The sequence below is a fragment of the Streptomyces sp. R11 genome, from assembly GCF_041051905.1.
Lineage (GTDB): Bacteria > Actinomycetota > Actinomycetes > Streptomycetales > Streptomycetaceae > Streptomyces.
Map to the genome: position 1 here is coordinate 8,697,744 of NZ_CP163432.1, position 55,768 is coordinate 8,753,511.

Consider the following 55,768-nt stretch of genomic DNA (forward strand, 5'->3'; position numbering starts at 1 on the left):
CCACCGCGCCGGCCCACAGCTGGTCCTGCCCCAGGACCGCTGCGGGGCCCGTCACATCAGCGGCATCAACGCGATCCGCGTGGACGGCGGCTACACCTCGTGGGGGGTGAGGCCTCGCCATCAGTGACCGCTCACCCCCTGATCCCGCAGCCCCAGCCACACGAAGGCGGGGGCGACCGGGTTGAAGGGGCTCTCGCTCATCGACTTGGCTCCCAACGGTCCGATGGCGTCGGCCGTCTCCATGACGTGGACCCCGGTGCGCGGGACGTCGGCGTACTGGAGGAGCCGGTAGCGGCGGAACGCGGCTGTCCCGACCTCGCCGCGGTCGTCGATGCGGACGTCGTCGAAGAGGGTGGCCCCCAGCGCCTGGGCGACGCCGCCTTCGATTTGGCCCCGGCACTGCATCGGGTTCATGACCTTGCCCGCGTCGGCCGCGTGGACGCTGCGCAGGTGCGGATCTCCCCGGTGCCGGGGTCGACGGCGATGCGGAGCCACTGGGCGTTGAAGGCGACCGAGCGCGGCGTGCCGCCGAAGTGCCCGTCCGCGGCGAGGGCGACACCGACCGCCTGGGCCGCCGCGTACAGCTGCTTGAGGGGGAGCCGTCCGCCGGGGTGGAGCACCGCCTCCTCCGTGAGCCGGCAGTCGGCGCGAGGGACGCGCAGATGGGCGGCGGCGAAGTCGAGGAGTGTGACGGTCGCCGAGGTGCCCTACTGCAACAGCATCAGCGTCGCCGAACACGCGGTGATGATGACGCTGTCCCTGGCGCGCAACCACCTGCCCTCGCACCAGGTGGTCGTCGACGGCGGCTGGAACATCGCCGACTGCGTGGCGCGTTCGTACGACCTGGAGGGGATGCACGTCGGTACGGTGGCCGCCGGACGGATCGGCCTGGCGGTACTGAGGCGCCTCGCGCCCTTCGACGTGAAGCTGCACTGCACCGACCGCCACCGCCTCCCCGAGGACATCGAGCGGGAACTGGGCCTGACCTTCCACCCGACGGCCGCCGACATGGCCCCGCACTGCGGCATCCTCACGATCAACGCGCCGCTGCACCCCGAGACGGAAGGTCTCTTCGGCGACGAACTGCTGGCGACGATGAAGCGCGGCCCGTCGACTGCACACGAGCCGGGACAGGCCTGCCAGGGCTGAACCGCCCTACCTCCAGCTCGGTAGCCATGACCACCGGCGAACACTGTCCGTGGCGACAACTAAGCTCCCGCCCATGAGTGAGGCAGACAGAGGTCCCGGTGGACGAGTCGTCGACGGGCGCTTCGAGTTGGAGGCCCGTCTCGGTGGCGGCGGGATGGGGACGGTCTGGCGGGCCAGGGATCTGGTGCTGCACCGGCTGGTGGCGGTCAAGGAGGTCCGCCCGCCCGACCGGGACCTCGCCGAATACGATCCCGACAGCGCGCGGATGCTGCGCGAACGCGTGCTGCGCGAGGCCAGGGCCCTGGCCCGGATCGACCATCCGAACGTCGTCACCATCCACCACATAGTCGATGGCGGCGACGGCACCTACCCGTGGATCGTCATGGAGCTGGTCAGCGGCGGCTCGCTGGCCGACCGGCTGGCCCAGGGACCGATGCCGCCGGCCGAGGCGGCGCGAATCGGCCGGGGAGTGCTCGCCGCGCTGACCGCCGCGCACGAGGCCGGCATCCAGCACCGGGACGTGAAGCCCGCCAACGTCCTGATGCGGCCCGACGGGCGCCCCGTCCTCACCGACTTCGGCATCGCCGCGATCCGCGAGTCGACCAACCTCACCGCCACCGGCTCCATCATCGGCACGGCCGACTTCATGGCGCCGGAGCGCATCTCCGGGCACGAGGGCGGCTCCTCCTCCGACCTGTGGTCGCTGGCGATGATGCTGTACAACGCCGTGGAGGGCCACCACCCGCTGCGCAGGGCCAACACCCTGGCCACCCTCGCCGCGGTCCTCCACGACGACGTGCCGCCGCCGGTGCGTGCCGGCGCGTTGCGGGACGTACTGATGAGCGTGCTCGTACGGGACCCGTCGGCGCGGCCGTCCGCCGCCGTACTGGACCTCAAGCTGGCGGAGGTCGAGTCCGGTTCGGGCGGGCCGGACGCCTCGGCGGTGCGGGACGAGGCCACGTCGTATCCGCTGAACCCGCCGCCCGGTCCCACATACACGTCCGCCCCGGGCTCCGCCCCGACCGCCCCCACATACCCAGGCGGGGCCTCTTCGTCGCCCACGTCCTTCCCGTCGGGCGGCCCCGCCTCGACGCCCACCCCCGCCGGATTCGGGCCGCCGCCGGTCCACCCATGGCCGGGGCAGACCCCTCCCCAGCCGCTGACGGTGCCCGCGCAAGCAGCTCCCCGACGCCGCCCGGGCCGGACCGCCCTGCTGGCCGTCACCGGGACCTCGCTCGCCGGCGCCCTGGCTCTGCTGTGGTGGCTGCTGCCCGTCGGAGGCGAGTCGGGTGACGCGGACGCGCGCGGCAACACGCCCGCCCCATCGACCCCGCAGTCGACCGTCTCACCGACCGACGCGGACGCCGGCGCCGCTCCGGCGGCCCGGCAGTCGGAGCAGCCGAAGACCGGCACCCTGCTCACCCCGGACGGCATCCGCGAAGCCATCAAGGCGTTCAAGGACGAGACCGGCCGGGACCGGTTCGGCGACTTCACCGTCTACCCGGAGTACGCGTCCGCCGAGCTGATGGTCGACGGCAGCGACACGAAGTACGACTCCTACACCTACCGCCCGGGGCAGGGTGTGGAGAAGGGCATCATCTCCGGCACCCTCTCCGGCGGCGACCAGCCCGTCAGCCTCGACGAATTCAACTGGGACCGGGTCCCCGCGCTCCTCGAAGAGGCCGAGAGGAAGCTCAACGTCGACAAGCCGGAGTCCCGTTACCTGCTGGTGCGACAGCCCAACGACGTCTTCGACACTCCGGCCGGAGTCGCCGTCTACCTCACCGACGCGTACCAGGCCGGCTACCTGGAGGCCGACACCAAGGGCAAGGTGACCCGCGTGATGCCCGCGGAGGACTGACACCCGTGTCCCGGGCGCGTGGAGTTGTTCAGGACCGTCGCGCCAGGGGCTTCTCGGCGCCCACCTCGTCCCAGTGGACCGTGCGGTCGCACCACCGCTGCAGCAGCGTGCGGTCGTGCCCGATGGCCAGTACGCCCGCGCCGGTGGTCCGGCGGTAGTCCTCGACCACCGTCACCAAGGCGGCGGTGGTGGACGCGTCGAGCATGGCCGTCATCTCGTCGCACACGAGCCAGCGCGGGCGGAGCACGAGGGCACGGGCGAGGCAGGCGCGCTGGAGCTGGCCGTCGCTGGCCTCGTGGGGGCGCCGGGAGAGCAGGTCGGGGGTGAGGCCGACGGCTTCGGCCAGTTCGGCGATCCGGTCGGCCGAGCCCTCCCGTCGGCCGGTGGCGAGCAGGGGCTCGGCGATCAGCTGGGCCAGGCGCAGCCGGGGGTCGGCGGAGAGGCGGGGCTGCTGGAAGACGACGCCGAAGGCGGTGCGCTGTTCGCGCGGGGCGGCGTGCCGCCAGCGGCGTACGGGGGTGCCGTCCAGGAGGACGGTTCCGGTTTCCGGGCGGTGCAGGAGCGCGGCGACGCGGGCGAGGGTGGACTTGCCGCAGCCGCTGGGGCCGAGCAGGCCGACGGCCTCGCCGGGTTCGACCGTCAGGGAGGCGTCCCGTACGACGGGCGCGCCTCTGTCGTATCCGGCGGTGATGGCGCGCAGTTCAAGCACGGGCGTCCTCCGGGACGTGCGGATGGTGGCAGGCCGCGGCCTCGGTCACCGGCGGCAGACCGGCGCAGGCGTCCGTGGCACGGTCGCAGCGCGGCGCGAACGCACAGCCGGCGGGGAGGTCGCCGAGCTCCGGGGGCATGCCGGGGATGGGCGCGAAGGCGCGGTCGGGGAGGGCGTCGAGGAGCCCGCGGCTGTAGGGATGGCGGGGGCCGGGGGTGCCGAAGAAGGCGGCTGCGGCGGCGAGTTCGACGATGCGGCCCGCGTACATGACGGCGACCCGGTCGGCGATGCGCTCGGCCGCCGCCAGGTCATGGGTGATCATCAGCAGGCCCCGGTCGCCGTCGTCGATGTGGCGCCGCAGTTCGTCGACCGTGTGCTCCACCAGGTCGCGGTCGAGCCCGGTGGTGGGCTCGTCGGCGAGCAGGAGGGGCGCGTCGCCGACCAGCGCGAGGGCGGTCGCGGCGCGTTGGGCGAGCCCGCCGGACAGTTCGTGCGGGTGGCGGTCGAGGTGGTCCACGGGGAAGGCCGTGCGCTCGGCGGCCGCCTCGGCAGCGGCACGTACGGCCGTCCGCCCGCGCACGCCCGTCAACGCCGTGACCGTCTCCTCCAGCTGGGAGCGGATGGTGCGCACCGGGGTGAGGTGTGCCGCCGGGCTCTGCGGGACCAGGCCGATACGGCGGCCCCGTACCGTGCGGGCGAGGGTGCGTTCGTCGGCGGTGAGCAGGTCGAGGTCGCCGAGCCGGGCCTCGCCGGCGGTCTGGGCGTTGCAGGGCAGCAGGCCGAGGAGGGCGGAGGCGAGGACGGACTTTCCGCAACCGCTCTCACCGATCAGGGCGAGGCATTCGCCGGCCGCCACGTCGAACCGGGCGTCGGTGACGGCCGCGACACGGCGTCCGCCGGGCATGAGGAAGCGCACGGACAGCCCACGCACCGACAGCACGGGAGGTCGCTCGGTCACAGCATCAGCTCCGATCGGCGGCGCGGGTTGATCCGCTCCCGCCAGGCCCCGGACAGTCCGGCGATGGCGAGTGTGGGGACGATGATGAACAGGCCCGGGAACAGGGTCGGCCACCACTGTCCGGCGAGCAGCGAGCCCCGCGCCCCCTGGATGAGGTTCCCGAGGCTGGCCAGATGCGTGGGCAGACCGAGCCCGAGGAAGGACAGCGCCGACTCGTGCCACATGGCGTGCGGCACCATCAGTACGGCGGCCAGCGCGGCCTGCGGCAGCACGGCGGGCAGCAGGTGCCGGACCGCGACCCGCCAACGCGACGCACCGCCGGAGACGGCGGCGTCGATGTACGGGCGTGAACGCAGGGACAGGACCTCGGCGCGCACGATCCGGGCGGTGGACAGCCAGTGGGTGAGCGCGACCGAGACGATCACCGGCCAGACGCCCGGCCGGAACATCGCGACGATGAAGATGCCCAGCAGCAGATGGGGCACGGAGGAGACCGTGTCGACCACCCGCATCAGCGCGCGGTCGGCCCAGCCGCCCAGCGCCCCGGCCGTGGCGCCGACGGCCGTGCCGATGACGGTCGCGGTGAGCGCGGCGGCCACGCCGACGAGCAGGGAGACCCGGAGGCCGTAGACGCAGCGCAGCAGCAGGTCCCGGCCGACGTCGTCGGTGCCGAAGGGATGGGCCCAGGACGGCGGTTGCAGTTTGGCGGCCAGGTCGACGGCCTGCTGGTCGAGCTGCACCAGCGGCGGCACGAGCAGCACTGCGAGGACGGTCAGGGCGACCAGCGCGGCCGAGGTGCGTATCCGCAGCGTGCGGGTCGAGCGGCGCTTGGTGCCGGGGGAGCGCCATCCGGGCCCGGACCGCACGTCGGTCTCAACTGGGGTCATGGGAGTCACATTTCACTGAGCTTCACCCTCGGGTCGAACAGTCCGTAGAGGAGGTCGGCGAACAGGTTGCCGACGAGGACGGCGGCGGCAGCCAGCGTCGTGAGGGCCGCGAGCAGGGGGAAGTCGACGGCGGTGGCCGCCTCGACGGTGGCCGCGGCGATGCCCGGCCAACTGAAGACGGTCTCCACGAGCAGGGCGCCCGTGATCAGCTCGGGGACGCGGGAGCCGATCAGCGTGAGGACCGGCAGGAGTCCGGAGCGCAGCGCGTGGCCGAGCAGGACGGTGGTCTCGCTCAGGCCCCTGGCCCGGGCGCCGCGTACGGGGTCCTCCGCAAGGGCATCGCCGACTCCCTGCCGGACGTACAGGGTGAACCAGGGGAGTTGGGAGACGGCGAGCACCCCGGCGGGCAGGATCAGATGGCTCGCCACCTGCCCAGGGGTGACCTGTTCGCTGGCCGTGTCCGTGAGGCCGCCGGCCGGGAGGACGTCCAGTTGGAGGGCGAACAGCCAGACGGCGAGCAGCGCGATCCAGAAGACCGGCGCCGCTTCCAGCGTGTACGCGAGCGAGCTGACGGCCCGGTCCAGCATCGAGCCCGGGCTTCGGGCGGCCAGCACTCCGAGCAGGGTGCCGATCAGCACGGCGGTGACGAACGCGACCGTGCACAACAGCGTCGACCACACCAGGCGCTCACCGATCACCTGCGCCACGGGCTGCCGCAGCACGCTGGAGTGGCCCAGGTCGCCGCCGAGGGCGGAGGTCAGCCAGTGCCACCAGCGTGCGGTGAAGGGCTGGTCCACGCCGAGGTTGTCCCGCAGCCGGTCCAGGGTCTCCTGGTCGGCACCGAGGGCCGCCGTGCCGGCGTACGCCTTGACGGGGTCGAAGGGGGAGGCGGCGGCGATGGCGAACACGCCGAACGTGACGACCATCAGGACGGGGACGGCGAACAGGGTCCGCCGTCCCGCCAGGCGTGCCATCGCTCCCCAGGGCAGGGACCTCACGCTCACTTCTTCGGCTGCCAGTCCTCGATGTTCCACCAGGGGCCGCTGGCGAAGCCGTGCTCGTGCGGTTCGAGCTGCGTGGTCAGCCCGTCCCAGCGGTCGGCGAGCACATAGAGGTGGTCGATGTGGGTGAGGAACGTGTAGCCCGGGTCCTTCACGAGCTCGCGCTGGAGCGCCTCGTACGCGGCCTCGCGCTCGGCCGGGGCCTGGGTGCGGCGGCCGGTGTCGAGGGCCTTGTCCACGTCCGGACTGTCGTAGCGGGCCATGTTGTTGAAGCCGTCACCGGCGAGGGAGGAGTGCAGCAGGGTGTAGAGGCCGAAGTCGGGGTCGCCGGTGCTGCCGAAGCCCGCGAGGACCGCGGTGTCCTTCATCCGCGGTTCGATGACCTCCCAGGTGGCGCTCTCCACCGTCACCTTGATGCCGGCCTTCTTGACGTCGGAGGCGTAGGCGAGGGCATGGTCCTGGCGGACCTTGTCACCGGACGGGTAGAGCAGCGTGAACGCGGCCTGCTGCCCGTCCTTGGCGCGGGTCCCGTCCTTGGCTGCCTTCCAGCCCGCCGCGTCCAGAATCCGCTTGGCCTTGTCCAGGTCCTGCTGACGCTCGATGCCCTCGGCGAAGGCGGGATCGTCGACGGGCAGCGGCCCGTACGCCGGTGTGCCCGCACCGTCGAGGATCTTGTCGACCATGGCCTTGCGGTCCACGGCGGCATCCAGCGCCTGCCGGATCGCGCGATCGCCGGTGACCTTGCCGGCGGTCGGGAGGGTCACGGCGCGGAAGTCGTAGGACCTCGCCTCGTACGACTTCGTGCCGTCGTCGTTCTTGAAGGTGGCGGCGAGGTTGGGCGGCAGGACCGCGCCGTCCAGGTCGCCGGAGCGCAGTCGGGTGGCGCGCACGTTGTCGTCGGCGATGACCGCCATGGTGAACGTCTTCACCTTCGGCGCGCCGCCCCAGTAGTCCGGATTGGCCTTGAAGGTGAGCTTCTCGCCCTTGCTCCATGCCGCCAGGACGTACGGGCCGGTGCCGACGGGCTTGGTGTTGAAGGAGCCGGTGTTGGGGTCCTGCTCGCCCGCGACATGCTCGGGGACGATGGGCAGGACCGTGCGCCCGGCGAAGGGCGCGTACGGGTACTTCAGGGTGAAGACGACCTTGTCGTCACCGTCCGCCCGCACTTCCTTGACGGCGTCCAGTTCGCTGCGGGCCGTGTTGTTGGTCTTCTCGTCCAGGATCGTCCGGTACGTGAAGACCACGTCGTCGGCCGTCAGTGCCTCGCCGTCGCTGAACTTCACGCCGTCGCGGAGGGTGTACGTGTAGGTGAGGCCGCCGGCCCCGATCTCGGGCAGTGCCTTCGCGAGGGCGGGTCTGAGCTTCAGGTCGGCATCGCGGGCGAGCAGACCGTCGAAGAGCTTGGAGTTGCCGTCCTTGCCGTAGCCGAGCAGGGGGCTGAGGGTGTCCGGCTCGGATGCCACCCCGATCACGACGGAGTCGGCGGCCTTGCTGCCGCTGCCGCCGCTGCCGGGTGCGGAGCAGGCGGCGACCCCGGCCACCATTGCCGCCGCCGTCACGGCAGCACTACGTATTCGACGGGTCGTCATGAGCGTCACACCCTTGTTGCTTGTGAATCGTTGTTGCGTATCAAGTGCGATAGGAGGGCTTACCCAGGGGCGCCCCGCATCAGTCCACTGCGGATCGGGGGGCCTGACCGGCGAGGAATCCCGGGCGCGGGAGCATCTCGCCTGTGTGCGGGCGGAGTTGCGGGGTGGTCATAAGGGCAGGGCGGCAGCCTGGGTGCGGCTGTGGTCCGGAGTCCCCATGCGACCCTGCCCCCCTCTGCATCCATCTCGTTATTGCGAAGAGTATGCAATAAGGGAGGGGGTGCCGGGTACCCGGGGTCTGTCTGTACGGCGGACGGCACGACGGAGGGCTCCCGCAAGCACGTGGCTTGCGGGAGCCCTCAGGTTGTTGAGTGTCAGCTGCCGGTTGTCAGGGGATGGCGGGTGCCGCAGGCAGTACGTGGTCGCCGACCTTGTCGGTGCTGAGGCACAGGGAGCAGACGACGGCGTCATGTGTCCGGCAGGCGGCCACGTCCGGGCGCTCGAACTGCTGTCGGCACACATGGCACTCGTACGTCACGTCGCTGGGGTTGCCGTCCGTGTCCAGGATCGGTTCGTCGATGCCGTCGTCGGCGCGGCGCAGGTAGTACTTGCCCTTGGTCGCCACGGCCATCAGCGGGGTGAGGGCGAAGGCGATGACGGCGGCGGCGACCGGGGAGTACGGCTGGAGGGTGTCGCCCAGCGCGTGGAAGTACATGGCGATGGAGAGCCCGGAGGCGGCGACGAAGGCGACGACGCCGACCGGGTTGACGGCGTAGAGCATGCCGCGGCGGAACTCGGGGGCGTGCGGGGAGAGCTTGAGGAGGTACTTGTTGACGCCGATGTCGGTGGCGACGGTGACCACCCAGGCGATCGCGCAGTTCGAGTAGAAGCCCAGAATGCTGTTGAGGAAGCTGAACATGTCCGCCTCCATCAGCGCGAGCGCGAAGGCGAGGTTGACCAGGACGAAGATCATTCGGCCCGGGTAGCGCTTCGTGACGCGGGTGAAGGAGTTGGTCCAGGCGAGGGAGCCGGAGTAGGCGTTCGTCACGTTGATCTTGATCTGGCTGATCACCACGAGGACCACGGCCAGCGGGACCACGAGCCAGGACGGCATCATCGCGTCGAAGGCGCCCTTGAACTGCTGGATCGGCTCGGGCGCGGCGGTGGGGCCGACCTCGGCGAGGATGTAGACGGCGAGGAAGACGCCGATGGCCTGCTTCAGCGCGCCCAGCACGACCCAGCCGGGACCGGCCATCACCACGGCCGTCCACCAGGCGCGCTTGTTGGCCTCGGTCTTGGGCGGCATGAAGCGCAGATAGTCGATCTGCTCGCCGATCTGCGCGATCAGCGACAGACACACGCCCGCGCCCAGCAGTACGGCGGCGGTGTTGACGCCACCTTCGCCGTCGGTGCCGGCGTAGGCGAGGAATCGGTCGACGGTCGCCGGGTCGGTGGCGACCAGGTAGACCAGCGGGGCGACCATCAGCAGCAGCCAGATCGGCGTGGTCCACACCTGGAGCTTGCTCAGCGCCGTCATCCCGTAGATCACCAGCGGGATCACCATCAGCGTGGACACCAAGTAGCCCAGCCACAGCGGCAGTCCGAGGCCGAGCTTGAGGCCCTGGGCCATGATCGAACCCTCGAGGGCGAAGAAGATGAAGGTGAAGCTGGCGAAGATGACGCTGGTGAGGACCGAACCGAAGTACCCGAAGCCGGACCCCCGGGTGATGAGGTCCAGGTCGATGTTGTAGCGGGCGCCGTAGTAGGCCAGCGGGAAGCCGGTCACGAAGATGACGACGGCCGCGACGAGGATCGCGAGCAGCGCGTTTCCGGTGCCGTGGGCCAGGCCGATGCCGGCGCCGATGGAGAAGTCGGCCATGTAGGCGATGCCGCCGAGTGCCGTGGTCGCCACGACCATCGGGGTCCAGCGGCGGTAACTGCGGGGTGCGAAGCGGAGGGTGTAGTCCTCGAGGGTCTCCTTGACGGCCTGGTCGGTGCCCGGCGACGCCTGCTGCTCGGGTCCGGGCTCGGTGACTTCTGCCAGTCGTGGCTCCGTGCTCACGCCACGCCTCCTTGCTGCGGGTTGGGGACTGCCGTGGGGGGCGCCTCGGTTCGGCAGCGGTGCGGAGGGGGTGTCCCGCGTGACGAACGTCGGCGAGGCAGGAACGTTAGGCAGGAGTCGTTTCCCCCGAGGACTCCTTGGATGAAGGGCGTGTTTCCCGCAGGGCGAGGCCCTGACCGGCCCATGTCCCCAAGGCGCGCCGGTTCCTGTCAACCCGCCTTGGCCACCGCGGCGTCCAGGAGGGGGCCGAGTTCCCGCGCCACGGTCGTCAGCGCCCGGACGTCCCGCTCCGCCCGCGCCATGAGGATCGCCCCCTCCAACGCGCTGATCATGAGCGTGGCGAGCGCACCGGCCCGCTCCCGAGGCACACCCATGTCGGACAGAGCCCCGGCCACCGGCCCGGTCCAAGTGCCGAACGCGGCGGCCACCGCCTCCCGCGTCGACTCGGTGGACTCGGCCCAGTCCACCGTGGCGGCCGCGACAGGGCAGCCGCCCGCGAACCCGGCGGCCTCGTACTCGTCGGTCCACTGGCGGACCATCTCCGCGAACAGCCCGCTGGGCGTCGGCTCGTCCAGCGCGGCAAGGAACCGGGCGACACGGTTGCCCGCGTACCGGCCCGCCCAGCCGACCGCCTCGTTGACCAACTGCTCCTTGCCGCCGGGGAAGTAGTGCTGCAGCGAGCCGCGCGGCGCCCCGGCGTGTGCGGCCACCTCACGCATCCCCGTGGCGGCGACCCCGTCACGGCGGATGAGCTGGGCAGCGCTGAAGACCATCCGCTCGCGCGGGCCTCGTTCGGACACCGCCATGCCGACCTCCAGCGACCGTTCCCCGATGATCCTGAACCCATTCTATGACCGTCGTCATAGTGCGGGGTTACTATGACGACGGTCATAGTGGACTGGGGTGGGCGACGGCTCGGCCCCGGCGCGGAGACAGCAGCGGCGTGCCGTGCGACGAGCGGGGTGCGGTGAGAGAAGCGGCGGTGCATCGTGTACGTGGGATTCATCGGTCTCGGGGTCATGGGACAGCCCATGGCGCTCAACCTGGCTCGCGCCGGAACGCCCCTCGTCGTGTGGAACCGCAGTCGCGACCGCAGCGAGCCCCTGCGCGCCGCCGGCGCCCACATCGCGGACACCCCCGCCGAGGTGTTCGCACGGGCGGAGACGGTCATCCTCATGCTGGCCGACGAAGCCGCCGTGGACACGGTCCTCGGGCGTGGCACCCCGGACTTCGCCGCGCAGATCGGCGGACGTACCGTCGTCCACATGGGCACGACCGCGCCGGAGTACTCGGCCGCCCTCCAGGACGCCGTCCGTGCCGTGGGCGGACGCTACGTCGAGGCGCCGGTCTCCGGCTCCCGCGTCCCCGCCGAACAGGGCGACCTGGTGGCGATGCTGGCGGGCGACGACGACGCCGTCGCGGCCGTATGCCCCATCCTCGCCCCCATCTGCCGCGAGACGTTCGACTGCGGCGGCGTACCGGGCGCCCTGCTGATGAAGTTCTCGGTCAACCTGTTCCTGATCACCCTCGTCACCGGCCTGACCGAGGCGTTCCACTTCGCCGACCGGCACGGACTCGACCAACGCCTGCTCCGCGATGTCCTCGACGCGGGACCGATGGCCAGCGCCGTCTCCCGGGTGAAGGGGCCCAAGCTGCTGGCCCGGGACTTCGCGGTCCAGGCCGGGGCCGCGGACGTCCTCAAGAACAACCGGCTGATCGCCGAGGCCGCCCGCAAGGCCGGAGTGGCGTCGCCCCTCCTCGACGTCTGCCACGCCCTGTACGGCGAGACCGTCGCCCAGGGCCACGGCGGCGAGGACATGGTGGCCGTACTGCGTGCGCTGGAGGCCCGCACGGACGGCTCCGCTCTTCCCGGCTCCCCGGACGACAGAGCTGATCAACGCCCCAGTGTGGACAACACCACGTCATGAAAGGCGACTTGGTAACGACCCCGCCCACCGACCAGCCGATTGCACACGGAGGTATCGCTATGAGCTGGACGATCGAGCGACGGGGCCGGGTGGCCGTGGTGACGATGACGACCAATCCGGTGAACGCGCAGAACCGTGCCTTCTTCGCCGATCTGCATGAGGCGTTCGACCGCCTCGAGCGTGATCATGCGCACTGCCCTGTCGTTCTGACGGGCACGGGCGGCCGGTTCTCCGCCGGCTTGGACCTGGGCGAGCACTTCCCGTTGTTTGCGGGGGACCGGGCGGCGGTGGCGTCGTGGTTCGAGGACTACCGGGCGACGAACATGCGGCTGTTCACGTATCCGCGTCCGACGGTGGCGGCGGTGAACGGGCATGCGTTCGCAGGGGGGTTGATCACTGCGGCGGTGTGCGACTACCGGGTATCGGTGGCGGAGGGAGCCAGATTCGGGCTGAACGAAGTGCCCATCGGGATCCCGATGCCATCGGTGTACGTGCGGATGCTCGCGTACGCGTGGGGTGAACCGGTGGCGGCCCGCACCTGTCTGCTCGGCGAGATCTTCGGCCCGGCGCAGGCACATGCGCTGGGGATGGTGCACGAACTGACCGAGGCCGACGAGCTGCTGGAGCGGGCGGTCGAGGTCGCCGGGACGACGCCGGAGGACTGCATCGAGCAGTACGCGTTCACCAAGCGGGCCTGCCAGGCCGCCGCGCTGCGGGACATCGCGGAGCTGGCCGATCCGCTCGACAAGGAGTTGCCTGCCGGGATGACGAGCGACGGGGCGCGGCATGCGCATCGGCGGTACTGGCAGCAGCTCAAGGGCAGCCCGGCGCCGTGGTGACGGGCGGCAGGCAGGACTCGACGGACCGCGGTACCGAGCGACTCCCGGCCTGGGTGACATGGCAGCGCAGGCCGTTCCCCGACGCCAACCTGCTCCTGCTGCACGGCCGTCGACCGGCCCTCGTCGACAGCGGTTTCGTCGGCCACGCGGAGGAGACGGCCGCATGGGCGCACGCCCGGGAGAGCGGCCTCGCCATGGTCGTGAACACCCACTGGCACTCCGACCACGTCGGCGCGAACTCCCTGCTCCAGTCGAGCGGCGCGGCCATCGCGGCCGGTGCCCCGGACGCCGGTGCCCTCGCCCGCCGCGACCCCGGGTGCTGTCTGGCGGAATACCTGGACCAGCCGGTCGCCCCCTACACCGTGGACATGCCGCTCCAGGACGGTCAGGTGCTCCGCCTGGGCGATGCCGACTGGCAGGTCGTGTCCACGCCGGGGCACACGCCGGGTCACCTGGCCCTGTGGCAGCCGGAGGAACGGCTGCTGGCCGTCGGCGACGCGCTGTCCGACTACGACGTCGGCTGGGTCAACCTCGCCCTCGACGGACCCGACGCCGCTGCCCTCGCGCTCAACTCCCTACGCCGGCTCGCGGACCTGAACCCGAAGGTGCTGCTGCCCGCACACGGACCGATCCCGACCGACCCCGGCGCCGCCTTCGCCACCGCGCTGCGTCGCGCACAGCGCCTCGTCGACGATCCGGCGGGAGCGGTCTGGTACGGCGCCCGGAGAATCTTCGCCTTCGCCCTGATGATCCGAGACGGATTGCCCTCCGCCGAGGTCGAGCCCTACCTGCTCGCACGGGCATGGCTGACCGACGCGGCACGGCAACTGGACCGGAAGCCGGAGGACTTCGCCACCGAACTGGTCGACGCGATGCTCCGCAGCGGTGCCGTCGTCCTGCGCGCCGGGAGGCTCCACGCGGCGGCCGAGCACGCCCCTGTCACCGCTCGGTCCTTGTGGGCGGTGCCGTTCCCGCGGGCATGGCCGGCTCAGGGCACCGTCAACGACCGCTGACCGTTTAAGGTCATCCGATGACGAGTAGCAGCGTGTCGCGGGCCAAGGTCCTCGACGGCACCCCGCCGACGACAACTCCCCACGACTGGCAGGCCCGTCTGCGTCGGTTCGGATACGTCGGACGCCCTCGGACCGACACCCGCGAACGTCTCGTGCCGCCCTTCCCCAAGCCCTCAACCCGTTTCCCGTACCTCACGCGCCTCAGCCCGGCACGCGCGCACGCCCTCGCGAAGGTGATCGAATGGATGGGGCCGGTACTCGTCGCCGCCCTGGCCGCAGCGATCCGCCTCTGGCACCTCGGCCGCCCGCGGGACGTCGTCTTCGACGAGACCTACTACGCCAAGGACGCCTGGTCCCTGCTGCAGTTCGGCTACGAGGGCACCTGGCCGGACCGAAAGATCGCCGACCCGCAGATACTCGCGGACCCCCAGGTGATCCCGCTCTCCGACACCGGCGCCTTCGTCGCCCACCCGCCGATGGGGAAGTGGGTGATAGCCGTCGGTGAGTGGATGTTCGGTCTGAACCCGTTCGGCTGGCGCTTCATGACGGCGGTCCTGGGCGCGCTGTCGGTGCTGATGCTGTGCCGAATAGGCCGCCGCCTGTTCCGTTCGACGGCGCTGGGCTGCCTGGCCGGAGCGCTGCTGGCCGTGGACGGTCTGCACTACGTGATGAGCCGCACGGCGCTGCTGGACCTGGTCGTCATGTTCTTCGTACTGGCGGCGTTCGGAAGCCTGCTGATCGACCGGGACCACGCCCGGGCCCGACTCGCGGCCGCCCTGCCGGTCGGCGAGGACGGCCGTGCTCGCCCGGACCGGCACGCCGGCGACCACGCCGGGACGGGAGTACGTCCATGGCGGCTCGCGGCCGGCGTCTTCCTGGGACTCGCGGCCGCGTCCAAATGGAACGGTCTGTACTTCCTCGCCTTCTTCATGGTCCTGACCCTGCTGTGGGACGTCGGCTCGCGCCGCGTGGCAGGGGCGCGGCACCCCTACCGGGCGGTCCTGCGCAAGGACCTCGGATGGTCGGTGCTGTCCGTCGTCCCCGTCGCCGTGGTGACGTACGTGGCCACATGGACCGGCTGGTTCCGCTCCGACAACGGCTACGCGCGCCACTGGGCCGACGGCCGTGGCGGCCCCTGGTCGTGGATCCCGGCTCCGCTGCGCAGCATGTGGCACTACGAGTACGGGGTGTACCAGTTCAACGTGGGGCTGCACAGCTTCCACAAGTACGAGTCCAACCCCTGGAGTTGGCTGGTCCTCGGCCGCCCGGTGCTCTTCGACTACGAGTCCCCGAAACCCGGTACGGACGGCTGCCGCACGACGGTCGACTGCTCGCAGACGATCCTCGCCCTGGGCACGCCACTGCTGTGGTGGACGGCGTGCTTCGCCCTCGCATACCTGCTCTACCGATGGGCCCTGCGCCGCGACTGGCGTGCCGGCGCTGTCCTGTGTGCGGTGGGCGCCGGTTACCTGCCCTGGTTCCTGTACCAGGACCGCACGATCTTCTCCTTCTACGCGGTCGTGTTCGTGCCGTACCTGTGTCTGGCCGTGGCGATGCTGATCGGTGCGCTGCTGGGGCCCCCGGGGGCCGGCGAGGTGCGCCGTACGGGCGGTGCGGTCGCGGCGGGTGCGCTGGTCCTGCTCATCGCCTGGAACTTCATCTACTTCTTCCCGATCTACAGCGGGCAGACGATCCCCTACGCCGACTGGCACGCCAGGATGTGGCTCGACACCTGGATATGAGTCCGACGGGGGCTCGGCTACCGGGTACCCGCGGGGCGTCCCTCGCGTCCCTCCCAGAGCGCCGTCCGGACGGCCGCCCTGATGTCGTCGCTCTGTGCGTCCGGACCACCCGGGCCGAGGTTCACCATGACCGTCGCCTGCCTGCCGTCGACCGTGGCACCGGCCGCCGTCTGGCTTGGCGAGCAGCAGGTAGGTGACCGGGCCGACCAGGACGGGGCGGTCAGGCCCAGCGCCAGGGCCTCCTTCAGCTCGGCGACCTGCTTGGCCGAGTCGGCCGTGAAGACCGTGTCCGGGCCCAACTCCGGCACCAGGTAGTGGTAGTTCGTGTCGAACCACTTCGTCATCTCCAGCGGTCCCACGTCCTGCGTGCCGCGCGCCACGGCGAAGTAACCGTCGAGGCTGTCGGCCGTGACGGCGTCCCGGTGCCGCTCGGGGATCGCGCCGACCATGACGGTGGCGTCCAGGACGTGGTCGTAGTACGAGAAGTCGCCCGTCGGGACCTCGTGGATGCCTGCGTCGGCCAGCCGGCGCCAGTTGGCGGCGCGCGGCTCAGCGGCCGTGATGCGCAGCGCGTCGGCGGTGACGCGGCCCTTCCAGTAGCCCCCCGGACCTTGCTGTTCAGCCGGCAGAGGGAGCCGTGCCGGGCGGTGCGGCAGACCTCCTGGATGCCGCGGACGACGCCCACGTGAGGGGTGGGGCGGCCAGGGGGCGGGCGGGGTGACGAGGGCTCAGAAAGACGACGGTGCCCTTGCCTTCGGGGGAGGGGTGGGTGGCCTGCGTCCACCCCTGGCGGCGGTAGAAGGCCATGGCCCGCCCCGACCGGACGGAGGTGAGCAGCCAGGAGCGTCCTTCGGGAGCGTCCGCGGTGACCGCTTCCAGCAGATCGGCGGCGAGGCCGGTGCCCTTGGCGTCGGTGCGTACGGCGAGTTCGTCTATCTCACGCGCGCCGCAGAGCCAGTCGACGGTGCGGTCGTGACCGAGCCCGGCGGCGGCCTGGGGGTAGCAGCGGTCGGTGGGGAAGGGGGCGAGGGTGGTCCAGGCGGTGGCGAAACCGATGACCTCCTCACCGCCGAAGGCGAGCGCGGCCGTGAAACCCGGACGCCGTACGTTCACCGGGAGCCGCGCCGCGAACTCGACGTCCTTCTCCTCGTCCTCGTCCCAGGGCGGGGCGCAGAAGGCGTCGGTGTACACGGACCGCAGGGCGGTGGTGTGGGGGAGCAGCGCGGCGTCCTTGAAGACGCGGATGTCCATCAGGCCGCCACCGCCCCGGCCGCCACAGGGTGCAGCGCCGCGTGCGCCAGCGGCGCCGACGGATCGATCGACACATCCAGCGGCGCCGGTTCGGCACCGGCACCCGCGCCCGACAGGCCCGGTCCGGTGGTGACGGCGACCGCGCCGATATCGGAGAGCCGCAACCCGGCTCCGTCCAGGGCCTGTTGGATCACCGGTCGTACCGAATGCACGTGGGCGCGAGCGGCGATCTCGGGTACGACACCGCCGTACCGGGCGTGTTCGTCCATGCTCGACGCGATGGCGTTGCCGAGCAGCCGGCCGTCCTGGACGAGCCCCGCGCCGGTCTCGTCGCAGGACGACTCGATGCCCAGCACGATCGGAGATGCCTTGCGTCCCATGCCGGCCCACCTCTTTCTGCACTTCCTATGCTGTTGCAAGTATTGTGCAATAAGGCCTGACTGAATCCTGACATGGGCTTTGCCGCCCCTGCGTTGTTCTTGCGAGTTGCCGGCAGAAGCCTGGGCTGCGCGGCTGAGAACAGCCATCGGACCAGCAGTGAGGCCCCCGCTCCATGACTTCCTCGTGGCACCGCATCCGTACGTCCATGACCCGCAAGGAGTGGGCGAGCCTCGGCGGAATGGCCGCGTTCATCCTGGCGCTGCACGTCATCGGCTGGTTCACCCTCGTGGTGATCGTCGCCCCCGAGCACTACAGCCTGGGCAGCAGGACCTTCGGCATCGGCATCGGCGTCACTGCCTACAGCCTCGGCATGCGGCACGCCTTCGACGCCGACCACATCGCCGCCATCGACAACACCACCCGCAAGCTGATGAGCGAGGGCCAGCGCCCGCTGTCGGTCGGCTTCTGGTTCTCCCTCGGCCATGCCTCGATCGTCTTCGCCCTCGCCTTCCTGCTCTCCCTGGGCGTCAAGGCGTTGGCCGACCCGGTGCAGAACGACGACTCCGCACTGCACAGCGTGACGGGCTGGATCGGTGCGACGGTCCCGGGGGCGTTCCTCTACCTCATCGCGATCATCAACATCGTGATCATGGCCGGCATCTGGCAGGTCTTCCGGCAGATGCGCACCGGCCACTTCGACGAGGCCGCCCTCGAAGAGCAGCTCAACAACCGGGGTTTCATGAACCGCCTCCTCGGCCGTCTGATGAAGTCGATCACCAAGGCCTGGCAGATGTACCCCCTGGGCATGCTCTTCGGTCTCGGCTTCGACACCGCGACCGAGATCGCGCTCCTCGTCCTCGCCGGCTCGGGCGCGGCATCGGGGCTGCCCTGGTACGCGATCCTGTGCCTGCCGCTCCTGTTCGCGGCCGGCATGTCGCTGCTCGACACCATCGACGGCTCGTTCATGAACTTCGCCTACGGCTGGGCGTTCTCCAAGCCGGTCCGCAAGGTCTTCTACAACCTCACCGTCACGGGCCTGTCGGTCGCCGTCGCCCTCATCATCGGCACCGTCGAACTGCTGGGCCTGATCGCCGAGAAGGCGGACCTGCACGGCCCGTTCTGGGAGTGGGTCTCCGGCCTCGACCTGGACATCATCGGCTACGTCGTCGTCGGCCTGTTCGTCGCCACCTGGGCGTTGGCCCTGCTGGTCTGGAAGGTCGGCCGCATCGAGGAGAAGTGGACGGCGGGTCTGGCCCGGCCTGCCGGACAGGGCTCGGCGAGCAGTGGTGCCGCGCTGCGACACGGCGCAGGTCCTAGGTCCAATGCCTGATCGAAAAGCTGTCGCTCTTACTGTTAACGTGCAGCTGCATATCATTCGCAATAATGTCGGAGGACGTTGGACATGGCGGTTTACACGCTCCCGGAGCTTCCGTACGACTACGCGTCGCTCGCCCCGGTCATCAGCCCCGAGATCATCGAGCTGCACCACGACAAGCACCACGCGGCGTACGTGAAGGGCGCGAACGACACGCTGGAGCAGCTTGCCGAAGCGCGGGACAAGGAGTCGTGGGGTTCCATCAACGGCCTGGAGAAGAATCTGGCCTTCCACCTCTCCGGCCACATCCTGCACTCGATCTACTGGCACAACATGACGGGCGAGGGCGGCGGCGAGCCGCTGGAGAAGGACGGCGTGGGCGAACTCGCCGACGCCATCGCCGAGTCCTTCGGCTCCTTCGCGAACTTCAAGGCCCAGCTGTCCAAGGCATCGGCCACGACCCAGGGTTCCGGCTGGGGCGTACTCGCCTACGAGCCGCTCAGTGGCCGCCTCATCGTCGAGCAGGTCTACGACCACCAGGGCAACGTCGGCCAGGGCTCGACGCCGATCCTGGTGTTCGACGCCTGGGAGCACGCCTTCTACCTGCAGTACCGGAACCAGAAGGTGGACTTCATCGAGGCCATGTGGCAGGTCGTCAACTGGCAGGACGTTGCCAAGCGTTACGCCGCCGCCAAGGAGCGTGGCAACAGCCTGCTTCTGGCGCCGTGACGCCGTAGCGCGCCACGGATGTACTGCTCGTGATCGTCTTCTCAACCTTCACCGGCAGGCAGCACGACGAAGGGCTCCCACAAGGACGTGACTTGTGGGAGCCCTTTCGCGACGTTGCGCCGCTGCGCCCTACTGCGCACCCGAACTCTGGGGCCTCGGTCCCTCCGGCGCGACCGTCTCCCCCCGAATCACCCGGGGCTCCCCGGGAGCGTCCTCGTCCTTCATCGCCCTGGCCTCGGACTTCAGGATGCGCGCCGACTTGCCCGCCGAACGGGCGAGTTCGGGAAGCTTCTTCGCGCACAGGACGGCGATGACGACGAGGAGGATGATCGCGAGTTCGCTCAGTCCGAACATGTGGGTCCCGTCCTTCTGGTGAGCTGGGAGAGGTGTTGCCGCAGGCGGAGCCGGGGGGACCAGCGTCCCACGGCCGAGTGGGGCCTGCTGTCAGACGTCGACACCGAAGTCGGCGGCGATCCCGGCGAGCCCGGAGGCGTAACCCTGTCCGACGGCTCGGAACTTCCAGTCGGCGCCGTGGCGGTACAACTCGCCGAAGACCATGGCCGTCTCGGTCGAGGCGTCCTCGGACAGGTCGTAGCGGGCGATCTCGGCGCCGCCGGCCTGGTTGACGATGCGGATGAAGGCGTTGCGGACCTGGCCGAAGCTCTGGCCGCGGTTCTCGGCGTCGTGGATGGAGACCGGGAACACGATCCGGTCGACGTCGGTGGGCACGGCCGCCAGATCTACCTTGACGGACTCGTCGTCGCCCTCGCCCTCGCCGGTGAGGTTGTCACCGGTGTGCTCCACGGAACCGTCCGGGCTGGTGAGGTTGTTGTAGAAGACGAAGTGCCGGTCGGACAGGACCTTGCCGGAGGCGTTGAGCAGCAGCGCGGAGGCGTCGAGGTCGTAGTCGGTGCCGGTGGTCGTGCGCACGTCCCAGCCCAGTCCGACCAGGACGGCGGTCAGGCCCGGTGCCTCCTTGCTGAGCGAGACGTTGCCGCCCTTGGACAGGGAAACTCCCACTGATCCTCTCCCCTTCGCGTGAGGTGGCTGCGCTGATTGCGGTCCTCTGAAATCTACATCACTGTAGAAGGAATGGAAGGCCGCCTCTGCCTTCCTTACGATGTACCGCTCGATGTATCGCACATGACGTGCAGGTCAGCGGAAGGGAGACAGGGCATGGCGGATGACCGGCAGCGTTCCCGGCGCCGGGGACAGGGCGAGCTGGAGGCGCTGGTCCTGTCGGCGCTGCGGGAGGCGGACGGTCCGGCGACGGCCGGCTGGGTCCAGGAACGGCTCGGCGGGGACCTCGCCTACACGACGGTGATCACGATCCTGACCCGTCTGCTGGCCAAGGGCGCGGTGACCCGGGAGCGTGCGGGCCGCTCCTTCGCGTGGACGTCGGCCTCGGACGAGGCGGGCCTCGCGGCGCACAGGATGCGCAGGGTGCTGGACGCCGAGAGCGACCGCGGGGCCGTGCTCGCCAGCTTCGTCACGGGCCTGGGGCCGGACGACGAGCGGCTGCTGCGTGAACTGCTGGGGCAGCCGGGGAGCGAACCGGGCGGGTCCCGGAGCGAAGGGGGCAACTGACACCTCATGGGGGTCTTCGTCTTTCTGCCGCTCGTCCTGCCGCTCACCGCATGGCCGATCGCACGCCTCGCCGAGCAGCATCTGCATCCCCGCACCGCGACAAGGCTGCTCACCGCTGTCGCCGCCGTGATGGCGGTGTGCAGCACGGTGTGCCTGGGCCTGGCGATGGTGGTCGGCACCGCCCAACTGCCCGGCAACCCGCTGCCCGACGGCTGGTCGGACCCCGAGGTGCGGGCGGCGGTGCCGTACGACGAGATCGTCGGCAAGGCAGCCATTCCGGCGCTGTGCGCGGTGGTCGTGGCCTGCGGGCGGACACTGTGGCGGCACGGCCGGGTGCGCCGCCACGCCCACCGGGCGCTCGCCGGCCTGCCGGGCACGGGTGTGGTCGTACTTCCCGACGGGGTGCCGTATGCGTACGCCCTGCCGGGTGGCCGGCGGGACCGGGTGGTGGTGACCACGGGGCTGCTGGACTGCCTCGAACCCGCCGAACGCCGGGCGCTCTTCGCTCACGAACGGGCCCATCTGACCGCGCGGCACCACCGTCTCCTGCTAGCCGTCCAACTGGCCGCGCGGGCCAACCCGTTCCTGCGCCCGCTGCGCACAGCGGTGTCGTACACCGCGGAACGCTGGGCGGACGAGGAGGCCGCCCGGGCGGTCGGCAGCCGCCGGGCGGTGGCGAGCGCGATCGGCAAGGCGGCGCTGGTGTCCCGGGGCGCTCCGGTCGTGACGCTGGCAGGCTTCGCGGCCGCGGGGCCGGTGCCGCGCCGGGTGGCCGCGCTGCTCGGGCCCGCTCCGCAGGGCCGTCGTTGGCCGTCGCTGTTCACCTCGGTGGGCCTGGCGGCCTGGTGCGCGGCCGCGGGGACGGCCGTCTCGGCGATGTCGTCCGCGAACTCGGCGGTGACGATGGTCCTCATCCTGCGCGCGGCGACGCCTCTCTGAACGGAGGCTTCCCGAGCGGGCGTTGGGTTTCCCGGTCGGCCGAGAGTCGAGGGCGCCGGCACGGGAATTTTGCCGGTTCGCGCGATCCAGGCAACGGAAGTTGCGAAGATCGTCGTCTGTTGGGGGTGAGGGGTTCGGGCTTCGGCCATTCATCTATTGAGGGGGCGCAGTGACGGGGACGGGGAAACGCCGACGCATGCCGGGCGGCGAGGGGAAGACCCGGTTGACGCGGCGGGGGAGGATCCTGGCGTGGGGGGTGGGGGCGGCGTCGGCCGTCGTCCTCGGAGTCGCCGGGGTGGGTGCCTGGGTCTACCAGGACCTCAACGACAACATCAAGTCCGCCGACGTCGACGACAAGATCGGCGGCGACCGGCCCGAGAACCTCAGCCCGGGGTCGAAGAACATCCTGGTCGTCGGCTCCGACAGCCGCGACGGCGCCAACGCCGAGTACGGCAAGGACCTGACCACCATGCAGTCGGACACGCTGATGGTGCTGCACGTCCCCGCGAACCGGAAATGGGCCACGGTGGTGTCGTTCCCCCGTGACTCCTGGGTGGAGGTACCGGCCTGCGACAAGGGCGACGGCAGCACTTCCGCGCCGCACCACTACAAGATCAACGAGGCGTTCGCGCTCGGTGGCACCAGCGGCGAGGTCGCCGGGGCGGCCGCCTGCTCCATCAAGACGGTCGAGGCCAACACGGGCCTGCGCATAGACCACTTCATGTCCGTCGACTTCCAGGGCTTCAAGGGCATGGTCGACGCCCTGGACGGCATCGAGGTCTGCCCCGAGCAGGCCATCCACTCCAAGAAGGCCCGACTGGACATGGAGCCCGGCTGCCAGACGGTCGGGGGCGAGAAGGCGCTCGGCTATGTGCGCGTCCGCTACGGAGTCGGCGACGGCTCCGACATCGGGCGCATCGGGCGCCAGCAGGAGTTCATGGATGCCCTCGCCGAGAAGGCGCAGGCCAAACTGACCAGCCCGAAGGCGCTCTACGGCTTCCTGCAGTCGGCCACCAAGTCCCTGACCACGGACCCCGATCTCGCCGGCATCAAGCCGCTGTACGGCCTCGCGTCGGAACTCAAGGGAATCCCGAGCGACCGGCTGACCTTCCTCACGGTCCCCAACTACCCGCGCGAGGCGGATGTGGCCTCCGACAAGGCCAACGTCGTCTGGCAGTACCCGCAGGCCACCGAGCTGTTCACCTCCCTCGCCAGGGACAGGGAGGTCGACAAGAAGCGCCTGGAGGCGGACACGAAGAACCCCGTCTACGCCTCTTCCGTGCGCGTCCAGGTTCTCAACGGCACGGGCGTCTCGGGGCTGGCCGGCACCGTCGCGGAGAAGCTGCGCGCTGCCGGCCTCACGGTCGCGGGCACGGGCAACGCCCCTCAGAACAGCGGCACCACGAAGGTCACCTACCCGGCGGGCCTGGAGAAGCAGGCCAAGGCGCTCGCCGCCCGGCTGCCAGGGGTGCGGGCCACGCCGGACTCGGCCGCGGGGGCAGGGGCGGTCACCCTGGTCGTCGGCAAGGACCTCGACGTCGACGACATCCGCTGACCCGCAGCGCCGGGGCGGACGGAGCCGATTGGGCGGACGCCGCCCGCCCCGGCGGCGGACAGCGTCCGCCCGAGGGCGGCGAGCCGAACGCTCAGAGGTCGAACTCGTGCGGCGGCAGGTCGAGCGCGTAGCACGCCTCCCGCACCACGGCCTGCTCGTCCTTGTCGAAGTCGCCGTCGGCGCCGCCGATGACGATGCCGATCTGGATGACGGCGCGCGCCTCGGCGGGCTTTTTCCTCGCCTTGGCGATCTCCTGCATGACGCTCACCTTGCCGAAGTCGAAGTCGGTGGTGAGCCGGTTCAGGTTCTCCTCGAAGCGCCGGCGCAGTTCCTCGGCGGGGAAGTTCTGCAACACCTCGTTGGTGGCGATCAGTTGGGCCACCCGCTGCCGCTCGGAGGGATCGACGGTGCCGTCGGCGGCGGCCACGAGCGCACACATCGCCATGCTCGCGTCGCGGAAGGCGCCACTCCTGAGGTCGTTCTTCTTCGCCACCAACTGGGTCTGCATCGTCGATGCGGACTCCTTGATGCGGTCCCACAGGGCCATGAGAACTCCAAACGGGGTACGGGGCTGCTTTGCGGCCGCCCAAGCGGGCGTCGCTTCTTCTACAGTAATGTAGAAGTTAGCAGTTCCCGGCGGGGCCGGAGTGGCAGCCCTCTGGCTCATACGTGTGCGTCAGCACACGGTGTGCTTGAACCGGCGCAGGGAAATGTGCTTAGGGTGCTGGCGATGTCCGCTGACGCCACACCCGCACCCGCTGTCACACTCGCACCGGAGCGACGGCGGCCACCGCTGCCGTCCGCGGGGGTGGCGGAGAGACGGGCCGAGCCGCGGGATCCCTTCCTCGACAACGCCAAGTACCTGGCGATCCTCCTGGTGGCGGCAGGTCACGCATGGGAGCCGCTGCGGGAGGGCAGCCGGACCGTCACCGCGCTGTACATGCTCGTGTACGCCTTCCACATGCCGGTGTTCGCGGTGATCTCGGGCTACTTCTCGCGCGGTTTCGAGGCGGAACCGCGCAAGGTCGGGCGGCTGCTGACCGGTGTGGTGGTCCCATATGCGGTCTTCGAGGTGGCGTACACCCTCTTCACGCGATGGACCAGCCAGGATCCCGACCGGCCGATCAGCCTGCTGGACCCGCTGTACCTGACCTGGTTCCTGGCGGCCCTGTTCGTCTGGCGGCTGACGGCTCCGATCTGGCGGCTGGTGCGGTGGCCGCTGCCGCTCGCTCTCGGCGTGGCCATGCTGGCCACCCTCTCGCCCTCGATCGACAGCGACCTCGGCCTCCAGCGTGTCCTGCAGTTCCTGCCGTACTTCGTGCTCGGCCTGCAACTGAAGCCGGGGCACTTCCTCCTGGTCCGCCGCCGTGAGGCGCGCACCCTCGCCCTGCCGGTCCTCGGCTGCGCCCTCGTGGTGGCGTACTGGGCCGTCTCGCGGATGGACTACGGCTGGTTCTTCCACAGCGAGAGCGCCCAGGAGCTCTCCGCACCCGCCTGGTACGGCCCCTTGATGGCGTTGGCCACCTTCGGCTGCTCGGTGGTTCTGGTCGCCGCCTTCCTCGCCTGTGTGCCCGGGCGCCGGACCTGGTTCACGATGCTGGGTGCCGGCACGCTGTCCGGCTTCCTGCTGCACGGGTTCGTGGCCCAGGCGGCCAAGTACTTCGGCTGGTACGACCACGCCTGGATCCGGCAACCCGTGGGTGAGATCACCGTCACACTGATCGCGGTCGCGGTCATGTCCGTGCTCTGCGCCCCCGCGGTCCAGCGAGTCTTCCGCCGTGGGACGGAACCACTGGCACCGCCGGCGCCCGCGGCCCGGCCCGCCCGCTGTCCGAACTGACTGCGGCCGGAGCCGGCCTGACGGCCTTTGCTCACCAGAGTCCGTGCGCGCGGCACGGATGTTGTCGGCAGTGTTCGTGCAGGTCCGTCGCCAGGCGTTTGTGCAGGTACGCCCCCAGGAAGGATGGGAGTTGGGCCTGACGGCGGGAGCGACCGGGAGGGATGCCGGAGCGGGCCGTTCGCGGCGCCGAGCTGGTCCGGATGTCGGGCAACGGGGAAGGGGGAGCCATGCCTCAGTCCGACGACGAGGGTCTGGGCGAGCTCGAAGCGCGATTCGCGCGTGATGACCCCCGCTTCGCCCGGGCGCTGGGTGCCGGACGGCCCACCCGGCCCCGCGAGTACCGCCGCACCGGCGCCTGGTGGATGCTGACGGGCGCGGTCGCCGTACTGGTCACCGGAATCGTCGTGGCCGACGGGCTGCTCATCGCCGCCGGTCTGGTGCTCACCGGCATCGCCGGGCAGCTCTTCGATCCGCATCGCCCGCGAACAGGGCGCCGCTGCCCACCGAGTCGCTGACGCGCCGGACCGGCGAGGCCGCAGATACGACAACTTCCGTATGATCATCGGAATTTGGCATGCGCTAGAATCCTTTACCGAGCCCTTATGCTCCGTTGAGCGAGGGGTTGCTCAGTCGTTGGTGGTCATTGCCGATTCCGGCCGACGTGATGGGGGGCGTGACATGGGTCCAGTCATCCGTGCGCGCGTCGGGATCCCCGCACGCGTCGAGAACGCCGCCCGCGACGGCGTTCCTGATACCGACAGCGCCGTCGGCCTGAAGGGCCGATCCGCGCGCTGACGCGCATCGCGCCCGACGAGGCTGACCGGCCACGGTACGGCCCGTGACACGTCACATCGCGGGCCGGGACCACAGCAGGGCCCGTCCGGGCCCGCCGCAAGGACGCCAGCCCACCTCGCCATGCGCGCAGCCGCTCACTCGGCTCGCGCGCACGAACCTCAGCACCGTCTCCCCCCGAGCCGACCGGCCCGAGCGGTTGCCCGCACCCGCGACCGCACCCAGGCACTCCCGGAGCTGAACTCCGGCCGCCGGCACCCGCACCTGGCACAGACGCCGCCACCGAACCGATCACGGAGGTCAGACGCCCGTGCACAACACCACAGCCATGCTCATCGAACTCGGCGCGATCATCCTCGCCCTGGGGCTGCTGGGCCGCCTCGCCGGCCGGGTGGGCTTCTCGCCCATACCCCTGTATCTGCTCGCCGGACTCGCCTTCGGCCACGGCGGCATCCTCCCTCTTCAGGCCAGCGAGGAGTTCGTCGCCACCGGCGCCGAGATCGGCGTCATCCTGCTGCTGCTCCTGCTCGGTCTCGAGTACAGCGCCTCCGAACTCGTCGACACCCTCAAGACCCAATACCCCTCCGGCGCGGTCGACTTCGTCCTGAACGCCGCCCCCGGCGCCGCGATGGCCCTGCTGCTGGGCTGGGGTCCGGTCGCCGCAGTCGCCCTCGCCGGTGTCACCTGGATCTCCTCGTCCGGCGTCATCGCCAAGGTCCTCGGGGATCTGCGCCGACTCGGCAACCGCGAAACTCCGGTCGTACTCGGCGTGCTGGTCCTCGAAGACCTCTCCATGGCCGTCTACCTGCCCATCCTCACCGCCCTGTTGGCCGGGGTGAGCCTCGCGGGCGGCGCCCTGACCCTGCTGATCGCCCTGGGCACGGTCGGCGCGGTGCTGTACGTGGCGCTGCGCCACGGCCGCCTCGTCAGTCGAGCGGTCTCCTCGGACAGCGCGGAGATGCTGCTGTTGGTCGTGTTCGGCCTCACTCTGCTGGTCGCGGGCATCGCCCAGCAACTCCAGGTGTCGGCGGCGGTCGGTGCGTTCCTGGTCGGCATCGCGCTGTCCGGCGAGGTCGCCGAAGGGGCCGGCAACCTCCTCACCCCACTGCGGGACCTGTTCGCCGCGGTGTTCTTCGTCTTCTTCGGCCTGCACACCGACCCCGCGGACATCCCGCCCGTACTGGTACCCGCCCTCGCCCTGGCCGCCGTCACCGCCCTCACGAAGATCGCCACCGGCTACTGGGCCGCCCGCCGAGCCGGCATCTCACGCAAGGGACGCTGGCGGGCAGGCGGAACCCTGGTGGCGCGGGGCGAGTTCTCCATCGTCATCGCCGGACTCACCGTCGGCGTCGAACCGCGCATCGGCCCGCTGGCCACCGCCTACGTCCTGATCCTGGTCGTACTCGGACCCCTCGCCGCCCGCTGGACCGAGCCCTTGACCCGCCGCCTCCCTCGCCGCTCACCGCGCGGGACGCCGGCCGCGACGACGCCGGCCGAACCGGTGGCCCAGGCCGCGCATGCGAACGGCTGAGCCGCACAGCCCGGCACGCGTGGGCGCGACGTCGGCCGGATCGCCGCCGCCCGCGCCCGGCGCCGCCGGCCGACGACAACTGCCGCCGACGAAGGGGGAGAACGTGACGACGACGGAGTGCGCCACCGACGTGTTCCTCGAAGGCTTCGAGCGGATCCTTGCGGACGCCGCCGGCACGGGCCGCCGTCAGACCCGCGACGAGGTCGAGTCCCGCAGGGCCCTCGGCGCCAGGGCAGCCGAAGCAGGGCACGGCTGGCGTGCCCTGGTGCGCGCCCATCTCGCGGCCGGCAGCCGCAACCGGCCCGTCCAGGCCGACCCCGACAGCGTCCTCGCCGTCATCGAGCAGGCAGTGGACGCCTTCGCCGACGGATACGAACGCGCGCAGCGGCTGGTCATCCGCAAGGAAGAGGCCGCCCGCCGCGAGTTCATCGACGACCTGCTCCACGGGCGTGGCGATCCGGGTCATCTCGCCGCCCGCTGCGAACGGTTCGGGCTGCGGCTGTCCCGTGCCCACGCAGTCGCCGTGGCCGAGGGGCCGCACAAGTACGACGAGACCGACCCGGTAGCCCGCCAGGTGGCGGGGGAGCTGTTCGCACGCTTCGAGAACCGGCGCATTCTGTTCACCACGAAGGACGGCCGAATGGTGTGCGTCGCCGGCGGCGATCAGGACGGTGTCCTCACCCACTTCGCCCGGCTCGCGCACGCCGCCACCGGCTTCGGCCAGGTCGCCGTGGGCCGGCCCCGGCAGGGCGCGGTCGGTATCGGCCACAGCTATGAAGAGGCCCTCAACGCCCTGGACGTGGCCCGGCGCATGGGCCTCGACGACCCCCTCCTCCGGGCTGCCGACCTGCTCGTCTTCCCCGTACTGGCCCGCGACCGGCAGGCCCTGGTCGACCTGGTCCACAACACCCTGGTCCCGCTGGAGCAGGCGCGCGGCGGCGCGCAGCCGTCGCTCGACACGCTCACCGCGTACTTCGACAGCGGCTGCGTGGCAGCCGCCGCGGCCCGGCACCTGTCGCTCAGTGTGCGCGCGCTGACGTACCGGCTGGCCCGCATCCGCACCCTGACCGGCAGCGACCCCACCGATCCCCCCCAACCGCTACGCCCTGCTGACGGCGGTCATCGGCGCCCGCCTCCTGGACTGGCCGAACAGACCTCTGTGAGCTCCGGGGTTCAGCCCTGATGGCTGCGATCGCTCACGACCGGCCGACGGTGTCCTGATCGTCCACCGATTCGAGCGGCGCCGCAGGCGAAGTCTCTCTCGCGGCCGGTGCGTGCGCCGTCGGCGCGGGCTTGCCCAGACGGGCCGTCAGACGCATGGCCACCGGTTCGGTGAAGCGGGCGGTGAGCGGGCCGAGGATGACCAGGATGAGGACGTAGGCGGTGGCCAGCGGGCCGAGGGACGGCTCGATGCCCGCGGTGACGGCGAGTCCGGCGATGACGATGGAGAACTCGCCCCGCGCCACGAGCGTTCCGCCCGCGCGCCAGCGGCCCTTGGCGGAGATACCGGCGCGCTTGGCCGCCCAGTAGCCGGTGGCGATCTTCGTGAGGGCGGTGACCACGGCCAGGGCCAGCGCGGGCAGCAGCACCGGCGGGATGCTCGCGGGGTCGGTGTGCAGGCCGAAGAAGACGAAGAACACCGCGGCGAACAGATCCCGGAGAGGGGCCAGGAGATTGTGCGCGCCTTCGGCGACCTCGCCGGACAGCGCGATGCCGACCAGGAACGCACCGACCGCCGCGGACACTTGGAGTTGCTGGGCGATGCCCGCGACCAGCAGGGTCAGGCCGAGGACGACCAGGAGCAGTTTCTCGGGGTCGTCGCTGGAGACGAAGCGGGAGATGTGGCGCCCGTAGCGCACCGCGAGCAGGAGCACGAGCCCGGCGACGCCGAGCGCGATGGCGAGGGTGACGCTGCCCGCCGCGAGTCCGGCCCCCGCGAGCAGCGCGGTGATGATCGGCAGGTACACGGCCATGGAGAGGTCTTCGAGGACCAGGATGCTGAGGATGACCGGGGTTTCGCGGTTGCCGAGTCGCCCGAGGTCCCCGAGGACCTTGGCGATGACGCCGGACGACGAGATCCAGGTGACACCGGCCAGGACCACGGCGGCCACCGGGCCCCAGCCCAGCAGCAGCGCCATGGCCGCGCCGGGCAGGGCGTTGAGCGCGGCGTCGACGAGGCCGGCCGGGTACTGGGTCTTGAGGTTGGAGACCAGATCACTGGCCGTGTACTCGAGGCCGAGCATCAGCAGCAGCAGGATCACGCCGATCTCGGCGCCGATGGCGACGAATTCCTCGCTGGTGCCGAGCGGGAGCAGCCCGCCTTCACCGAAGGCGAGTCCGGCCAGCAGGTACAGGGGTATCGGGGAGAACTGGAAGCGCGCGGCGAACCGGCCGAGCAGGCCCAGGCCGAGGATGATCGCGCCGAACTCTATGAGGAAGACAGCGGAGGAGTGCACGCCCGTTCACTCCCGCCCGAGTATCGCGGCGGCAGCCTCCACGCCCTCGCGGGTGCCGATCACGATCAGGGTGTCACCGCCCGCCAGCCGGAAGTCCGGTGCCGGCGAGGGGATGGCCTCGGCGCGGCGCAGTACGGCCACGATGGACACACCGGTCTCGGTACGCATCCGGGTATCGCCCAGCACCCGCCCGTTCCAGTGCGAGGTGGCCGACAGCTCGACCCGCTCGGCCACCAGGCCCAGGTCGGTCGTGGACAGCAGGTTCGGGCTGTGGTGCGCCGGCATGAGCGCGTCGATGAGGGCCTCCGCCTCACCCGATGTCATCCGCACCGACAGCGCACACGCGTCCGGATCGTCCTGCTGGTACGCGTTCAGCGTTCGCGACCCGTCCCGGTGCGCGACCACGGACACCCGACGCTGCTCCCGGGTGGTGAGGTCGTAACGGACCCCGATCCCCGGCAACGGCGTACTGCTCAGGCGTGGAGCGCCCACCACGTCCCCCTGTCTGGTTCTGGTGTTTCTTTGGACAACCTTTAATGACACCCTAACGAGCGCCCGGATCCGACCGCCGGGCAGGTGACGCAGGGCCGCCTGGAACAATGGGTCGGGAGATCGGGGAGGAAACGTCAGCATGATCGAGTGGGTGTCCCTCAGCTCCGGTGCCAGGCCCGTTCCCCGGCCCGTCGCCACCCCCCTCGTGTGGGCCGCGGCCTTCGGCGGGGCGCTGGTGCTGGTGGCACTGCTCAACTCCCTCGTGGGCACCGACCGACCCGGGCTCGCCCTGGCCCTACTGTCCCTGCTGGCCGCCCTGCTGGGCCTGTGCGCCCGCTTCACCGCGGCTCCCGGCACGGCCCTCCTGTGCTGGCTGTTCCTCAACGGCTTCGCCATTCCGCCCGCCGGAATCCTCACCTGGGTCGGGCACCGCGACACCTTCTGGCTGACCTGCCTGCTCGCCGCGGCCCTGGTCGGAACGGCTCTGGCACGCCTGCTTCACGCCCGGGCCGCCTACCGCCGCCTCACCGGTGGCCTCGGCCCCACGGCGCCGGGCACCGGCAATGGGCCGCACGACGTGTGACGCTTGACCGGCGGCCGCTCAAGTCGGCGCTGCCGAAACCCGCTTGCGAGGCCGTCAGGGCGTCCGATATCCAGCATCGGGACGACAAGGAGCACGGCATGACGTCCCGCCTGGGTTCACTGAACGAATTCTGCTGGATGGACTTGAAGACCCGCGACTTGCCCGGCACAGCCGCCTTCTTCTCGGAGACGCTGGGCTGGCGCTTCGCAGTGGACGAGGACGACTGGCGCAAGGCCACGAAGACAACCGTCGAGGGGCACTCGATCGGAGGGGTCAGCGACCTGACGAACCCGGTCTACCCGTCGGGAACGCCCGCCCATGTCGCCTACTACCTGGCAGTCGACGACGTCGACCGCTGCACCGAGGCGGCCGCGGAGCACGGTGCCAAGGTTGTCGTGGCGCCCTTCGACGCGGGCGAGCAGGGCCGACTGGCGACGTTGACCGATCCGGCGGGCGCCGCCTTCTCTCTTTGGCGGGCGAACCAATTCACGGGGTGGGATTTCCCGCTCCACCTCACCGGTGCCCCGCATCGCATGGTGCTGGCCTGCGAACAGCCCGAAGAGGCCCGCCAGTTCTACCGCAGGGTCACAGGTTCCGCGCCGGCGTGCGCCGACTTCGTTGCCGCCGGCGTGTCCGACGCCACCGCACCGCAGTGGGAACTTCTCGTGGGCGTCGAGGATTTGCCCAGCGTCCTGGTCCGTGCGCGCCGCCACGGCCAGGAGGTCGGCACCTGGTTCGACGGGGCGGGCAGGACCATTGCCCGGATCACCAGCCCGGAGGGACTGACCGTCCAGGTGCGCGACATCAGCTTGCGGAGCTGACCGTCAGGTCACGGACCTGTTCGCCGGTCGGGCTGCCCCGCGGGGGTTTGTGTCGCTTCCCGGGGCGGTGCCGTTGCCGATTCCGCGTACGTGGGCGTCACCGCGCGCCCGCCCGGGTGGCGCAGGGCGCACAGGAAGCCGATGCCCAGGGCGATGGCCATGCCGTAGAACACCCACTGGTTGGCCTCGGCGAAGTCCATGCGCACCGCGTTCATCGAATCGCGCAGAGCCGTTGCGGCAGGTCCCGTGCCGGTGGGTGAACTGTTGTCGCCCGTGCCCGTGATGGACTCACTGATGTTGCGGGCCACGTTCTCCGCCACGTCGGGCGGGAAGCCGCGGGCTTCCAGGGTTTGCGTCACGTTGGAGTTGGTGCGGTGCGTCAGCACGGTGCCGAGGACGGCCAGGCCCACGCTGGCCGCGTAGTTGCGTACCGTCTGGGTGATTCCGGTGACCTCCCCGTAGGAGGGACCGATCGCCCGGTTGACGGCGTCCGTGGAGGCGGGGGCGAGGATGAAGCCGATGCCCGCGCCGGCAAGGGCGGCGTACGGCCACTGGTCGTGCATGCTCAGATCAGTGAGTTTCTCGGCCCACAGGGCGAAGCCGACGCAGCCCAGGACACAGCCGATCTTCAGCGCCGGGCGAGCGCCCTGCTTGTCGAGGATCCGGCCGCCCCACTGCGAGGCGATCGCGAAGCCCGCGAAGAAGTAGAGCAGGAACAGCGCCGCCTGGTTCGGCGAGGCACTCAGACACACCTGGGCGTACACGGAGGCGAAGAAGAACAGCGGGACGAAGGCCAGCATGGCGAAGAAGAGCACCACCGTGTCCACCGTGAACGCCCGGTCCTTGAAGACGCGCAGGTCGATCAGCGGATGGTGCACTCGCCGCTCGTATGCGACGAACCCGCAGAGCACCGCGAGACCGCCGACGATGCAGGCCCAGGTCGCCGCGCTGTCCCACCCCCAGGTCCACGCCTGCTGAAAGCCGAGGACGCTCAGACCCATGCCGACGACGATCAGGACGGCACCCCGGACGTCGAGCGTGCCGGGTCGTCGCCGGTCGGCGATGTGGGCGAATGCCGTGAGGGCCAGGGCCACGAGGGCCACCGGGACGTTGACCCAGAACACCGCGCGCCAAGTCCAGTTCGTGAGCCAGCCGCCCAGGAGAGGTCCGATGGCCGTCAGGGCGCCGGAGATCCCGAAGAACAGGGCGAGGGCCCGTCCGCGTCGCTCGCGCGGGAACACCGCCACCACCACGGCCAGCGCCGCGGGGAACAGCAGTGCCGCCCCCAAACCCTGGGTGGCCCGGAAGGCGATCAGCCAGCTCTGCGCCGCGTCTCCCTCGGGGACGCAACCGCACAGCACCGACGAGACGACGAAGACCACAGTGCCGATCACGACCATCCGGCGCGGCCCGTAGAGGTCCGCGAGGCGGCCGCCCAACGCGAAGAACGCGGCCAGGGACAGCAGATAGGCGTTCACCACCCACTGCATGCCAGAGGCTGACAGACCCAGTTCACGGACGATGTCCGGGGCGGCGATGGCGACGATGGTCTGGTCGATGAACGTCATCGCAACCGCGAACATCATGGCCGTGAGCGCCAAGGTCTGTCGTGGTGCCGACCGATGTTCGGGCGCGGCTTCGCCACGCCCCGGATAGGTGCCACTCACCCGTCCAGTCTGCGCCCGGTCCGGCGCCACCGCATCACAAGCGGCTCGTGCGGGTGCGCCACGTGGCCCGGGCACCGCTCTCCAAAAGGACTGCGCAGACGGGGGATGCCGGCCCGCTCGCCTATCGTGATCCGGATGCTGGCCTGAACACCACGTTGGTGACCGGCAGGCTGGTCACCCTGATCAGACACTCGGAGCTGGGCGGCGGCACGCCGGACACCTCCCAGCCGTACCGCGCCGCTGCTCTCGGGGCGGTCTTCGCCGGCGCGGCAGTCGGCACGCTGCTGCTGCGTGCCGGGCTCACCGTGGCGCTGCTCGCCGCCACCGGGGTACTGGCCGGCATCGGGGGCTGCGTGGCTCATCCGGCGTCCGGACGGGCGCACCACGCCTGACGCGGCCCTACGCCAGGCCCGCCCGGCCGTAGAAGCGAGACTTGCCCCGCCTGCAAAGGCGGAGCAAGTCTCCCTGCCCTGCACGTGCGTGCGGTGTCAGCGGCTCAGCACTCGCCTCGCCAGACGACACGCGTGATGGTGAGCCCCGGCTCGGCATTGGCCTTGTACTTGCCCGGGCCGGGGTTGTAGTGGAAGCAGTCGGTCGACGGCTGACCGCCGAGGAACGACGTCACATCGACATGGTCGGCGCCCGGGTAGACGACTCCGTTGTTGAAGATGGACCCGACGGCCAGGTTGCCGGACCAGTTGCCCGCGACCTTGAGGACGAGCCGTCCCGTCTGGTTGGCGCCGCTGTAGGCGCAGAAGTAGCCCTTCCCGCAGCCGGGCGGGTTGGCTTCCGCCGACGCCGCAGGCGCGAGGGCGAGGACGCCGGCGAAGGCGGCCGCGACCGCCCCGGCGCCCAGGGCTGCGAGTCGCTTTCCGGTCAGCATGATGAGCATCCCTCCGTTGTCAGCACTCGCCGCGCCATACGACCTTGACGACATGGGTGCCCGGAACCGCATTCGCCTTGTAGGCGCCGGGGCCCGGGTTGTAGTGCAGACAGGCCGTTTCCGTGCCGCCCTCGACGGTGTAGGTCACGTCGACATGGTCGGCGCCCGGGAAGGCCTTTCCGTTGTTGAACGCAGAGCGGAAGGCGACGTTGCCGCTCCAGTTCCCCTTGGTTTTCACGACGAGTTGACCGGTCTGGTTCTCTCCGCTGTAGGCGCAGAAGTACTCCTTCGGACAGCCGGGCGGATTGGGTTCGGCCGAAGCGGTCGGCGCGGTGACCAGCACCGTGGCGAAGGCGGCCGTGGCCACTGCCCCGATCGCGGCACGTTTGCGCATATCGTTTCTTCCCCCTGGGTCGGCATGACGAAGATCTTGGTCTCGTACGTCTCTCAGGCTGCCCGTCACCGCCCGTTTCTGCCAGGTGATTCGGCGCGCGCCGAAAGTGACTGCTTAAGCGCACGGACGGCGGTGCGAACCGGGCGAGTTGGCGTGAAAAGAGATTTCGCGATTCACCGAAATGCAGCGAGTATCGAGAGGACCATCCCATGCTGAAACTTCAGTTGATCACGTGACCGACTGAGATGGATTTCCGTGCTCCGAGTGCACTTCACGCGCCAAGATCTGCTCAGGACACGCGTCGCCGCCGCACCCGACCCGCTGTGGGAGCTCGTACTCAGCGTGAACCTGCTGGCGACGCGCCAGGGACGTGCCGTATTCGATGTCTGGCGCACGCAGGCCCGAGCCGGGCTCAACGGGGTGCCCCGGCAACAGCTGCACCTCGTCCGGGCGTTGGCCCCGCCCCGCGGCAGCTTTCCCGACTTCCTCAATCCGGCAGAGGCTTCCGAGGGGCTCTCGGAGGGCGTGCAGGCGATTCTGTCCACGCCTCGCCGACGGCTGAGCAGGGAGATGAACGTGCTCACCGCGGCGCCGCGATGGTTGCGTCCGCTCGCCGACGGCGACCCCTGGGCGCTGGAGAACCTCGGGCAGGCACTGCACGGGTACTTCCACGCCGCACTGGCCCCCTACTGGTCCGCCGTCCGGGCGCAGATCGAGGCCGACCGCGCGGTGCGGGCGCGGGAAATACTGCGGGGCGGCGTCGACGCGCTGCTGTCCACGCTGGGCCCGTCGATGCGCTGGCGGCCGCCCGTGCTGGAGACGGAGTACCCGCTGCAGCGCGACCTGCGCCTCGAGGGCAGGGGGCTGCTGCTGGTGCCCTCCGTCTTCTGCTGGCAGACACCGATCACCCTGACGGACCCGAGGCTGCCGCCCGTGCTGGTCTATCCCGTCACCCGCACTCACCGCTGGTGGCTGCCTCCCCAGGGAGGCACCGGATCCCGGGCGCTGGCGAGGCTGCTCGGCCACGGGCGGGCCGCCGTGCTCCGAGTCCTGGAGGACGGGTGCACCACGAGCGAGGTGGCCCGGCGTGCGGGGGTGACCCCGGCGACGGTCAGCGAGCACGTGAGGATCCTGCGAGAGGCAGGGCTGGTCGCCTCGATCCGCGACCGGAACACCGTGCTGCACGTCCTCACACCCCTGGGCCACAGCCTCCTGACAGCGAACCGGTCCCGCGAGGCGCAGACGGTCGGCAGCTAGCGCCGCATCGGACAATGTGCGCCTGTTCGGCGGCGGCTTGGTTCGAAGAGGCATGACCGCAGCACCGGCGGCGGATGAGGACGTCGGTCAACGCGGCTCGCCCCGAGTTGAGAATCCGGGGGGCGGCGGGCTGATCCTCCGCCTAGGGTCCCGATCATGTTCAAGTCAGGGGTGGGGTTCCTCGCGCTGTTCGGGCTCGGCTGGTGGCTGCTGGGCTCGAGCGGATTCGACGGGTTGATGCGGCATGTGCTGCTCGTGGTCGGCTGTGCCGTCGCGGTGGGGTTGATGCTCGCCGCGCGCCGTTTGCTTCCCTCATCGGCAGGGGGCCCATTCCCCGTTGGACGACGTCGGCGGTTCAACCAGATCAACGGGCTTCAGTGGCTGCTGATCATCGCCATCGCCGTGGTCTGCAGCCAGGTCGGCGCGCCGGTGCTCATTCCCCCGCTGATCGCTGTGGTCGTTGGGCTCCACTTCCTGCCGCTGGCTGCGGTGTTCGAGCAGCCCGGACTGCGAGTACCGGCGGCCCTGTTGATCGCTTCCGGGACGGCGGGCATGACCGTCTGGCTCACGAACGGCCCGGACGGGACCGTTCGCCTCGTGGTGGGCCTCACCTCTGCGCTCTCCCTGTGGGGCACGGCGATATGGACAATCGCAGGGGCGGCGTCCACTGCCGAGCAAGAGGCAGGAAATGAGGTATCCGGCGGCGCGTGACAGCCGCCACCCTGTCTCGGTGGCAGAGCGAGTACGCGTATGGAGAACCCGCTCGCCAGCCACGCCGACGGCCCGGGCGACCTGCAACCGCTACCGTGCGCCGGTACAACCTCCGGCCCGCTCGCTGGTCTGATTCCTCGGGGTGTTCATGGGATCAGAGCAGCAAATCGCCTTCTTTCTAGGGGAGTTGAGGACCGGCGACACGTGGCGGCGAGCAGCCGCGGCGAAAGGACTGGGGAGGGTCGGACGGGACGAACACGCGTGGGTGCTCGTCGAATCGGCGGACGACCCTGCGCCCGAGGTGCGTGAGGCCGTGGCCATGGTGCTCGGGCGGAGCGGGGTCGCCGAGGCGGGCCGTACCGTGCTGCCCGTCCTGATGGGCGACGAGGACCCGTGGGTACGGCGCCGGGCCTCGCGTGCCGCGATGCGGCTCGGACTCGACGGCCCGGCGGTCGTGCACGCCTACACCCGCTTGCTCCGCGACCCTGACCATCACTTGCGGATCAACGCCCTGGACGCTTTGGCGGCCCTGGGCGTGCCGGGCGATGTTCGGGGTCTCGTGGCACTTCTGGGCGACCCGGTCGGAGCCGTGTGGGGACGTGCCCGTGCACTCGTGTGGCGCTTCCAGGACGACCCGGCCGTCGGCGCGGAGCTGATCCGCACGGCCGAACAGGGCGCACCGGACGCTCGCGTGCAGGCTCTCCAACTGCTGCCCAGGCACTCGACCGTGCGCCTGCTGGATTCGTTGATCACGGGGCTGCGCGACGCGGCGGCCCAGGTGCGGATCGAGGTGACGCGTCGGCTGCTCCACGTCGAGGACGCGCACACCCAGGACGCCTTGGTGGGGGCACTGGAGGACGAACGGGACGCGAACGTCGCGGACTTCTTGCTGGACGCTCTCGGCCGACGGGGCGAGGAACGGGTCACCGGGCCGGCGACGCGATGGCTCGCCGATTCCGCCGTCGGACCGTCCGCCGCGTACGCGCTGGGAGCCGCGGGGACGCGGACCGCCGCCGCGGTGCTGCGCTCGGCTCTCATCGACGCCACGCTGCCCGGCCGTACGCGTGCCGCCGCTGCGAAAGCCGTTGGGGAGGCGGGGCGATGGGACGCCGTCTGGCTGCTGCTGCCGCTTCTGGACGACCCTGACGGCGATGTGCGAGCGGGTGCGGTGGCCGGCCTGGACGCACTGGTGCAGGAGGGGCTTCGCCTCTGGGAACGCCATGCTGTGGCCGAGGCGTTGGTGGCCCACCTCGTCGCCGATCCGAACACGATCTGGAAGACGCACAACGCCCTCATCGGCCTGGCCGAGGCGCTGCCCGCGCTGCGGCGGACAGTGGACCGCACCCCTTCGGCCGAGGTGCGGGCCGCCGCGCTGTCGTTGCTGGACACGTACAACGCCACCGACGACAACACCGGTCAGGATCTGGCGCGCTTCGTCCATGCCCTGGACGACCCCGACGAGACGGTCCGCTTCCACGCCGCGGAGGGCCTCGCCCACTGGCTGGCGGACACCGGGACCCGGCCGCAGGACGAGGAGCGTCTGCGCGCCCGGCTCACCGCCCTCGCCTCGGACGCCGCGGAGGCGGAGACTCGCGCGGCGGCCGACGAGGCACTTGGGGCACTGGACGGGCGCGGCCCCGCCTCGTCGTGACGGCGGCTCAGACCGGGACCGCGTCTGTCGTGGTGGATCAGGTCCTGGTCACCATGCCTTGGAGGCCTTGCTGCGGTTTTCCGGCACGGCGTCGCCGGCGAGTGCGTCGCTGCGGCCGTAGTGGTGGGTGGTGAACATGTAGAGCAGGCCGGTGCCCACGACCACCGCGCCGCACAGCAGGACGATCCAGTTCTCCCACCAGGACTTCTCCGGCGTGCGGGCCCAGGAGATGTTGATGATGGCCAGGATGCCGTAGACCAGCGCCGCGATGTTCACCGGGAGGCCCCAGCGGCCCAGGGTGAACTCCCCCGCAGGACGCCAGCCCTTGAGCCGGGCGCGCAGCGCGGCCAGGACCACCATCTGGAACGAGCCGTAGATACCGAGGATCGCGAACGACACGATGTTGGTGAGGGCGTCCTCGGAGAGCAGTGAGGCGAAGGCGATGAGCAGCGGCACCGCCGCGGACACGAACAGCGCCCAGCTCGGCACCGCACGGGCGTGGGCGAACCGCCGCAGCAGCCGGTGTCCGACGATCATCTCGTCCCGGGCGTAGGAGTAGATGAGCCGCCCGGAGGCGGCCTGGAGGCTGATCGTGCAGGACAGGAAGGAGATCAGGACCACGGCCATCACCAGCCGGGCCCCGGTCTCGCCCATGGCGTCGTACAGCACGGTCACCACCGGGTCGGCCTGCTCGCCCGAGATGATCGCGTTGAAATCCGTGACCGACAGCAGCAGCGACATACAGGTGAAGGTGGCCGCGGCGCCGCCGATGTAGATGGTGCGGCGCATCGCGCGGGGGATGACGCGGCCCGGGTGGGCGACCTCCTCGGCGGTGTCGCCGCACGCCTCGAAGCCGTAGTACTGGTAGAGGCCGATGATGGCGGCTGCCAGGAACGCCGGGAGGTAGGAGCCGTCTCCTTCGGTTCCGTAGGTGTCGAAGATGACGCCGATGCCGTGGTGACGGTGGGTCACCAGCAGGTAGATGCCGACGACGAGGGCGCCGATGAGCTCTCCCGCGAAACCGATGATGGCCGCGGCCGACAGCGCCTTGGTGCCCAGGTAGTTGATGAGGATGGCGACGACGATGAGCACGGCCGTGCACAGCACGGTGGTGTGCACGGTGGCGTCGAAGCCGAAGAGGATGGCGATGTAGGGGCCGGCGCCGTAGGCGACGGAGGTGATGGTCACCAGCAGCGCCCACATGTAGACCCAGCCGGTCATCCACGCCCAGCGCGTGCCCCACAGCCGCCGGGCCCAGGGGTAGACGCCGCCTGCGATGGGGTACTGGGCGACGATCTCGCCGAAGATCAGCGCGACCAGGAACTGGCCGCACCCGGCGAGTACGAACGCCCAGATCATCGGCGGTCCGCCGTCGACGATCGCGATGCCGAAGAGGGTGTACGTGCTCACCACCGGGGAGAGGTAGGTGAAGCCGAGGGCGAAGTTGGCCCAGGGGCCCATGTCCTTGCGGAACTCCGAGCCCGGTTCCCCTCCGGGGACGCCGGAGGCCGGTGCGGGAGGCTGCGTGCCGGTCACCGCTGCACCTCTCTTTCGATGTGGCCGGGGCGGCCGGTGATGACGGCCTTCGGCGCGTCGGGGGCGCCCAATCGGCGCGTACCCACCGGGTGGTACGCGATGTGCGCGGTGGTGGGGGCCATGGGTGCCTTTCTTCGGTGACCGTCGTGCCACGGGAGGCGGCCTTGCGTCGTTGGTCCTCGTGCCTGGTGGCGAGCGGCGTGCTGCCTTGTCTCAGCCCTTGAACCAACCGGAGCGGGCGGGGGCGAGGTTCTGGTAGATGTGCTTGGCTTCCTGGTACTCGCGCAGGCCGGTGGGACCCAGCTCGCGCCCCACACCGGAGCGGCCGAACCCGCCCCACTCGGCCTGCGGCACATAGGGGTGGAAGTCGTTGATCCATACGGTGCCGTGGCGCAGCCGCTGGGCGACGCGCTGGGCGCGGCTCGCGTCGGAGGTCCACACGCCGCCCGCCAGGCCGTAGCGGGTGTCGTTGGCCAGCTCCACCGCCTCGTCCTCGGTGCGGAAGCGCTCGACGGTGACGACCGGGCCGAAGACCTCCTCCTGGACGATGCGCATGGAGCGGTCGCAGTCGGCGAAGATGGTCGGCAGCAGGAAGAAGCCGGCGCTCAGGGCGGGGTCGTCGGGGCGGGTACCGCCGGTGACGAGCCGGGCGCCCTCCTCCTTGCCGATGGCGATGTAGCTCTCGACCTTCTCGCGGTGCTCGGCGGAGCTGAGCGGGCCGCTCTCGGTGCCCTCCTCCAAGCCGCTGCCGAGCCGGATCTGCCGCGCACGGTCGGCGTAGGCCTCGACGAACCGGTCGTGCAGGGAGTCCTGGACGAGCAGGCGCGAACCGGCCGAGCAGACCTGCCCGGAGTGCAGGAAGGCGGCGTCGAGCGCGTAGTCGACGGCGGCGTCGAAGTCGGCGTCCGCGAAGACGATGTTGGGGTTCTTGCCACCCAGCTCCAGGGCGATGTTCCGGGGCCCCTCGGAGGCGCTGGCCATGATGGCCCGTCCGGTGTTCAGACCGCCGGTGAAGGACACCAGGTCCACGTCGGCGTGGCTGGTCAGGGCCGCGCCGACGGTCGCGCCGGAGCCCAGCACGAGGTTGGCTACGCCGGGCGGTGCGCCGGCCTCCGCGATGAGCCGGATCATCGCGATCGTGGTGAGCGGCGTGATCTCGCTGGGCTTGAGGACGAAGGTGTTCCCGGCGGCCAGCGCGGGTGCCACCTTCCAGGAGGCCTGGAGCAGCGGGTAGTTCCAGGGGGCGATGAGCGCGCACACGCCGACCGGCTGGTAGACGACACGGCTGAGGACGTCCGGGCCGACATCCACGATCCGGCCGCCGTCCTTGCCCGCGAGCTCGGCGAAGTAGCGGAAGGCGTTCGCCACGTCCTCCACGTCGATGCGGGCCTCGGTGAGCGTCTTGCCCGTGTCGAGTGTCTCGGTGTGGGCGATCTCCTCCTGATCGCGCATCAGCAGGTCGCGCACGCGCAGGAGGAGGTCGGCCCGGTCGCGGGACGGAGCGTTCGACCAGTCACCCTTGTCGAAGGCACGCCGTGCGGCGCGCACCGCGCGGTCCACGTCCGCGGCGTCGGCCTCGTCGACGGTGGTGACGACGGAGGCGTCGTAGGGGTTGACCACCTCCCGCCGCCCACCGGCCGTCGCCTGTGTCCACTCGCCGTCGATGTACAGCTCACCCACCGCGGGGCCTCCTTCGCATCCGGCCGGTGCCGATCACGGCTCGACGGTCAGCAACATGGCCCATCGGGCGGGCGTCGGCCACGTGGCGCACCGCCGTGCTTGCGTCCGGGTGGCCCAGAGGACCCGGGTGGGCTAGGGATCTTCCCTCTGGAGCCGTTCGCCGCCGTGCGCCACGGGGCACCGCTCACGGCATCCGTTCCGCCGCCCGGTCCTCCTCGTCGGGCGCCACCATCGCCTGGGTGAGCGGAATCCGCGCCAGGGCGAGGACGCCGGCGGCGATCAGCGCGACGCCGAACAGCTGGGGCAGCAGCCACCAACCGGTGCGGATGCTCTCCTCGTAGAGCGTGATGCCGAGGGCGAGGCTCACCAGCGCGTCGCCGAGGGTGAGCGCGGGCTGCGAGGCGACCAGCGGGCCGGCCTGCATCGCGTTCTCCAGCAGGAACAGCGCGCACACACCGGTCGCGGCGAAGGCGTACGTCTGCCAGGCGGAGAGGAAACCTGTGAGCCCTTGCTCCTCGAGGATGTGCGTGGCGGCCTTCATCAGCGCCGCGGTCACGGCGTAACTGATCGCCGTCGCGGCACCCAGGCACGCCGCCCGGGCTCGGCCTTCCGGGCGGCGCAGGGCGGCGAGAGCGAGGCCGGCGACCAGGCCCATGCAGACGGCGAGCGCGGGAATCCAGCGCTCCAGTGCCACGTGGGTGCGATTGCCACTGGGGGAGGCGGCGGCGAGCGCGACCGCCAGCCCGGCCACCACCACCGCCACGGCCAGCCAGCCCCTGCCCGGCAGACGCCGGTGCATCAGCAGCGACGCGACGATGAGGGTGAGCGGCAGCTCCAGGATGAACAGCGGCTGCACGATCGTCAGCGGGCCGGTCGCCAGCGCCAGCGCCTGGCAGACGGCGGCGGCGATCACCGCGAGGATGCCGGCCAGCCAGACGGGGCGTCGCAGCAGGTCGAGGATGAGCCCGGCCCGGAACCCCTTGGAGCTCGGCACGGTGAGCGCCGCCTTGCGCTGCAGCACCGTCGCGACGGCATTGCTCAATGCCGCGCACATCGCGAAGAGCACCGAGAGCGGAGTGTGCAGCTTGGGTCACCTCCCGGACCGGCGGGCGCCACCTCCCGGATCGGCGGGTGCGTGACGCCGACTGGCTTCCTTCGGCCATGGTGGCCGGAGGGGGGCTCGGGCGCGATCGGAGACCGGGGCTGCCGGCGCACGCCTCTTCGCCGACGCGCCTTCGTCGACTGCCCTTCCAGCTGCCCTTCACAACTCGATTGCGTTCGTTCAATGCGAGCGATTGCCTGTAGTGCGCGTGTGCAAGTAATCTCGCCGGGTACACAGCGACCGAATCCGTATGTGAAAGGGGCTGCCAGGCATGCAGATCGATCTGAAGGGCCGCACGGCACTGGTCACCGGTTCCACCCAGGGAATCGGCGCGGCGATCGCCGCCGGACTGGCCCGCGCGGGGGCCCGGGTGGGCGTCAACGGCCGTAACCCGGAGCGCGTCGAGCAGAGCGTCGCCGAGTTGGCCAAGCAGGTGCCCGGCGCCGAATGGGTGCCGGTGCCGGCGGACGTGACCACGCAGGAGGGCGCGGACCAAGTGGCCGAGACGCTGCCCGAGGTGGACATCCTCGTCAACAACCTCGGCATCTTCGGCTCGGCCGATCCCCTGGAGATCAGCGACGAGGAGTGGCGGCGCTACTTCGAGGTGAACGTGCTGTCCGCCGTACGGCTGACACGGCTGTTCCTGCCGGGCATGACCGAACGCGGCTGGGGACGCGTGCAGTACATCGCCAGCGACTCGGCGATCGTCACCCCGGCCGAGATGATCCACTACGGCATGTCCAAGACCTCGCTGCTCGCGGTCAGCCGGGGATTCGCCAAGCACGCCGCCGGCACGGGCGTCACGGTGAACTCCGTCATCGCCGGGCCCACCCACACGGGCGGCGTGGAGGACTTCGTCTACGAACTGGTCGACCGTGACCTGCCCTGGGACGAGGCCCAGCGGGCGTTCATGCGCAAGCACCGGCCGCAGAGCCTGCTGCAACGGCTGATCGAACCGGAGGAGATCGCCAACATGGCGGTCTACCTCAGCTCGGACCAGGCCTCGGCCACCACCGGCGGCGCGGTACGCGTGGACGGCGGGTACGTCGACTCCATCCTGCCGTGACGGAATGTGCGGGGTTGGAGGCATGGGCTATTACCCGCTGCGCAACGGTCCGCACGGCTATGGGCTCGTCACCAAGACGCTCCACCGGCTGGTGTTCGCAGCCATCGTGGTGCAGTTCACCGTGGGCTAGCTGCTCGACGTGGACGACAGCGGCCGCGGGCGGGGACATGGCCGCAGGCGTGGTGAGGGCTCGGGTCACGGGCGGGGCCGGGGCGGAGACGGGGAGGACGGCTACGATTCCTTCGGCGACGACGCGCTGCTGACGGTGCACGTCGTCCTGGGCGCCACCGTGCTGCTGCTCGCCGCCGCACGCCTCGCCTGGCGGCTGGCCACGCCGCTGCCTCCGTGGGCGCCGACCCTGACCGTCCGGGGGCGCAGCCTCGCGCACGGCACCGAGACCGCCCTGTACGTGGCCACCTTCGCCGTACCCGTCACCGGTCTCGCACTGCTGCTGTCCGGCGGCGAGGACCTGCTCGGCGTCCATGTCGCGGCCCAGATCGTCCTCTGCGCGGCGCTCGCGTGCACGCCGGACTGGTGCTGAAGCATCAGCTGATCAATCGTGACCGTCTGCTCGGCCGCATGCTCTGACGCCCGTCAGCACTGTCCGACGGGAAGTCAGGCGCGGCCGGAGTCAGGCGCGGCCGGTGAACAGGCCGTGGAAGCCGTACGGCACGAGGTGCGGGGCCTGCGCCCTGGCCACAACGTCGAGCGTCCGGGCGGACAGGACCAGCAGGGACGAGGAGCCGTTCGCGGAGTCGAGGACCAGGGAAAGCAGCACACCGTCGTCCTCGTCGGCCGCGTCCGGGGCGGGGACGAAGACCGGCTCGCCGGGGTAGCAGCCGTCCTCGTGCCAGGTCCTGGTCCCGCCCGTCCGGGTGTCGACTTTGACGAGCTGGTTGATGAAGTCGTCCTCGCGGCCGTCGAGGGAGCTCACGCCGTACGCGTACCGGTAGTCGCGCCCGTTGTGCCGCTCGTAGGCGATGCGCGGCAGTTCCATGGACTCCTCCGCCAGCCGCTCGGTCTCCACGCTGCCGGTGCGCAGGCCGATCCGGAAGCGGGTGGGATACGAGACCGGAATGCCCCGGCCGGCCCGGAGCCTGTCCAGGTAGAGCGCGTCGATCACCGAGGCGTCGGAGTAGGCGCACAGATCGAGCACCAGGTCGCCGTCGCGGTCCGCGTCCTCCCAGGCGTTGATGTGGTGGAAGGCGAAGCACGCCGTCGTCTCGTACACCCCGCGCACGCCGCCCTCGCGCTGGTCGAAGACGATGAAGCGGGTGCCTCGCTCGGGATCCCAGCGGTAGTTCTCGATGAACGGCCTGCCGCTGAGGAGCAGAGCGAGCGGGTTCACGGTGAGCGGGAACTCCGCCAGGACGACGTACCGGCCGGTGATCGCGAAGCTGTGCATGTACCCGGGCCTGGTGACCGGGTGACGGCCGATCAGCTCGCGCCTCGTGCCCGTCGTCGGCTGGCGGTGGACGCGGTACTCGCTGCGCCGCGCGAAGTGCGTCAGCTGGTTCACCAGATCGCCGGTGCCGGGGTCCTGGTGCGGGTGGGCGGTGGTGAGCCGGCCCTTCAGCGCGTCCTCGTAGCCGACGACACCGGCGGTCGCGAGCGTCTCGGGGTCGAACTCCACAGGCAGCGGTGTCTCCGTCAGCGCCACGAAGCGCTCACCGAAACGGGCCACGCTGACGTTGGTGTTCGTCACCTCCGGACGGGAGAAGACGCTGAAGAAGCGGGCGAACAGCGAGCGGCACGGGTCGGTGGCGAACTCCGGATAGGCGATCCGGCCCGAATCGCGCGCGGCCCTGCTGCTGGGTGTGTCGACGAACTTGTTCGTGTAGGTGACCTGGCCGTCGGTGAAGGCGAAGCGGTGCAGCATCGCCTGGCCGTCGAACCAGTGCCGGAACGCCCTGCCGGCGGCTCCGTTCCCGGCCTCGAAGCGTGCCGGGCCGTTGCGCAGCAGACTGCCGCGCAGCCATGTCGGCAAGGTGCCTTCCACGGGCAGTTGCCGGTCGCTGACCTCGGTGTCGAGGGTGCGGAACCCGGCCGCGTAACCCTTCTCCGTGTTCATGCGGATCACCCCACAGTCCACAGTGGACTATTGTGTACGTCGTCAAGGCCAGCACAGTCCACAGTGGAATGTCAAGGGAAGGTTCATGCCCGGTACCGAACTCAACGCGAGCGCGGCCTCGCTGCTGGGATTCCTGCACGCGGGCGAGGCCAGCGGCTATGAACTGGTGAAACTCGCCGAGCGGCTCATCGGCGACTTCTGGACCCTGACCCGCAGCCAGGTGTACCGGGAGCTGGCCACGCTGGCGGATCGTGGCCTGGTGCGTGCCGGGCCGGCCGGACCGCGGGCACGGCAGCCCTACCGGCTCACCGACGAGGGCCGCGCGGCGTTCGCCGAGTGGGTCACCCGCCCGCCGGGCACCGAGCAGATCCGCTACCCGCTGCTGCTCACCATCGCGTTCGGTTCAGCCGTGGACCGGGAGCGGCTGCTGGACTTCGTCGCCGAGCACCGTGCCGTGCACGAGAGCCGACTGGCCGGCTACCGGGAACGCGTCGCGGCCGACGGACTCGACGCGTACCAGCGGGCGACCCTCGCCTTCGGGCTGCGCTACGAGGAAGCCGTCCTGGAGTGGATGGACGAGCTGCCCGGGATCCTCGCCGAGACCTGAGCCGCCGCGCGTCCCGCGCTGCCGGTCGCCCGTCGTGGCAGGTCAGGTGTCCGACTCCGCGGGGGGCTCCGGCAGCGGCTGCTCGGCCCAGATGGTCTTGCTGTTGCGGCCGTAGCGCGTGCCCCACCGTTCGGCCAGCTGGGCCACCAGGAACAGGCCGCGTCCGCCCTCGTCGGTGCTGCTGGCCTGGCGCAGATGGGGCGAGGTGCTGCTGCTGTCGGAGACCTCGCAGATCAGCTGGCCGTTACGGATCAGCCGGAGCAGGACCGGGCCGCCGGCATACCGGTAGGCATTGGTGACCAGCTCGCTCACGATGAGTTCGGTGGTGAAGGCGCACTCCTCCAGCCCCCACTCGGTCAGCCGGTCCGTCACCAGCGCCCGGGCCCGGGCGGCCGCGGTGGCCTCGGCCGACAACTCCCAGGTGGCCACCTGCTCGACCGCCAGCACCCGGGTCCGGCCCAGCAGCAGCGTGACGTCGTCGGCGGACCGGTCGGGCAGCATCGCGTCCTCCACCGCCTTGCACGTGTGCTCCAGCGACTGGGCAGGACCGGACAGCGCGGTACGCAGCAGGGCCAGGCCCTGGTCGATGTCGCGATCGTCGGCCAGGAGGAGACCGTCGCTGTACAGAGCGATCAGGCTGCCCTCCTCCAGTTCGAGCTCTGCCGTCTCGAACGGCAGCCCGCCGAGGCCGAGCGGTGGTCCGGCGGGCAGGTCGACCGGGCGGACCTGCCCGTCCGGCCCCAGTACGGTCGGCGGCGGGTGACCCGCGCGGGACATGGCGCAGTGCCGGGAGACGGGGTCGTAGATTGCGTACAGGCACGTCGCGCCAAGGATCTGGGGCATGTTCGCATCGATCTGCTGCTGTTCGGTGGCCAACTGGTCCACCAGGTCGTCGAGTCGGGCGAGGACCTCGTCCGGATCCAGGTCGAGGTGCGCCAAGGTGCGCACGGCGGCGCGCATCCGGCCCATGGTGGCCGAGGCGTGCATGCCGTGACCGACCACGTCGCCGACGACCAGCGCGACGCGCAGTCCCGACAGCGGGATGACGTCGAACCAGTCGCCGCCGACCCCGGCGGAGGCCTGCGCGGGCAGATAGCGGTGGGCGGTCTCGACCGCCGGGTGCTCGGGCACCTCACTCGGCAGCAGGCTGCGCTGGAGGGCTTCCGCGGCCTGGTGCTGCTGGGTGTAGCGGCGGGCGTTGTCGATGCAGACCGCGGCTCTGGCGGCGAACTCCTCCGCCAGGGTGAGGTCGTCCTCCTCGAAGGGCTCCGGCCGCTGGGAGCGCCACAGGCAGACCAGGCCGAGGATGACGCCTCGCGCGGTCAGCGGCACCACGATCAAGGAGTGGACGCCCATCGCGAGCGCCTGTTCGGCCCGGGTCGGTTCGGCGGCGAACCATCCGGAGTCGGGATCCAGGGTGGCCTCCAGGATCGGCCGGCGCTCGGCCAGGCAGCGTGCCGGTGCCGTCCGGTCGGGGAAGTTGAACTGATGGCCGACGGGATGCATCACCTTCTGCGCATCGGACCGGATGCTGCGGACCGCCATCCTGCGCAGCGGGCCCCTGGCGTCGGGTGCCGGTTCCTCACCGCGGGTCACGGGCTCCAGCAGATCCACCGAGAGGGCGTCGGCGAGTTCGGGAACCGCCGCCTCGGCCAGCTCACGTGCCGTCGTGGCCACATCCAGGGTGCTGCCGATCCTGGCGCCGGCCTCGTTGAGCAGCGCGAGCCGGCGACGGGCCCGATGGCGGTCGGTGACGTCCTCGACGATCTCGGTGACGCCCAGCACCTTTCCGGACGGGTCCTGCATCCGGAAGGCGGAGATGGAGATGAACAGTTCCTTGCGCGGGTCGCTCAGCAGCCGGGCCGGCTGCTCGGCGAAGATCACGGGCCGGCCCGTCTCCAGAACCGACCGGAGCTTGGTCTCGGCGAGTTCCGCGTCCATGGCGAAGAGGAACTCGGCGGCGCGACGCCCGCGGTACTCCTCGGGCGCCAGCCCGCCGAACCGTGCGACCGCCCGGTTCACCCGCAGCACGCGCAGATCCGGACCGAGGACCACGACACCCACCGGCGACCGGCTGAACAGGCCGTCCAGCACGGCCCCGTCGATCTCCCACTGGATGACGTCCTCGGCCCGTGAGCCGACGAGAAGCCACTCGACGCTGGAGTCCAGCCGCTGCACACACCGGGCCCTGAACCCCACGTACACGCGGTGGCCGGCGCGGTGCCGGACCGGCAGCACCCCGAACCAGCCGCCATCACGCAGGCAGGCGTGAGTCGCCGAGGCGGTCATGGACTCGTCCCCGCTGTCGACCAGCACCTCACGGACCGCTCGGCCCAGCACCTCGTCGGCCCGGTACCCGAGCAGTGTGGTGGCCTGCTCGCTCCAGGCGACGACCCGTCCGCCGCGGTCCACGACTGCGGACGCGGACTGGTGGATCGAGAACGGATCCTCCGGACTCTCGCTGAGCGTCGTCGGGGATGTGTCGTTCATCGCCCACCCGTCCCGCGCCGTTCGCGGGGCCGTGCTGCGGCCCCGGGGCGCTCCTACCGTTCGGCATGCCTGGCAGCGGCTCAGTCCCAGTATCGGGTGTACGGGCACAGCGTGCCTCGGAAGCTGCTCCTTACGGTCCGGCGGGCAGGGTCACCGCGGCAGCGCCCGGGCCAGGAGGACCGCCACGTCGTCGTCGGTTCCCTCGGGCATGACATGGGCCAGGAGGTCGTCGCAGACCTGCGCCAGAGGGCGGCCGGGATGCCGCAGCGCCTGTGCCAGCCGGCGCATGCCCTGGTCGAGGTCCGAGCCGCGGGTCTCGATCAGGCCGTCGGTGTACATCACCAGAAGGCCGTGCACGGGGAGGACCACCTGCTGGACCTCGCAGTCCTTCCGGCCGACGCCGAGGGGCGGGCCCGCCGGGCAGTCCAGGAAGGTGACAGTTCCGCGCTCGTCGGCGACCACGGGCGGCGGGTGCCCCGCCCTGGCGATCAGACAGCGGCCGGTCCGCGGATCGTGAACGGCGTACAGGCAGGTGGCCATCTCGTTGTCGCCCAGATCCGCCACCACGGCGTCCAGGGCGGGCAGCACCTGGTCGGGGGCGGGCTCCCGGCGGGCCAGGGTCCGTACCGCGGTGCGCAGTTGCCCCATGACCGCCGCCGCGTGGATGCCGTGCCCCATCACGTCCCCGATCACCAGGGCGGTCCGGCTGTCCGGCAGGGCGACGGCGTCGAACCAGTCGCCGCCGACCCCGTGGTCACCGGCCGGCAGATAGCGCGCGGTGAGTTCCAGCCCGTCGACGACAGGCAGGACGGGGTTCATCAGGCTGCGCTGCAGGGTGAGGGCCGCGTCGCGCTCCCGGCTGTACATGCGCGCGTTGTCGATGTTCAGCGCCGCCCGGGCGACCAGTTCGTCGATCAGCAGCGTGTCCTGGTCGTCGAACGGTCCGCGCTGCCGGGTCCGGGTGACGACGACCGCGCCGAGCACGCTGCCGCGGGCCACCAGCGGGATCAGGCGCGCCGCGCCGACATGGGTACGCAGGTAGGCGCGCAGCCGGTCGACGCCCGGGTCGGTGATCATGGGGCCGATGTCGGACAGGAACAGGTTCATGGGCCGGCCCTGCGTGATGACCCGCTCGTACACCGAGTCCGGCGGGACCTGCTGGGTCATGCCGACGGCGAGTTCGTCGGCCGGCGCGGCCGGATCGGTGAAGGACGCCGCGGCGCGGCGCACCACGCCGTGCGCCGATGCCGCGGTCTCGTCCGGGGCCACCGCCTCCTCCAGCAACTGCACATCGGCGGAGTCGGCCAACCGGGGCACCAGGACGCGGACCACCTCCTGCGCCGTCTGCTTCAGATCCAGCGTGGAACCCATCTGCGTGCCCGCCTCCGCCAGCAGCGCGAGCCGCCGCCGCGCCTGCTCCGCCTCCAGATGGGCGTGCTGCCCCTCCGTGATGTCGATCAGCGAAGCGATCAGTCCGATCCGCCGGCCGGCGCCATCGAGCAGGGGCGCGTACGAGCAGGACCACGTCCGAACCAGTCCCGGCTTCTTCGTGCTGGTAGCGGAGTGGCGGGAGTCCACCACCGCCTCGCCCCGGTCGAGGACCTGCCGCATCACCGACTCCAGCGCGTCGGTGCCAGGGGCGACCTCGGTCACACGCCTGCCGACGTGCTCTGCCACCGGCACGCCGTCCATGCGGGCCAGCGCCTGGTTGACCCGGAGGAAACGCAGGTCGGAGCCGAGCATGGCCAAGCCGATCGGGGACTGGGTGAACAGTCCCTCCAGAGCCGCCAGCGCATCACGCATCTGCTCCACAGCGGTGGTCTCCGCCGCGATGGCCATCACACCCGTGCGCTGCGGTCCGTCCGCGATGGGACAGATCCACATGTCCATGTCGACCAGATGCCCGTCCCGATGCCGGACCGGCAGCCGCGCGACCACCGCCGCGCCCGCCTGCACGGACCGGGTGAGCCGATCGGCCAGGTCGCGGTTCTCCTCGGGCACGAGGACGCGGTTGACCTCCTGGCCCACCACCTGTTCCGGGGTGTGTCCCAGCAGGTCGTGTGCGGCGAGCGACCACTGCGCCATGCGTCCCTCGGAATCGGCCACCCACAGGGCGAGCGGCAGCAGATCCTGGAACACCCCCGGGTGCCCCACCGCGGACGTGTCCGGGTTCGGCGTTTCGCCGACCGCGTCGTGCGCATGCGCACCGGAGGGACTGGCGCTGGTCATAGGGGCACCTCGCTTACCCGGCACCGGCCCCACCGCGACCCCAGGGTCCGCGACGGACCGCCGCCACCCTTGACCACGGGAGGCTCAAGGACAGCGTAGGCCCGTCCGGCCGCTCAGGTGCCGGTGGTGCGCTGTGACAGGTCGCGGAACCTGGGCAGGTGAGAGGGGAGATCGCGAGTGGCCCGGCTCACATGGCGTGAGAGGGGCACCGCCGACACCATGGGTGCTCCGTCACCGCAAGGCTGAAGGGATCAAGAATGTTCCGCAAGGTGCTGGTCGCCAACCGCGGGGAGATCGCGATTCGTGCGTTCCGCGCAGGCTACGAGCTGGGCGCGCGCACCGTCGCCGTCTTCCCGCACGAGGACCGCAACTCCCTGCACCGGCTCAAGGCCGACGAGGCCTACGAGATCGGCCAGCCCCGACATCCGGTGCGGGCCTATCTCTCCGTGGAGGAGATCGTCCGCGCGGCCCGCCGTGCCGGAGCGGACGCCGTGTACCCGGGGTACGGATTCCTGTCCGAGAACCCTGATCTGGCCCGGGCCTGCGAGGAAGCGGGCATCACCTTCGTCGGACCGAGCGCGGACATCCTGGAGCTGACGGGGAACAAGGCCCGCGCGGTGGCAGCCGCCCGCGAGGCCGGCGTACCCGTGCTCGGTTCGTCCGCGCCCTCCAACGACGTCGACGAACTGGTCCGCGCGGCCGACGACGTCGGCTTCCCCGTGTTCGTCAAGGCGGTCGCAGGTGGCGGCGGCCGGGGCATGCGCCGCGTCGAGAGCCCCGCCCAGCTGCGGGAGTCCATCGAGGCGGCGTCCCGTGAGGCGGCGTCCGCGTTCGGCGACCCCACGGTGTTCCTGGAGAAGGCGGTCGTCGAGCCCCGCCACATCGAGGTGCAGATCCTCGCCGACGGGCAGGGCAACGTCATCCACCTGTTCGAGCGGGACTGCTCGGTGCAGCGCCGCCACCAGAAGGTGATCGAGCTGGCGCCCGCGCCGAACCTCGACCCGGAGCTGCGCGACCGGATCTGCGCCGACGCCGTGCGGTTCGCCCGCCAGATCGGGTACCGCAACGCCGGCACCGTGGAGTTCCTCCTCGACCGCGACGGCAACCACGTCTTCATCGAGATGAACCCGCGCATCCAGGTCGAGCACACCGTGACCGAGGAGGTCACCGACGTCGACCTGGTGCAGTCGCAGCTGCGCATCGCCGCCGGCGAGACCCTCGCCGACCTCGGCCTCGCCCAGGAGACCGTCACGCTGCGCGGCGCCGCGCTGCAGTGCCGTATCACCACCGAGGACCCCGCCAACGGCTTCCGCCCGGACACCGGCCGCATCAGCGCCTACCGCTCGCCGGGCGGCTCGGGCATCCGCCTCGACGGCGGCACCACCCACGCCGGTACGGACATCAGCGCGCACTTCGACTCCATGCTGGTCAAACTCACCTGCCGGGGCCGGGACTTCAGCACCGCGGTGGGCCGCGCCCGGCGCGCCGTGGCCGAGTTCCGCATCCGCGGCGTGGCCACCAACATCCCCTTCCTGCAAGCGGTGCTGGACGACGCCGACTTCCAGGCCGGCCGGGTCACCACCTCGTTCATCGAGCAGCGCCCGCACCTGCTCACCTCCCGCCACTCCGCCGACCGCGGTACGAAGCTGCTGACCTACCTGGCCGACGTCACCGTCAACAAGCCGCACGGCGAACGGCCCGACCTGCTCGAGCCGTTGACCAAGCTGCCCGCGCTGCCGGCCGGTGAGCCGCCGGCCGGGTCCCGGCAGCGGCTCGCCGAACTCGGCCCGGAAGGCTTCGCCCGCTGGCTGCGCGCGTCCCCGACCATCGGCGTCACCGACACCACGTTCCGCGACGCCCACCAGTCGCTGCTCGCCACGCGCGTGCGCACCAAGGACATGCTCGCCGTCGCCCCGGTGGTGGCGCGCACCCTGCCCCAGCTGCTGTCCCTGGAGTGCTGGGGCGGCGCGACCTACGACGTCGCCCTGCGCTTCCTCGCCGAGGACCCGTGGGAGCGCCTGGCGGCCCTGCGGGAAGCCGCGCCGAACATCTGCCTGCAGATGCTGCTGCGCGGCCGAAACACCGTGGGCTACACGCCGTATCCCACCGAGGTGACCGACGCCTTCGTGCACGAGGCGGCAGCCACCGGCATCGACATCTTCCGCATCTTCGACGCCCTCAACGACGTCGCCCAGATGCGGCCCGCCATCGACGCCGTACGGGACACCGGAACCGCCGTCGCCGAGGTGGCCCTGTGCTACACCTCCGACCTCTCCGACCCGTCGGAGCGCCTGTACACCCTGGACTACTACCTGCGCCTGGCCGAGCAGATCGTCGAGGCGGGCGCCCACGTGCTGGCCGTCAAGGACATGGCGGGCCTGCTGCGTGCCCCGGCCGCGGCGACGCTGGTGTCGGCCCTGCGCAGGGAGTTCGACCTGCCGGTCCACGTGCACACCCACGACACCGCCGGCGGGCAGCTCGCCACCTACCTCGCCGCCATCCAGGCCGGCGCGGACGCGGTGGACGGCGCGGTGGCGTCCATGGCGGGCACCACCTCCCAGCCGTCCCTGTCGGCGATCGTGGCCGCGACCGACCACTCCGACCGGCCCACCGGCCTCGACCTCCAGGCCGTCGGCGACCTGGAGCCGTACTGGGAGAGCGTCCGCAAGGTCTACGCCCCCTTCGAGGCGGGTCTGGCCTCGCCGACCGGCCGCGTCTACCACCACGAGATCCCCGGCGGGCAGCTCTCCAACCTGCGTACCCAGGCGGTCGCGCTGGGCCTGGGCGACCGCTTCGAGGAGATCGAGGCGATGTACGGCGCCGCCGACCGGATGCTCGGCCACCTGGTGAAGGTCACCCCCTCGTCGAAGGTGGTCGGCGACCTGGCGCTGCACCTCGTGGGCGCGGGCGTCTCCCCGAAGGACTTCGAGGCGGAGCCGGACAGGTTCGACATCCCCGACTCCGTCATCGGGTTCCTGCGGGGCGAGCTCGGCACCCCGCCCGGCGGCTGGCCCGAGCCGTTCCGCACCAAGGCGTTGCAGGGCCGCGCCGAGGCCAAGCCGGTCCAGGAGCTGAACGCCGACGACCGCGAGGGCCTGGCGAAGGACCGGCGGGCGACGCTCAACCGGCTGCTGTTCCCGGGCCCGACCCGCGAGTTCGACACGCACCGCGACACGTTCGGCGACACCAGCGTCCTCGACAGCAAGGACTTCTTCTACGGACTGCGCCCCGGCAAGGAGTACTCCGTCGACCTCGAGCGCGGTGTGCGGCTGCTGATCGAGCTGCAGGCCGTCGGCGACGCGGACGAGCGCGGCATGCGCACCGTGATGTCCACCCTGAACGGCCAGCTGCGGCCCATCCAGGTCCGCGACCGGGCGGCGGCCTCCGACGTCCCGGTCACGGAGAAGGCCGACCGTGCCAACCCCGGCCACGTCGCGGCACCGTTCGCCGGCGTGGTGACCCTCACGGTCGCCGAGGGGGACGAGGTGGCGGCCGGCGACACGGTGGCCACCATCGAGGCGATGAAGATGGAGGCCTCGATCACCGCCGCCAAGTCCGGCAAGGTTGCCAGGCTCGCCATCAATCCCATCCAGCAGGTAGAGGGCGGCGACCTCCTCGTCGAACTCGCCTGAGCGGCCTTCAAGGGCGGTAGTTCAGGGGCACGGTCTCGCGGAGTTCTCCGCCGGGCCGTGCCCCTGCCGCTCGTAGGGCGTCAGCTCGTCCGTTCCTGGAGGAAAGCCATGAGCGCGGCCGTGAGTTCGGCAGGCGCGTCCTCCTGGACGAGGTGGCCCGCACCGGCGATCGGCTCCAGCCGGGCGCCGGGGATCCGGGCGGCCAGCTCGCGGCCTTTCGCCACGGGGATCCAGGTGTCGTCCTCGCCCCAGCACACCAGCGTCGGGAAGCCGATCTCGCCGTACCGTTCCTGGACCTCGTCGGTGTAGCGCTGGTCGGCCTGCGCGATCTGCCGGTAGAAGGCCGATTGGCCCACGTCGCTCAGCCAGGGCCGGCTGAGCCGGTCGAGGACGGCGGGGTGCAGGCCGGGGCTGCTGGCCGAGCCGATGTACTCGCGCACCAGAGCGCGGTGCAGAGCGGGCGGCAGTTGGTCGAAGACGTCGGAGTGCTCGCCGACGAGGCGGAAGAACGGGGAGCCCCACGGGGCCAGCGCGACCGGGTCGACCAGGGCGAGCGCGCGGTAGCGGGCTGCGTGCAGCAGGTGTGCCCGCAGGGAGACGGCACCGCCGAAATCGTGCGCGACCACCAGAGGTTCGTCGAGGTTCCAGTGCGCCAGGAGCTCGGTGAAGACCCTGCCCTGGGTCGCCAGGGAGACATCCTGGTCGGTGGACATCTCCGATTCACCGTAACCGGGCATGTCCCACACGAACACCTGGTGGCGGCGGGCGAGCGCGCGGGCGAC

General features: G+C 70.9%; 48 protein-coding genes and 6 pseudogenes (2 of these 54 only partly in view). 27 read left to right on the forward strand and 27 right to left on the reverse strand.

Annotated features, from left to right (window positions below):
* Positions 1 to 127, forward strand: a pseudogene (locus AB5J55_RS40160) (hypothetical protein) (it extends 373 nt beyond the left edge of the window).
* 35 nt (positions 128 to 162) lie between these two features.
* Here the strand turns inward: AB5J55_RS40160 and AB5J55_RS40165 are convergent.
* Positions 163 to 686, reverse strand: a pseudogene (locus tag AB5J55_RS40165) (molybdopterin cofactor-binding domain-containing protein); the annotation flags it as partial.
* Position 687: 1 nt separating this feature from the next.
* Here AB5J55_RS40165 and AB5J55_RS40170 point away from each other — a divergent pair.
* Both AB5J55_RS40170 and AB5J55_RS40175 read left to right on the forward strand, forming a co-directional pair.
* Positions 688 to 1,107, forward strand: a pseudogene (locus tag AB5J55_RS40170) (NAD(P)-dependent oxidoreductase); the annotation flags it as partial.
* A 115-nt stretch (positions 1,108 to 1,222) separates the two neighbouring features.
* Positions 1,223 to 3,010, forward strand: a complete 1,788-nt coding sequence (locus AB5J55_RS40175; protein ID WP_369275362.1) for a protein kinase — start codon at positions 1,223 to 1,225, stop codon at positions 3,008 to 3,010.
* Between the two features lie 28 nt (positions 3,011 to 3,038).
* Here AB5J55_RS40175 and AB5J55_RS40180 read toward each other — a convergent pair whose 3' ends face one another.
* The 7 genes from AB5J55_RS40180 to AB5J55_RS40210 all read right to left on the reverse strand — a co-directional run bounded on the left by AB5J55_RS40180 (position 3,039) and on the right by AB5J55_RS40210 (position 11,022).
* The gene (locus AB5J55_RS40180; RefSeq protein WP_369275363.1) at positions 3,039 to 3,719 is read right to left on the reverse strand and encodes an ABC transporter ATP-binding protein; all 681 of its coding nucleotides are present in this window, start codon (positions 3,717 to 3,719) and stop codon (positions 3,039 to 3,041) included.
* Positions 3,712 to 4,677: an ABC transporter ATP-binding protein gene (locus AB5J55_RS40185; RefSeq protein WP_369275364.1), complete on the reverse strand. Its 966-nt coding sequence runs from the start codon at positions 4,675 to 4,677 to the stop codon at positions 3,712 to 3,714. The genes AB5J55_RS40180 and AB5J55_RS40185 overlap by 8 nt, the downstream gene beginning before the upstream one ends.
* Positions 4,674 to 5,564 (reverse strand): ABC transporter permease, encoded by an 891-nt coding sequence (locus tag AB5J55_RS40190; protein ID WP_369275365.1) that lies wholly within the window; start codon positions 5,562 to 5,564, stop codon positions 4,674 to 4,676. The genes AB5J55_RS40185 and AB5J55_RS40190 overlap by 4 nt, the downstream gene beginning before the upstream one ends.
* A gap of 5 nt (positions 5,565 to 5,569) precedes the next feature.
* Positions 5,570 to 6,538: an ABC transporter permease gene (locus tag AB5J55_RS40195; protein WP_369276431.1), complete on the reverse strand. Its 969-nt coding sequence runs from the start codon at positions 6,536 to 6,538 to the stop codon at positions 5,570 to 5,572.
* Between the two features lie 26 nt (positions 6,539 to 6,564).
* Positions 6,565 to 8,154 carry an ABC transporter substrate-binding protein gene (locus AB5J55_RS40200; protein WP_369275366.1) on the reverse strand — a complete coding sequence of 530 codons (1,590 nt, stop codon included), beginning with the start codon at positions 8,152 to 8,154 and terminating at the stop codon, positions 6,565 to 6,567.
* Positions 8,155 to 8,542: 388 nt separating this feature from the next.
* Positions 8,543 to 10,198 (reverse strand): cytosine permease, encoded by a 1,656-nt coding sequence (locus AB5J55_RS40205; RefSeq protein ID WP_369276432.1) that lies wholly within the window; start codon positions 10,196 to 10,198, stop codon positions 8,543 to 8,545.
* Between the two features lie 227 nt (positions 10,199 to 10,425).
* Complete coding sequence (locus AB5J55_RS40210; protein WP_369275367.1) at positions 10,426 to 11,022, reverse strand: TetR/AcrR family transcriptional regulator; 597 nt, start codon at positions 11,020 to 11,022, stop codon at positions 10,426 to 10,428.
* A gap of 183 nt (positions 11,023 to 11,205) precedes the next feature.
* On the opposite strand from AB5J55_RS40210, the gene AB5J55_RS40215 reads away from it, so the two are divergent.
* Genes AB5J55_RS40215 through AB5J55_RS40230 form a run of 4 tightly spaced genes read left to right on the forward strand, consistent with a single transcriptional unit; the run spans position 11,206 to position 15,738 of the window.
* Entirely contained in the window at positions 11,206 to 12,144 is a 939-nt protein-coding gene (locus tag AB5J55_RS40215; protein ID WP_369275368.1) for an NAD(P)-dependent oxidoreductase, read from the forward strand.
* Positions 12,145 to 12,203: 59 nt separating this feature from the next.
* On the forward strand, positions 12,204 to 12,983 hold the full coding sequence (locus tag AB5J55_RS40220; protein ID WP_369275369.1) for an enoyl-CoA hydratase/isomerase family protein: 780 nt from the start codon (positions 12,204 to 12,206) through the stop codon (positions 12,981 to 12,983).
* The gene (locus AB5J55_RS40225) at positions 12,980 to 13,996 is read left to right on the forward strand and encodes an MBL fold metallo-hydrolase (protein ID WP_369275370.1); all 1,017 of its coding nucleotides are present in this window, start codon (positions 12,980 to 12,982) and stop codon (positions 13,994 to 13,996) included. Before AB5J55_RS40220 ends, AB5J55_RS40225 begins: the two co-directional genes overlap by 4 nt.
* A 17-nt stretch (positions 13,997 to 14,013) precedes the next feature.
* Positions 14,014 to 15,738 (forward strand): dolichyl-phosphate-mannose--protein mannosyltransferase, encoded by a 1,725-nt coding sequence (locus AB5J55_RS40230; RefSeq protein ID WP_369275371.1) that lies wholly within the window; start codon positions 14,014 to 14,016, stop codon positions 15,736 to 15,738.
* 174 nt (positions 15,739 to 15,912) lie between these two features.
* Here AB5J55_RS40230 and AB5J55_RS40235 read toward each other — a convergent pair.
* The 3 genes and pseudogenes from AB5J55_RS40235 to AB5J55_RS40245 form a co-directional block, all read right to left on the reverse strand.
* Positions 15,913 to 16,340: pseudogene (locus AB5J55_RS40235) on the reverse strand (5-methyltetrahydropteroyltriglutamate--homocysteine S-methyltransferase); the annotation flags it as partial.
* Between the two features lie 16 nt (positions 16,341 to 16,356).
* Positions 16,357 to 16,989 carry a GNAT family N-acetyltransferase gene (locus tag AB5J55_RS40240; protein ID WP_369275372.1) on the reverse strand — a complete coding sequence of 211 codons (633 nt, stop codon included), beginning with the start codon at positions 16,987 to 16,989 and terminating at the stop codon, positions 16,357 to 16,359.
* Between the two features lie 104 nt (positions 16,990 to 17,093).
* Positions 17,094 to 17,369: pseudogene (locus AB5J55_RS40245) on the reverse strand (tRNA (adenosine(37)-N6)-threonylcarbamoyltransferase complex transferase subunit TsaD); the annotation flags it as partial.
* A gap of 206 nt (positions 17,370 to 17,575) precedes the next feature.
* Between AB5J55_RS40245 and AB5J55_RS40250 the strand changes: the two are divergent.
* Together AB5J55_RS40250 and AB5J55_RS40255 are read left to right on the forward strand one after the other, a co-directional pair.
* Positions 17,576 to 18,700 (forward strand): HoxN/HupN/NixA family nickel/cobalt transporter, encoded by a 1,125-nt coding sequence (locus AB5J55_RS40250; protein ID WP_369276433.1) that lies wholly within the window; start codon positions 17,576 to 17,578, stop codon positions 18,698 to 18,700.
* A 72-nt stretch (positions 18,701 to 18,772) separates the two neighbouring features.
* Positions 18,773 to 19,414 (forward strand): superoxide dismutase, encoded by a 642-nt coding sequence (locus tag AB5J55_RS40255; protein WP_369275373.1) that lies wholly within the window; start codon positions 18,773 to 18,775, stop codon positions 19,412 to 19,414.
* A 129-nt stretch (positions 19,415 to 19,543) separates the two neighbouring features.
* Here AB5J55_RS40255 and AB5J55_RS40260 read toward each other — a convergent pair whose 3' ends face one another.
* Entirely contained in the window at positions 19,544 to 19,768 is a 225-nt protein-coding gene (locus AB5J55_RS40260; RefSeq protein WP_369275374.1) for a twin-arginine translocase TatA/TatE family subunit, read from the reverse strand.
* A gap of 90 nt (positions 19,769 to 19,858) precedes the next feature.
* A complete protein-coding gene (locus tag AB5J55_RS40265; protein ID WP_369275375.1) occupies positions 19,859 to 20,434 on the reverse strand; it encodes a TerD family protein in 576 nt (191 codons plus the stop codon).
* A gap of 156 nt (positions 20,435 to 20,590) precedes the next feature.
* Between AB5J55_RS40265 and AB5J55_RS40270 the strand changes: the two genes are divergently transcribed.
* The 3 genes from AB5J55_RS40270 (at position 20,591) to AB5J55_RS40280 (ending at position 23,495) form a co-directional block, all read left to right on the forward strand.
* Positions 20,591 to 21,001, forward strand: a complete 411-nt coding sequence (locus AB5J55_RS40270; RefSeq protein ID WP_369275376.1) for a BlaI/MecI/CopY family transcriptional regulator — start codon at positions 20,591 to 20,593, stop codon at positions 20,999 to 21,001.
* Between the two features lie 6 nt (positions 21,002 to 21,007).
* Complete coding sequence (locus AB5J55_RS40275; protein ID WP_369275377.1) at positions 21,008 to 21,940, forward strand: M56 family metallopeptidase; 933 nt, start codon at positions 21,008 to 21,010, stop codon at positions 21,938 to 21,940.
* A 196-nt stretch (positions 21,941 to 22,136) separates the two neighbouring features.
* Positions 22,137 to 23,495 carry an LCP family protein gene (locus tag AB5J55_RS40280; protein ID WP_369275378.1) on the forward strand — a complete coding sequence of 453 codons (1,359 nt, stop codon included), beginning with the start codon at positions 22,137 to 22,139 and terminating at the stop codon, positions 23,493 to 23,495.
* Positions 23,496 to 23,586: 91 nt separating this feature from the next.
* Here AB5J55_RS40280 and AB5J55_RS40285 read toward each other — a convergent pair whose 3' ends face one another.
* Positions 23,587 to 24,042, reverse strand: coding sequence for a tellurite resistance TerB family protein (locus tag AB5J55_RS40285; protein ID WP_369275379.1), 456 nt, complete (start codon positions 24,040 to 24,042; stop codon positions 23,587 to 23,589).
* Between the two features lie 183 nt (positions 24,043 to 24,225).
* Here AB5J55_RS40285 and AB5J55_RS40290 point away from each other — a divergent pair, with 183 nt between their 5' ends.
* From AB5J55_RS40290 to AB5J55_RS40305, 4 genes and pseudogenes are all read left to right on the forward strand, one after another.
* Positions 24,226 to 25,335, forward strand: a complete 1,110-nt coding sequence (locus AB5J55_RS40290) for an acyltransferase family protein (protein ID WP_369275380.1) — start codon at positions 24,226 to 24,228, stop codon at positions 25,333 to 25,335.
* Between the two features lie 227 nt (positions 25,336 to 25,562).
* Complete coding sequence (locus tag AB5J55_RS40295; protein WP_369275381.1) at positions 25,563 to 25,850, forward strand: DUF3040 domain-containing protein; 288 nt, start codon at positions 25,563 to 25,565, stop codon at positions 25,848 to 25,850.
* A 587-nt stretch (positions 25,851 to 26,437) separates the two neighbouring features.
* Positions 26,438 to 27,658, forward strand: a complete 1,221-nt coding sequence (locus AB5J55_RS40300) for a cation:proton antiporter (protein ID WP_369275382.1) — start codon at positions 26,438 to 26,440, stop codon at positions 27,656 to 27,658.
* A 103-nt stretch (positions 27,659 to 27,761) separates the two neighbouring features.
* A pseudogene (locus AB5J55_RS40305) lies at positions 27,762 to 28,821 on the forward strand (PucR family transcriptional regulator).
* 33 nt (positions 28,822 to 28,854) lie between these two features.
* Here AB5J55_RS40305 and AB5J55_RS40310 read toward each other — a convergent pair.
* Both AB5J55_RS40310 and AB5J55_RS40315 read right to left on the reverse strand, forming a co-directional pair.
* Positions 28,855 to 30,114, reverse strand: a complete 1,260-nt coding sequence (locus AB5J55_RS40310) for a cation:proton antiporter (protein ID WP_369275383.1) — start codon at positions 30,112 to 30,114, stop codon at positions 28,855 to 28,857.
* Between the two features lie 6 nt (positions 30,115 to 30,120).
* Positions 30,121 to 30,606 carry a cation:proton antiporter regulatory subunit gene (locus AB5J55_RS40315; RefSeq protein WP_369275384.1) on the reverse strand — a complete coding sequence of 162 codons (486 nt, stop codon included), beginning with the start codon at positions 30,604 to 30,606 and terminating at the stop codon, positions 30,121 to 30,123.
* Between the two features lie 139 nt (positions 30,607 to 30,745).
* Here AB5J55_RS40315 and AB5J55_RS40320 point away from each other — a divergent pair, with 139 nt between their 5' ends.
* Both AB5J55_RS40320 and AB5J55_RS40325 read left to right on the forward strand, forming a co-directional pair.
* Complete coding sequence (locus tag AB5J55_RS40320; protein WP_369275385.1) at positions 30,746 to 31,189, forward strand: hypothetical protein; 444 nt, start codon at positions 30,746 to 30,748, stop codon at positions 31,187 to 31,189.
* A gap of 98 nt (positions 31,190 to 31,287) precedes the next feature.
* The gene (locus AB5J55_RS40325; protein ID WP_369275386.1) at positions 31,288 to 32,010 is read left to right on the forward strand and encodes a VOC family protein; all 723 of its coding nucleotides are present in this window, start codon (positions 31,288 to 31,290) and stop codon (positions 32,008 to 32,010) included.
* A gap of 8 nt (positions 32,011 to 32,018) precedes the next feature.
* Here the strand turns inward: AB5J55_RS40325 and AB5J55_RS40330 are convergent, their stop codons facing one another.
* Positions 32,019 to 33,596 (reverse strand): MFS transporter, encoded by a 1,578-nt coding sequence (locus AB5J55_RS40330; RefSeq protein ID WP_369275387.1) that lies wholly within the window; start codon positions 33,594 to 33,596, stop codon positions 32,019 to 32,021.
* A 239-nt stretch (positions 33,597 to 33,835) separates the two neighbouring features.
* Here AB5J55_RS40330 and AB5J55_RS40335 point away from each other — a divergent pair, with 239 nt between their 5' ends.
* A complete protein-coding gene (locus tag AB5J55_RS40335; RefSeq protein ID WP_369275388.1) occupies positions 33,836 to 34,069 on the forward strand; it encodes a hypothetical protein in 234 nt (77 codons plus the stop codon).
* A 104-nt stretch (positions 34,070 to 34,173) separates the two neighbouring features.
* Here the strand turns inward: AB5J55_RS40335 and AB5J55_RS40340 are convergent, their stop codons facing one another.
* Together AB5J55_RS40340 and AB5J55_RS40345 are read right to left on the reverse strand one after the other, a co-directional pair.
* Positions 34,174 to 34,569: a peptidase inhibitor family I36 protein gene (locus AB5J55_RS40340; protein ID WP_369275389.1), complete on the reverse strand. Its 396-nt coding sequence runs from the start codon at positions 34,567 to 34,569 to the stop codon at positions 34,174 to 34,176.
* Between the two features lie 10 nt (positions 34,570 to 34,579).
* A complete protein-coding gene (locus AB5J55_RS40345) occupies positions 34,580 to 34,954 on the reverse strand; it encodes a peptidase inhibitor family I36 protein (RefSeq protein WP_328419724.1) in 375 nt (124 codons plus the stop codon).
* 255 nt (positions 34,955 to 35,209) lie between these two features.
* Between AB5J55_RS40345 and AB5J55_RS40350 the strand changes: the two genes are divergently transcribed.
* The 3 genes from AB5J55_RS40350 (at position 35,210) to AB5J55_RS40360 (ending at position 38,573) form a co-directional block, all read left to right on the forward strand.
* Positions 35,210 to 36,211 (forward strand): ArsR/SmtB family transcription factor, encoded by a 1,002-nt coding sequence (locus AB5J55_RS40350; RefSeq protein WP_369275390.1) that lies wholly within the window; start codon positions 35,210 to 35,212, stop codon positions 36,209 to 36,211.
* A gap of 156 nt (positions 36,212 to 36,367) precedes the next feature.
* Positions 36,368 to 36,922: a hypothetical protein gene (locus AB5J55_RS40355; protein ID WP_369275391.1), complete on the forward strand. Its 555-nt coding sequence runs from the start codon at positions 36,368 to 36,370 to the stop codon at positions 36,920 to 36,922.
* A gap of 148 nt (positions 36,923 to 37,070) precedes the next feature.
* Positions 37,071 to 38,573, forward strand: a complete 1,503-nt coding sequence (locus tag AB5J55_RS40360) for a HEAT repeat domain-containing protein (protein ID WP_369275392.1) — start codon at positions 37,071 to 37,073, stop codon at positions 38,571 to 38,573.
* 48 nt (positions 38,574 to 38,621) lie between these two features.
* On the opposite strand, the gene AB5J55_RS40365 is transcribed toward AB5J55_RS40360, so the two are convergent.
* The 4 genes from AB5J55_RS40365 to AB5J55_RS40380 all read right to left on the reverse strand — a co-directional run bounded on the left by AB5J55_RS40365 (position 38,622) and on the right by AB5J55_RS40380 (position 42,873).
* Positions 38,622 to 40,109, reverse strand: a complete 1,488-nt coding sequence (locus tag AB5J55_RS40365; protein ID WP_369275393.1) for an APC family permease — start codon at positions 40,107 to 40,109, stop codon at positions 38,622 to 38,624.
* Positions 40,106 to 40,231 carry a hypothetical protein gene (locus AB5J55_RS40370; RefSeq protein WP_369275394.1) on the reverse strand — a complete coding sequence of 42 codons (126 nt, stop codon included), beginning with the start codon at positions 40,229 to 40,231 and terminating at the stop codon, positions 40,106 to 40,108. Before AB5J55_RS40370 ends, AB5J55_RS40365 begins: the two co-directional genes overlap by 4 nt.
* A gap of 91 nt (positions 40,232 to 40,322) precedes the next feature.
* Complete coding sequence (locus AB5J55_RS40375; RefSeq protein ID WP_369275395.1) at positions 40,323 to 41,789, reverse strand: aldehyde dehydrogenase family protein; 1,467 nt, start codon at positions 41,787 to 41,789, stop codon at positions 40,323 to 40,325.
* 184 nt (positions 41,790 to 41,973) lie between these two features.
* Positions 41,974 to 42,873 carry a DMT family transporter gene (locus AB5J55_RS40380; RefSeq protein ID WP_369276434.1) on the reverse strand — a complete coding sequence of 300 codons (900 nt, stop codon included), beginning with the start codon at positions 42,871 to 42,873 and terminating at the stop codon, positions 41,974 to 41,976.
* A 289-nt stretch (positions 42,874 to 43,162) separates the two neighbouring features.
* Here AB5J55_RS40380 and AB5J55_RS40385 point away from each other — a divergent pair, with 289 nt between their 5' ends.
* The 3 genes from AB5J55_RS40385 to AB5J55_RS40395 are packed head-to-tail and all read left to right on the forward strand — an operon-like array spanning position 43,163 to position 44,498.
* The gene (locus AB5J55_RS40385; protein WP_369275396.1) at positions 43,163 to 43,957 is read left to right on the forward strand and encodes an SDR family NAD(P)-dependent oxidoreductase; all 795 of its coding nucleotides are present in this window, start codon (positions 43,163 to 43,165) and stop codon (positions 43,955 to 43,957) included.
* Between the two features lie 4 nt (positions 43,958 to 43,961).
* A complete protein-coding gene (locus AB5J55_RS40390) occupies positions 43,962 to 44,087 on the forward strand; it encodes a hypothetical protein (RefSeq protein ID WP_369275397.1) in 126 nt (41 codons plus the stop codon).
* Between the two features lie 9 nt (positions 44,088 to 44,096).
* The gene (locus AB5J55_RS40395) at positions 44,097 to 44,498 is read left to right on the forward strand and encodes a cytochrome b/b6 domain-containing protein (protein WP_369275398.1); all 402 of its coding nucleotides are present in this window, start codon (positions 44,097 to 44,099) and stop codon (positions 44,496 to 44,498) included.
* 90 nt (positions 44,499 to 44,588) lie between these two features.
* Here AB5J55_RS40395 and AB5J55_RS40400 read toward each other — a convergent pair whose 3' ends face one another.
* On the reverse strand, positions 44,589 to 46,028 hold the full coding sequence (locus tag AB5J55_RS40400; protein WP_369275399.1) for a carotenoid oxygenase family protein: 1,440 nt from the start codon (positions 46,026 to 46,028) through the stop codon (positions 44,589 to 44,591).
* An 85-nt stretch (positions 46,029 to 46,113) separates the two neighbouring features.
* Here AB5J55_RS40400 and AB5J55_RS40405 point away from each other — a divergent pair, with 85 nt between their 5' ends.
* Positions 46,114 to 46,635 carry a PadR family transcriptional regulator gene (locus AB5J55_RS40405; protein WP_369275400.1) on the forward strand — a complete coding sequence of 174 codons (522 nt, stop codon included), beginning with the start codon at positions 46,114 to 46,116 and terminating at the stop codon, positions 46,633 to 46,635.
* Between the two features lie 42 nt (positions 46,636 to 46,677).
* Here AB5J55_RS40405 and AB5J55_RS40410 read toward each other — a convergent pair whose 3' ends face one another.
* Positions 46,678 to 49,125, reverse strand: coding sequence for a SpoIIE family protein phosphatase (locus AB5J55_RS40410; protein ID WP_369275401.1), 2,448 nt, complete (start codon positions 49,123 to 49,125; stop codon positions 46,678 to 46,680).
* 150 nt (positions 49,126 to 49,275) lie between these two features.
* The gene (locus tag AB5J55_RS40415) at positions 49,276 to 51,354 is read right to left on the reverse strand and encodes a SpoIIE family protein phosphatase (protein ID WP_369275402.1); all 2,079 of its coding nucleotides are present in this window, start codon (positions 51,352 to 51,354) and stop codon (positions 49,276 to 49,278) included.
* Positions 51,355 to 51,611: 257 nt separating this feature from the next.
* On the opposite strand from AB5J55_RS40415, the gene AB5J55_RS40420 reads away from it, so the two are divergent.
* On the forward strand, positions 51,612 to 54,986 hold the full coding sequence (locus tag AB5J55_RS40420) for a pyruvate carboxylase (RefSeq protein WP_369275403.1): 3,375 nt from the start codon (positions 51,612 to 51,614) through the stop codon (positions 54,984 to 54,986).
* Positions 54,987 to 55,066: 80 nt separating this feature from the next.
* On the opposite strand, the gene AB5J55_RS40425 is transcribed toward AB5J55_RS40420, so the two are convergent.
* Positions 55,067 to 55,768, reverse strand: the 3' portion of a protein-coding gene (locus AB5J55_RS40425) for an alpha/beta fold hydrolase (RefSeq protein WP_369275404.1). Its footprint extends 135 nt past the window's final position; the window shows 702 of its 837 coding nt (coding positions 136-837); its start codon lies beyond the right edge, outside the window; it ends in the stop codon at positions 55,067 to 55,069.

Excerpts from the sequence above, each read along its gene's own strand:
- AB5J55_RS40175 (WP_369275362.1), top strand. The coding sequence starts at position 1,223 with ATGAGTGAGGCAGACAGAGGTCCCGGTGGACGAGTCGTCGACGGGCGC.
- AB5J55_RS40190 (WP_369275365.1), bottom strand. The coding sequence starts at position 5,564 with ATGACCCCAGTTGAGACCGACGTGCGGTCCGGGCCCGGATGGCGCTCC.
- AB5J55_RS40195 (WP_369276431.1), bottom strand. The coding sequence starts at position 6,538 with ATGGCACGCCTGGCGGGACGGCGGACCCTGTTCGCCGTCCCCGTCCTG.
- AB5J55_RS40200 (WP_369275366.1), bottom strand. The coding sequence starts at position 8,154 with ATGACGACCCGTCGAATACGTAGTGCTGCCGTGACGGCGGCGGCAATG.
- AB5J55_RS40210 (WP_369275367.1), bottom strand. The coding sequence starts at position 11,022 with ATGGCGGTGTCCGAACGAGGCCCGCGCGAGCGGATGGTCTTCAGCGCT.
- AB5J55_RS40220 (WP_369275369.1), top strand. The coding sequence starts at position 12,204 with ATGAGCTGGACGATCGAGCGACGGGGCCGGGTGGCCGTGGTGACGATG.
- AB5J55_RS40230 (WP_369275371.1), top strand. The coding sequence starts at position 14,014 with ATGACGAGTAGCAGCGTGTCGCGGGCCAAGGTCCTCGACGGCACCCCG.
- AB5J55_RS40240 (WP_369275372.1), bottom strand. The coding sequence starts at position 16,989 with ATGGACATCCGCGTCTTCAAGGACGCCGCGCTGCTCCCCCACACCACC.
- AB5J55_RS40250 (WP_369276433.1), top strand. The coding sequence starts at position 17,576 with ATGACCCGCAAGGAGTGGGCGAGCCTCGGCGGAATGGCCGCGTTCATC.
- AB5J55_RS40255 (WP_369275373.1), top strand. The coding sequence starts at position 18,773 with ATGGCGGTTTACACGCTCCCGGAGCTTCCGTACGACTACGCGTCGCTC.
- AB5J55_RS40260 (WP_369275374.1), bottom strand. The coding sequence starts at position 19,768 with ATGTTCGGACTGAGCGAACTCGCGATCATCCTCCTCGTCGTCATCGCC.
- AB5J55_RS40270 (WP_369275376.1), top strand. The coding sequence starts at position 20,591 with ATGGCGGATGACCGGCAGCGTTCCCGGCGCCGGGGACAGGGCGAGCTG.
- AB5J55_RS40275 (WP_369275377.1), top strand. The coding sequence starts at position 21,008 with ATGGGGGTCTTCGTCTTTCTGCCGCTCGTCCTGCCGCTCACCGCATGG.
- AB5J55_RS40280 (WP_369275378.1), top strand. The coding sequence starts at position 22,137 with ATGCCGGGCGGCGAGGGGAAGACCCGGTTGACGCGGCGGGGGAGGATC.
- AB5J55_RS40285 (WP_369275379.1), bottom strand. The coding sequence starts at position 24,042 with ATGGCCCTGTGGGACCGCATCAAGGAGTCCGCATCGACGATGCAGACC.
- AB5J55_RS40290 (WP_369275380.1), top strand. The coding sequence starts at position 24,226 with ATGTCCGCTGACGCCACACCCGCACCCGCTGTCACACTCGCACCGGAG.
- AB5J55_RS40295 (WP_369275381.1), top strand. The coding sequence starts at position 25,563 with ATGCCTCAGTCCGACGACGAGGGTCTGGGCGAGCTCGAAGCGCGATTC.
- AB5J55_RS40320 (WP_369275385.1), top strand. The coding sequence starts at position 30,746 with ATGATCGAGTGGGTGTCCCTCAGCTCCGGTGCCAGGCCCGTTCCCCGG.
- AB5J55_RS40325 (WP_369275386.1), top strand. The coding sequence starts at position 31,288 with ATGACGTCCCGCCTGGGTTCACTGAACGAATTCTGCTGGATGGACTTG.
- AB5J55_RS40330 (WP_369275387.1), bottom strand. The coding sequence starts at position 33,596 with ATGATGTTCGCGGTTGCGATGACGTTCATCGACCAGACCATCGTCGCC.
- AB5J55_RS40340 (WP_369275389.1), bottom strand. The coding sequence starts at position 34,569 with ATGCTCATCATGCTGACCGGAAAGCGACTCGCAGCCCTGGGCGCCGGG.
- AB5J55_RS40345 (WP_328419724.1), bottom strand. The coding sequence starts at position 34,954 with ATGCGCAAACGTGCCGCGATCGGGGCAGTGGCCACGGCCGCCTTCGCC.
- AB5J55_RS40355 (WP_369275391.1), top strand. The coding sequence starts at position 36,368 with ATGTTCAAGTCAGGGGTGGGGTTCCTCGCGCTGTTCGGGCTCGGCTGG.
- AB5J55_RS40360 (WP_369275392.1), top strand. The coding sequence starts at position 37,071 with ATGGGATCAGAGCAGCAAATCGCCTTCTTTCTAGGGGAGTTGAGGACC.
- AB5J55_RS40370 (WP_369275394.1), bottom strand. The coding sequence starts at position 40,231 with ATGGCCCCCACCACCGCGCACATCGCGTACCACCCGGTGGGTACGCGC.
- AB5J55_RS40385 (WP_369275396.1), top strand. The coding sequence starts at position 43,163 with ATGCAGATCGATCTGAAGGGCCGCACGGCACTGGTCACCGGTTCCACC.
- AB5J55_RS40390 (WP_369275397.1), top strand. The coding sequence starts at position 43,962 with ATGTGCGGGGTTGGAGGCATGGGCTATTACCCGCTGCGCAACGGTCCG.
- AB5J55_RS40400 (WP_369275399.1), bottom strand. The coding sequence starts at position 46,028 with ATGAACACGGAGAAGGGTTACGCGGCCGGGTTCCGCACCCTCGACACC.
- AB5J55_RS40405 (WP_369275400.1), top strand. The coding sequence starts at position 46,114 with ATGCCCGGTACCGAACTCAACGCGAGCGCGGCCTCGCTGCTGGGATTC.
- AB5J55_RS40410 (WP_369275401.1), bottom strand. The coding sequence starts at position 49,125 with ATGAACGACACATCCCCGACGACGCTCAGCGAGAGTCCGGAGGATCCG.
- AB5J55_RS40415 (WP_369275402.1), bottom strand. The coding sequence starts at position 51,354 with ATGACCAGCGCCAGTCCCTCCGGTGCGCATGCGCACGACGCGGTCGGC.
- AB5J55_RS40420 (WP_369275403.1), top strand. The coding sequence starts at position 51,612 with ATGTTCCGCAAGGTGCTGGTCGCCAACCGCGGGGAGATCGCGATTCGT.